Genomic DNA, 56,582 nt, shown 5'->3' on the forward strand with positions numbered 1-56,582 from the left:
CACCTATCGGACTTTCAATGGTAATAAGTTGAGTCCGCTACGTTTCGCCTCTTTGATGATGGGAATCTGGTATCTGTCTACTGCCACAGCCAATAAATTTGCAGGCATGTTGAGTGGACTTTATCCGGAAGCCGGAAAAGTGAAATCAATCTTTGGTTATCAGATTGCTACCATGTACGATTTCTTTATGGTATTCGTTGTCATGTCCGGTGTTGCTTCATTGATTCTGTTCCTTCTCTCGAAGAAATTACAGAAGATGATGCACGGGGTAGAATAAAAAATCGTATTTTTGCAAAGAGAAGTTACGAAAAGAGTGTAATTTATTGGAAATGAGCGTAGGTTAATCGCTCTTGATAGTAATAGGTTACGATTTAGTTAGTTATCTACTGCATTATCCTTCTGCGCGTTGCGTAACCTTCAAAGAACTCTTCGTATGCAAAAGTAGCTATTTAATTCGAGATTTTGATATAAACTCCCGTTTTTTTATCCCCTCATTCATAAGAATTTTCCGTAAAAGCGGTTTTATCCGTCGGAACACCATTGCCCAAAACGAGTTTTGAACAAACGTGTGCAGACTGCCGCATAGCCGGAGAAAAGGGCATTGCCTCACGCCTAAACGATGTTTAGACAGATGAAGCAATGCCCCTTTCTTTTGCGCCTATGCCAAGAGGTGCTTTTACGGGTTTTCAAATGATTTTTCTTTTTTCGCTGTCCCTTTTGCCGGAAGCGGAAAGTGAATGCAGAGTGTGTCAGCCTGCCCCATGAATGAAGCAGACGGACACACACAGCCGGGCAAACCGGGAAGAATGATTGTTGTCGCCCGGCTGGACAAGTCCTGTCGGATCGGAAACATTCATACTTCCTTTGTTGTGGTTTGCCCTTTTCACGCTCCGGTGATGTCTTTTCCCTTTTGGTTATTCCTTTTTTACGGATTTTCTCCTGAAGTTTTTTCTACCCAATCTGCCTCTGTTTTCGTTTACCTCCATTTTGCGCCTTTCAGTGAGCCGCATCAGTCAGTCATTTTCGTTCTGGGCGCAAAGGTAATTCCGGGATTGGACGGGAAAGCAAGGTCAAGCCTCCTGTTTTCGGTAAAAATCTCCAGCCCTGCGGGTAGTATTTTGACCGAAAAACCTTGCATTCCCTAATCCCTACCTTTTCAAGCACCCGAAACGAAAACGACCGATGCGACAGAAAGACGCATAAAAAAAATGTCGGATAAACGAGAGGCAGATAAGATAGTTTGAAACTCAACTCCCTCAGCTCTTGAATCCGCATAAAAAAACAAAAAATCAAAAAACAACGGATATGAGAACAGCGATAGCAACAAAATTCGTGGCATGGGAAGTACCAAGTTTGGAGAACCTGCAAGACTGCAAGGTGTACGGACTTCGTAGCAAACTCAACAACGGAGAAAAATTGAGCCGAGAGGAAAAGGACTGGCTTACACGCAACGTGAATAGCAATTCCTATTTCAATAGCGCAGTACCCCTGCAAGGTTGGAAGTTTGACTTCTCCGACATTCTCCGAACCTACATCGTGAAGCAGTACGGACATTGGGCGGAATACAAGGCTACCGACAAGACCGCACTCCGCAGTTTCCTTTACGGCAGGATTGACAGCATCGTGGAACTTAACAAGTAAATACGGCTATGACAGCAACGGCAAATTTCAGACAAGTGGCGCAATACATCGGGTTGGCGATATGCGGCTTGATGATGCGCACCGCCTTCGGGGTGTTCGGCATCCTTTGGGGCATCATCAGAGAGATTGTAAACGGAGTGTTTCGAGTGGCGATAGGTGTAATCGTGGCTATCCTTTCCACCATTGCCTTCTTCGGCTTCATTCTTTGGTTATTCACCCTTTAACCCTTACCGATATGGCAAAAAGAAACAGCAAGACGGCAGCGCAGCAGTGCAGATATTACGAGGTGGACAACATCTTCGTGTATATGGTGGAAACGTACATCAACGGCAACATATCCGTGTTCCGTGAACTCTACCACGAACTGAACAAGGACGCACGGAGGGACTTCATGGACTTCCTTCTCAGCGAGGTAGAGCCGACCTATTGGAGAGAGATACTGAAACAGACAATCTAAAAACGACAGCGATATGAAAGGAACAGACCATTTCAAGAGAACGATACAGATGTATCTGGAACAGCGGGCGGAAGAGGATGCGCTCTTTGCGAAGAACTACCGCAACCCTGCCAAGAACATAGACGATTGCGTGACCTATATTCTGAACTACGTGAAGAAAAGCGGTTGCAACGGCTTCACGGACGGAGAGATATTCGGGCAAGCCGTCCACTACTATGACGAGAACGAGATAGAGGTAGGCAAGCCGATGAACTGCCAAGTGGTGGTGAACCACGTTGTGGAACTCACGGCGGAGGAAAAGGCGGAAGCACGTCAGAACGCTGTCCGCAAATACCAAGAGGAAGAACTCCGCAAGTTGCAGAACCGCCACAAGCCGAGAACCGCCAATAAAGCGAGCGCACAAGAAGTACAACAACCCAACCTATTCAATTTCTGATTATGAAACCGAGAACACGCATACAGCAGGAAGTCGCACGTTTGAGCAAGCGACTACCGATATTGACCGAAGAACAAAGGGCATACGCTTTCCGTCATTGCTTCAAGCATTACGCGGTCAAGAGGGCAAACGGCACGAACATCTGCACCGAGTGCGGACATTCGTGGAAAAGCGACCACGACCTTGCCGACACCGTTTGCGGATGCACCTGCCCCCGTTGCGGTATGGAGTTGGAAGCGTTGCGCACCCGAAAGAGCGTTTTCAGCGATATGGAGTATTTCTCCATCGTCACCACCTGCAAGCAGTACCAAGTGATACGCTTCTTTTCCGTCAATTCCCGATACAAGGCAGGACAGCCTGCCGAGTATTCCATCTTTGAGGTAGTGCAGAGGTGGATTGCCCCCGACGGCAGGACAACGACCGTTGCCCGACTGCGTGGAATGTCGATGTTATATTATGACCAGTGGTCGGAATACAGCGATATGGAGGTACGCAAGAACCAAGAAATTCGGGCATACGACATCACTCCGAGATGCACCTACCCCCGACAGCGTTTCATACCCGAAGTGAAGCGAAACGGCTTCAAGGGCGAATACCACAATATCCTGCCTTACGACCTTTTCAAAGGCATTCTTTCCGACAGCCGTGCGGAAACGCTGTTGAAGGCTGGGCAATATCAGATGTTGCGCTACTACCTGCACCACTCTTTCAATATCGGGGAGTATTGGGCGTCAATCAAGATATGTATCCGCAACGGCTACACCATCACAGACGGCTCTGTGTGGCGTGACACGATAGACCTCCTGCGACACTTCGGCAAGGACACGAACAGCCCGAAGTACGTCTGCCCCCAAGACCTCAAAGCCGAACACGACAGGTTGGTGGCAAGACGCAACCGCCAAAGGGAACGTGAACGGACTGAACGGCAACGGCAGAAAGCGGTTGAGGACGAGAAACAATATCTGAAAGCCAAAGGCATATTCTTCGGACTTGTCTTTTCCGACAGCCTTATCTGCGTTAAAGTCATAGAGAGCGTGGAGGAAATGATAGAGGAAGGACGGATGATGCACCATTGCGTGGGCGGCTACCACAATCGGGAAAATTCCCTTATCCTTTCAGCGACCATTGACGGCAGACGCATAGAAACGGTGGAAGTGTCCTTGAAAACCTTTGAGGTGGTGCAGTGTCGTGGCTTATGCAACGAGAACACAGAATACCACGAGCGCATCATAGACCTTGTGAACAAGAACGCCAATCTTATCCGTGAGCGGCTGAAAGCGGCATAGCATCAACCCTAAAACAACATTGATATGGAAGTAAGAATTGAAAGCATGATTTGTGTGTGGGACGATAAAATCCCTGCATTGTTCCTTGAATTTGTAAACCTCCTCACTCTCACAACGAGTGAGGGGGAATTGAGAAAGAGCGTAAAGGCGTTTGCCGAGAAGCACGAACTTGACAAGTTCTTCCTTTACGGCTTCGGCTCACACCATTTCTATCTGCATCAACGCTACACGAGCAATCCCGAAATGGTGATGAAGAACAGAGTTCTGTCAGTACATTTTTAACCATCTAAAAAGCAACATTATGGCAACACGAATGACCATCAACGGAGTAAGCACCTGCACGGAAGCAGGTACGGAGAAATACGAGCGTTTCCAATCGGGTATAGGCAGACGCAAGCGGACACTTGTGCAGTATGACTACCGCCACACGGACGGAGAATTGTTCGCTTGTGTCAAACCCACATTGGACGAGTGCCGAACCGCAAGGAACAAGTGGCTGAACGCAAAGCAGGGAAAGGAGGACAACCGATGAACACGACCTATCAGACGCTGATAGTCAAGTTCAGCGAATCTATCACGGCATTGGACGGCATCTTTGACGATGCCGGAGCGTGGGGAACGAACACCCTCAAAGGGTGGATAGATGATTACGAAAGCACACGCTTCACCGCCACCGACAGCCATACGGCAGTTATCACGAGCGAGTACAACATGGAATGTGTGAAAGAGTGGCTGCAACGGCAGACACCCATTGCCGAGATGCGAGAATTTTGAACAAGTTGGCGGTGTCCGCACCGCCAACACTTAAAAACTCTAAAAACAAAGGATATGATAGCAAAGACGATATTACAGCAGATAGGCGGAAAACGCTTTACCGCCATGACGGGAAGCCGTGACTTCATAGATATGGGCAACGGCTTACGGATGAGCCTTGCAAGGAACAAGACAAGCGCAAACCGCCTTGACATCATCTATGATGCAGGGGCAGACCTCTACAATATGCGCTTCTACAGCAAGACATTCAGCAAAAAGACATTCGAGTGCAGGACGAAAGACATTGCCGTACACGAGGGAGTTTATTTTGATATGCTGGAAGAAATATTCACGATGGTGACAGGACTTTACACACGCTTTTGAGTGGCGGGGCGGCGAAAGCCGCCCTACTTTCTTTCAGTGAGCATGATGGCGGACAAAGAAAGTAGCAAAGAAACCTTTGTCCAATCTGCGATACCATTCACAAAAAACAAGTTTTAATCATGGAAACAATCAGACAGAACGGAAAAATCATCTTGCACGGCAACGACGGCATAAGCATAAAGATGATTTTCAGAAACCTTACGGGAAAGAATTTTCAAGGTAAGGAGTATGCGGACTATATTCGCCACATCGCAATCAACAGCATGGGATTTACGTCCGGCAGCATCGAGCATTGCAGGGACGGTGGCGTGATAGACACGGGAACAATCCCGAATGTATGAAATGTAAAAGCAGAAAATCCGATGAAGCCCCAACTTCATCGGATTTTCGTTTATGTATGGCAGGCTCTAATCTAAACCTTTTGCCTCCCGTTCTTCATCTCTTTCTTGCGCATACTTCATTCCATAAAACGACTCCGCATCCATTTCTTCCATTAGATTGCTTTCAATCCATTCAGGTAAAAATTTTGCCGCATCTGGGGTTAGCCTTAAAGCATTATTCGTTGGTTCATACACAATCATGGTATCTTCACTACCATTTGCTGGTTCAACTCTGAATAAAGAACTTGATTCTGTATTACCAACAGATGCTTGGTAAAATTCGTATATCTCATGATAATTCATATCAATCGAATCAACGAAGCCTTGAAAATCTTTTGTTACGTTTGAATATGACATAAGTTGAGTTATAAATGTTTTTTCTTAACATAAGCAAAGGACGTGCCAAGTTGAATATGGCACGTCTTTTGTCAGTTTTGTCAGTCCTTTTATGGAATATACAGTAGCGCAAACTCCGCCTTTCTCCGTTTGAGCAGCATGGCGTGGCGTTTCCCTTTGTAGTTGCAGAAGGCTATATACTCACGGTAGATGTTCCTGTCGCCAGTTTCCAGCTTCTTGATTAAGGTGCTTTTGGGGATTGTCTTGCTGCCTAAGAGCTTCGCCGGTCCCACATTGTAAGCTAACGTGCCAAGCAAAGTCGAATCAACTCCGAATTTACGGAACATGGCGACAAATTTGCGCAGGTCTTTCCTCAAAAGTTCATCCGCATCCCGTTTTGTCATGGTTCGTGCCGAATACTTCTCGTTTGGCAAAAGTTTGTGACCCCAACCCACGTATGGGTGGTGTTTTTCTGAGTGCCAGCCTTCAAAGTAGCGGCAGCATAAAAAAGCACGTTCCATAAGTGGCAGTCGGTAGATTGCCGCCTGCCCGTCCGCTCCCTCTTGGCGGCTGATCTGTGCGGACACAGAACAGACCGCCAGAAGCGAACAGAGCATTGTCATGAATATACGCATCATCTTCATACACGTTTGAAACCTCCGATGGGAATGGCGGTAAAGCCGTCATCTTTCACGTTCCGGTTGTTGAAGTCAAATTCCAATTCGTAGGAATTTTTGAAATTATCCTCCACCACCACGATGAAATTATGTGCCTCGTCACCCTCCGCCGTATAGTACAGGCGGAACTTCCCGTTCTCCAGCAGGTAGCGGTCGTTGGGCAGGAAGGTGATGCCGTTATCCATTTTCAACTTTCCTTCCCCCTCAAACTGAAAGTAGCGGATAGTGTAAAGCGTGTTAGCGAAGTCGCCCTCCTTTTTCAGTTCACAGCGGATTTCCACCGTCTGCCCCTTCGTCACCTTGTTCGGCACGGGCATGACCTCCACCGTGAAGGGATAGGACTGCTGGATGTCCATGTCGTCGTCGCACGATACGAGGGTGAATGACACGGCGGCTATCAGGCATAACGCCACCGCCTTGAAGATGTTTGTTCTCTTGTTTCTGTTGTTCAGTATGTTCATTTTTCTTCGATTTTTAGATGGTTGTTTTTCTGTTTTTTGTTGTCTGTTGCAGGTACTCGTTCAAGTCCTTGCAACCGTCATAGAGGGAGGAACGGTCGGCGACACGCGCCCCATACCGTTTGGCAAGAGCGTCAAGCGTCCGCCGTCCGGCTTCGTCACGGTCGAGGAAGCATCCGATGCGCCCGTAGCCGTTCAGCAATCCCGCCGCCTTCTCCACGTTGGCGACGGAGTTCAGCACAAGGCAGTCAGCGTTACCGGTTACACCAAGCGTCACGGCGGAGAGAAAGTCCATGAAGCCCTCGAACACGAGGCACTCGTCAGCCAAGATGTCATTCGCCTTTACCAGCGATACGGACTTCGGCGGTATGCACCCCTTGAAAAAGCGGCTTCGGACTTCATAGCCACCTGTCATGTTCGGGAAACCGACGGCAAAATACCGTTTTCCACGAACGCCGTAGTTCAGACGGCAACAGTGGCGGGATGCTACTCCGATTGGTATGCCCCGTTCCGCCAGATACTCCGTCAGCGGTGAGCGGAGCAGCAGAGCGACCTCCACATCCTCAAAGACGGGTTCGGTCGGCTTAGGGAGATAGGCGGGCTTTTCCCATCCGGTCACCGTCATGTTGGCGGTTTCCGCTATGAACTTCGCCTGCGCCATGAAGTCACCGCTTTGCAGAAACTCCCCGGCAAGCGTGAAGATGTCGCCGCCCTTGCCCAAACCGAAGTCGTACCAGAGCTGTTTCGCCACGTTCACACGGAAAGAGGGTGTGCGCTCGCCCCTGTACGGGGCGATATACCACAGCTCGTTTCCGCTCCTTCTGACAGGCTCATGCCCCAACCGTGCAAGAAAATCCGCAAGCGGCATCCTTCTGACTGCATCTATTTCCGTCCGTTCCATACCCGTGTCAGTTGATGATGAACTTCACGCCGACCCCGAACTGCGTGTGAAACTTCCGTGTGTCGCCACCCCACAGGCAACGCTCACGCAGATTGGCAAGCAGGGCGATACGGTCTGCCACGTAGCACTCCACATCGAGCGTCAGCGCACCGCCGTAGATGAAGGCGTCCCGGTCGTGCAACGTGGAGCCGTCAAACAGCACCTTCTTTCCCCAATTCACCGATTCATATCCGGCAAGAGCCGAAGCCCCGGCATAGACGAACACGATTTTTCGGGCGTCCGACAGTATCTTGAAGTAATAGCCACCCTCCGCCGTGAACTGCGCCACGGGTATCTTGGTGTCCTTGTAGGGGTTGTTCTTCAGGAGATATTCGCCACCGAACACCCACTTGTTCCCTTTCTTCGTGTAAGTGGAGAGAGCAGCCCCGAAGCTGTACCCGCCGTCCTTGCCGCCGGGATGAAAGCCGTCCGCCATATTCGCCCTCACCTCAATGCCCAGCATCTTCGGCAGGCATCGCTGGGCGTGCGCCTGCCCCGTGAAAAGGGCAAGCGACGCGATGATTATTGCGATGTACTTTCTCATGGTTAGCGCACTTGAAGTTCGTTGATGGTATTGGCGCGTACCAAATCCTCGTTCTCAATCACGAAGGATTGGTGACGGCCGCCGTTCTTCTCGTTAAGTTCCACAATAAGGCACTTGTCATCGGGGATGGTGAACTTCGCCATCGTGAAGACCGTGCGCTCGCTCTTCCTGCCCGGCACGAGGGTGGCGTAGTTCTGCGCGCGGAGCGGCAGAATGATCTGCTCCTGCACGGCGGTACGCTTTGCCACCTTCTTGTCCACGATTTTCCAAGTGATGTAGTCCACATCGAAAGGCACGTTGCTCTGGTTCTTTATCTCCGTGTGGAAGTATAGCAAGCCGTTGTGCGTGTAGATGCCTTTCAGAAGATATTGGATGCCGAAACGTTTGCAGCCGATATGCTTCACCTCCCGTTTGTTCTGTTTGTGGATGGACTTCATGATAAGGCGCACCAGCATCGGGCTTTCGCTGCCCAGCTCTTTCAGATAGATTTCCTGCGCATTGTTCGGGCGGTTCACCGTGCTGCCGTCATGGATGAAGTCGCACATCTCCACGTTGAGCAACAGCGGTTCGGCGGCGTATTTCACATTGAAGGTGTAGAAACTGCCGTCCTCCGTGATGACGGACATATTCGTTTCGTTGGAAAAATTCCTCACGGTAGCCTTCACACGGATGACGTTCTCCGCTCCGTCTGCTTTCCCGGCAATCAGGTCGGGCGAGCCTAAATCGACGTAGCGCACCTCCGCCGGAAAGATGACGTGGACGGTCTTGTCGTAGGTCACTTCCAGTCCGTGCGGCGGTATCATGCGGTCGAAGGTCAGCTTGCGCGACAGCCCGTGATACAGGTCACCGTCCGCCTCCTTCTGCGGATAGACCTCCTTTGTCAAGGTCGGCTGTTCATTACTTCCGTTGGTCGTTTCAACGGTTACATTCTCCTGCGCGTTGGCAGTTGCGATGCCCATAGCGAGGGCAAACATGATGATTACTTTTCTCATTACTTTTGGATTTTTAGTGGTAATTTTTTATTGTTCTCAATCTTTTTCTTGGTAAAGCATGACCCTGTACCCGGCTTTCAGATGCACCTTGACGGTGCGCATCTTCTTGGCGATGTACTGGCTCGTGCCTTGTATCAGCCCCTTGCCCAAGTCGGAGGCGAGCTGCGCCCCGGCATTGGTGGAGATGTTGATGCTGCTCCCCAACGAGCCGCCCATGTTGGCGGCGACCTCCCTGACGGCGTTCATCTCCATCGAGTTCGGGATGAAGATGCCGGACTGTCCGTCCGTGTCATAGACCGCAAGTTCCACGGGGATAATCGTGCCGTCGTATTCCAGCGAGGTGATCCCGATGTCGAGCCGCTCACCCTGTATCTTGCCCGTGCCGACCACCACCGCATTGCGGGGGATTGTCCTGCCCGCCACCGCCATAGGCTCCAGCAGGCGCAGCCTTACCGTCTGCCCGTCCGTCACGCTCTGCGCCCCATGCACACATGCCGGTATGGTGTTCCTGTCCGATACCTCCGCCGTGCCGACAGCCGTATTAAAACTTCTGTTGCGCTCCTGCGAGAAAGTGGCGACAAACTCCGCGTTGCTCATGGGCTGTGCAAGCGAGGAAACAACTTGGCGGGTCACCTGCCTTACGGGTGTCGCCGTGTTCTTCTTTCCTTTCTGCACGGTGGCAGGCTCTGCCGCCTGTTCCGGCTTCCCACCGTTCTGACCGCCCATGTACTTTGCCGCCAGCTCGTAGGATTTCTCCATAAGAGCCACTTGGTCGTCCACGGCGGAAGCCTTGCCCTTCTCGCTTTCCAGTTCCGACTCCAGCGATGCGATGCGCTCCAACAATTCCTCCATCTCGGCATTGTCATTCTTCGGCTGTTCGTAGAAGTTGCCGAGCGTAGCGTTCAGGTCACGGTAGGCGGCAGCGGAGGATTGGATGGTCTGCGGCGTGGCGGGCTGTGCCTTTTCCTCCTTGCCGCCCGGATTGGCGAGGTCGAAGGCCGTTCCGTCCTCCGTTCCCACAATCTCTCGGTCGAACATGTCGCCCAACTGCCCGATGGCACGGTTGCGGCTCTCCTGACGCTCCTCCATCTCCCCATGCTCGTAGGCTTTCAGCTTGTCGCCGATAATCTGCCGGTTCGCCTTGTCCGCGTCGGGCATCTCGGTGTTGTAGCCGTCCGTTCCCGGCTGTTGCTCCTTGCCGGAGGACGGGGCGAATATCAGCCACATCGCCCCTATGAACACCAGCACCATAGCGGGCAGGACTATCATCTTCTGCCGTTTCAGCCGCTGCGCCTCGGTCAGCGGTTCGCGCTCCTTCTTCGGCTTTCCCGTGTCGGGAGCGGCTTTGTTCTCTTTCGTCGGTTCATTCTTTGGTTCATTCTTCTTCTGTTCCATATAAATAAGGTGTTAAGTGATTGTCTGTTTCCGCCGGGGTCGGCAGCTCCACCCGTCCGGCGTGTCCCGTTTCCATGCGTGAGCCATCATTCCTGCCGATGTCATAGACGGCTCTGCCGAAGGTGTATAGGGCAAGCACCGCGAAGGCGGCGAGCATCCCCAGCACGATGCGGCGGCATGTTTCCGGCGGCAAGCCGTCCAGATACCCTTTGAGCCTTTCCACCAGCCGTTTCCGTTTGTCGTGGAGCTTCCAGTACACGCCCCACATTGTTTTTCTGATACTTTTTACTTTCCGTTTCATAATCCGTTACCGTTTGATTGTCTGTAAATCCTTGTTCTCGATGATGGTGAAACCCTCGATGGTGAAACCGTTTGGGTTATCGTCCGACCGTGATGCGTTCAGCAGGCGGCAGGTGGTCACGAGGCTGCGCTCGGTGACGTTGCTCTGCCGGATGATTTTCTGCGTGGCGTAGGTCACGGCGCGGTAGGGATAGGCGTTGAAGTCGCACACCACGCTGTCCACCTTCAGCACTTGGTTGATGTTCCCGGCGATGATGCGGTTGTAGTACCCCTTCTCGGCGAAGTCCGAATAATAGTGGTACACGCTCTTGTCCGCCAGCAGCAAGGCACGTTTCACGTTGTGTTCAATCGCGCTTTTTTCAGGTGAGAGCGTGAAGAACAGCTCGTGGAAGCGGCGCACATGCTCCCGTGCCTCCGCCGGGCGGTTCTGCGACAGGTCCTGTGACAAGGCGAGCATCAGGCTCTTGCCGTTGTCCAGCACATAGATCTTCTCCCGTTGCTTCTCGGCGAAGCGGTAGGAGTTCCACACGCTCCACACCGTCACCACGGCGCACAGCGAGAGGAAGACGATACCGAACAGGCGTATCTGCCTGAACGACGATTCGATGTTTCTGAGTGACTTGAATTCCATTTTTACTTTTTCCGTTTATAATTGCACATTGATTATTTCAGCAGCTTGCCGATGCGTCCGACGGCGTTCCCTGCGGTAGCTCCCGCAACTCCGCCCGCCATGCCTCCGGCACGTCCAGCCATCTGGTTCATGTTACGGTTGTAGCCGCCCATGCCCCCGGCTTGGATGATCCAGCCCGCCACGGTGGGGATGGTGAAGTAACCGATGATGCCGATGCAGAGGAACACGATGTACACCCCGTCGCTCGAATCCAGCGAGAAGTTCGGGTCTGCCTGCATCCGCTCGATGTCGCTTTGCAGCATCAGCACCTGTATCTTAGCCAGTATGGTGCTGAACATGTCCGACACCGGCAGCCACAGATAGACCTGTATGTAGCGGCATATCCACTGCGTGAGCGTGCTTTGGAAACCGTCCCACACCGATATGGCGAAGGCTATCGGACCGAGTATCGCCAGCACCACGAGGAAGAAGGTGCGGACGGTGTCTATCACGAGGGCGGCGGCTTGGAACAGCAGTTCCAGTATCTCGCGGAAGAAGTCGCGGATGCTCTTTTTCATGTTGTACATTCCCCGGTCGATATACATCCCCGCCATCGTCACCATGTCGGAGGGCGACCAGCCGAGTTCCTCCAGCTGTTTGTCAAACTCCTCGTTGGACACGAGGTAGGCGGTTTCGGGGTTGCGCATCATCGCCTCGTATTCCAACTTGTCCTTCTGCTGGCGGTAGGTGTTCATGTCGAGCGTTTCCGCCTCCAGCATCTTCGCCGTGCCTTGCACGACGGGCGAAAGGATGCTGTTTATCGTACCCAGCACAACCGTGGGGAAGAACATGATGCAAAGACCGATGGCGAAGGGGCGGAGCATCGGGAACACGTCTATCGGTTCGGCTCTCGCCAGCGACTGCCATACCCTGTAGGCGACGTAGAACAGCGCGCCCAGCCCGGCGATGCCTTTCGCCACGCCCGCCATGTCCTCGCACAGCGGCATCATCTGCTCGTAGAGCGAGCGCAGAATCTGGTGAAGGTTGTCGAACTCCATAGTCTTACCAGTATCTTTCGTTCATGTTCCCGTACAGCCCCATGATGCGGTCGAGGTCGTTCTTCTTTTTAGCGCGGAGATAGGACACCGATATGTTCTTGTTGGTGTAGTAGCTCACGAGGTTGCGGTAACGCTTCATTTTGGAATGGCAGCGTTCCACCACGTCCATGCGCTCCTTGTCGGTCATGGAGAGCGTGGTGATGTTCACCACGTTTTTCAGTTCGGTCAGTACATCATTGCTCTCTTCCAGCAGCTTCGTGTAGCCGAAGGCGATGGCTCCCAGTTCCTCCACGGTGAAGTTGTCGTCACGCATCATCCGCTGGAAGTTGGTCACATAGATGTCGGTGATGTCGCCCACCATCAGGATGGTCTGTTGCACCTTGCGGGCATCCCGGACAAGGTTGTTCACTGATTTCAGCGCGTCGTAATACTTCTTTCCCTGCTCGTAGATTTTCACGGTTTCCTGAAAATTCTTCACCATGTTCTGGGCGGTGGTCGAGGTATGCACCACGTTCTTGGAGGTGTTCACGATGCTCTGGGCGATGTTGGACGGGTCTATCACCGCCCACTGTGCGCTTGCCCGGCCCGCGAGAAGCAGGCACAGGCAGACAATCATTGTTATTCTTGTTCTCATGTTTACTTTGGATTTTAGCGGTTGTTATTCTTCTGTCTGGTTCTCCGGCTGCGGCTTCACCCGCACATAGTCACCGTTTGGCGAGAAGGTCAGCACGTCCGTTGCCTCGTTGTAGGACACGTCGATGCGGAAGCCGGTGTTCATGAACAGGTTGCCGTTCTCCTCCTGCAAGAGATAGGTTTCCGGCTTGAGTTTGCGGCGCAGACCGCTCCGGCGGAACACCGTCACCTTGTAGGCTTCGCCCTCCTTGTAGATAAGCACGTCGGGCTTCCCCTCCACGCTCTCCCAGTTCCCGCACAGCATGTCACGGAGGTTGTCGGCCACGTCGCAGGATTGCAGCATCATGACCGCCAATCCGATCAGGCACTTGCTGACTTGCAGCATTTTCACTTTTGGTAAATTCATACGCATTTTTCTTTTTTCGTTGATAAATTCATTTTTAATTGTTGGTTGTTTCCTTGTTTCTCCGCTTTTCGGCAAGTTGCCGGATGGCGGCTTCGATGTCGCCGCCCAGCTTCTCCGCCAGACGGTAAACCTCCACTTTCTCCGTTTCCTCGGTGGTGTACGCCAGATACTCTTCGGCACTGACCTCCGTAGCATAGACCGCCGACTGCGTGCCGCCCAAGCCTATCCACACCTCCTTGTAGAGCCGTGAAGGGTTGTTCGCCATGTTGATGGAGAGTATCTGCCCCTTCTCCTTTTCCGTCAGTCCGAGCAACGCCTGTATCTGGTCAAACTTGTTCATATACTTGCGCTGGTCGAGAAGTATCTTGCAGTCGGAGTTGTTGATGATGCTCTCCTTGACCACGGGAGAGGAAATGATGTCGTCCACCTCCTGCGTTACCACGATTGCCTCGCCGTAATATTTTCTGACCGTCTTGTACATATAGCGCAGGTATTCAGCCATGTTCGCCGAAGAAAGAGCCTTCCAAGCCTCTTCCACGATAAGCTGTTTCCGCACCCCTTTCAGCCGTCGCATCTTGTTGATGAAGGCTTCCATGATGATGATCGTCACGACCGGAAAAAGCTCGCGGTTTTCCTTTATGCTGTCAATTTCGAAGACAATGAACCGCTTGTTGAGCAGGTCGATGTTCTCCGTGGAGTTGAGCAGGAAGTCGTAACGCCCGCCCCGGTAATACTGCCGCATGGTGGTGAGCATGTTGTCGATGTTGAAGTCGGACTTCTCCACCTTGATGTCACGTTCAGCCAGCTCCTTGCGGTAGTCGTCGCGCATATACTCGTAGAAGGTGTTGAAAGACGGCACGATGCTCCGGTCTGCCTTGATGCGCTCGATGTAGGCACTCACGGCACTGCCCAGTTCGCCGCTCTCCGTCTTCGTCACCTTGTCGTCCTCCGACTTCCAGAGCGTCAGCAGCAGGGTCTTGATGCTGTCCTTCTTCTCCACGTCGAAGACATAATCATCGGTGTAGAACGGGTTGAACGATATGGGCTTTTCCTCCGTGTAGGTGAAGTACACGCCGTCCGCTCCGCCTGTCTTGCGCCGGATCATGCCGCACAAGCCCTGATAAGAGTTTCCCGTGTCCACCAGCACGACGTGCGTACCTTGTTCGTAGTATTGCCTCACGAGGTGGTTCATGAAGAACGACTTGCCGCTGCCCGAAGGACCCAGCACGAACTTGTTGCGGTTCGTGGTGATGCCCCGCTTCATGGGCAGGTCGCTGATGTCGAGGTGCAGCGGTTTTCCCGTGAGCCTGTCCACCATCTTGATGCCGAAGGGCGAGAGCGAAGAGCGGTAATTGGTTTCCTCCGTGAACAGGCACACCGCCTGCTCGATGAAGGTATGGAAACTCTCTTCCGCCGGAAAGTCCGCCGCGTTGCCGGGTATCGCCGCCCAGTAGAGCGTCGGGCAGTCGATGGTGTTGTGGCGCGGCACGCACTCCATGCTTGCCAGCTGGCTGCCCACATCGTTCCTTATATGCTTCAGCTCCTCCGCGTCGTCGCTCCACGCCATGACGTTGAAATGCGCCCGTACCGAGGTCAGCCCGTAGGAATGGGCTTCGTTCAGGTATTGGTCTATCCACTCGCGGTTGATACTGTTGCTCCGGCTATACCGTGAGAGCGACTGCATGTTGCGGGCGGATTTCTCGAACTTCTGCAAGGCTTCCTCGCTGTTGTCTATCAGCACATACTGGTTGTAGATATGGTTGCAGGAGAGCAGCAACCCCACGGGGGAGGCGAAGGAGAGGCGGCAGTCGCTCCGGTCGGTGGAGAGCTTCTCGTAACGGGTGTCGGTTGCCACCTTGCCCGGCAGGTCTTCCGCGTCGGAGAGGGTGTGCAGGCACAGTCGGTTGTCGCCGATGCGCATCTCCCTTGCCGAAAGCTCAATATCTTGTAAGGTGGTATTCCCCTCCGGCATGAGCGAGAAGTAGCGTTCAATCAATCCCGTTTTTCCCTCAGTACCCACAATCTCATCGGTGGATAGGCGGCGCAGCCTGACAAGCCCGCTGTCGTTCATGATGCGCTCGAACTGTTCGCAGGCTTCCAAGAACTTGGTCGTGGTTTCCTTGTCCAGCTCCTTCGGGATGATATGTCCCCGGCACAGCGTGCTGAAGTTGCTCTGCATCCGGTTACGCTCCTTTGTCGTCTTGGTCAGGTAGAGATAGCAGGTGTGTTTCAGGTACGGACGCTCGTTGAAGTGTCGCTCGAAGCTGCGTGAGAGGAAACTCATGTCGTCCTTCTGAAGTTCCGGCTTGTAGCGTTCCTTGATGAACCAGTCCTGTTTGTGGACGACGGAGTAGTCCGGCAGCACCTTGATTGCCTTGCACCAGCAGCCGTGTATCGCCTCGTACTCCGCGCCCGTCACGGTGTAAAGTTCCGGCAGCTCCACCTCGAAAGCCACCGTGATGTCGGCGTCCTTTGAGATGATGCAGCCATGCTCCACCGCTAAAAGCGGGAACTTGTTTTCCAGTGTTGTCATTTTCGATGTATTCCTCATTGTCTTTCTTCCTTTCGTTGTCGTTTGAACAGACGGGGTATCCGCCGCCGGTTAATCAGGTATCGGGGGTGGCTCCGTGCCGCTCCCATTTTCATCAGCCCGTGTTCGCCGTACCGGGCGTTCAGCGCGAAGGTCTGCCATACAAGGAGGGAGGACGATGCCGCGCCGAAGCCGATACATATCCACTGGTCGATGCCGACCATGTAGAGGATGACGAACAGGACGAAGAGAGCCAGCAGACCTCCGCAGAAGATGAAGAGGTACTGAGCCTTCAAGCCCTTGAACTCTACCGGACGACCGATACCCTTGTTTACCGGGTATTCAGCCATACATTATTATATTAGAGGAAGAATGAGCGCAGGATGGTGGCGGCTACAATCAGGAAGATGCACGCGCCGAACCAGCTTGCGGCTGTTTTTGAGGTGTCGGGGTCGCCCGATGAAAATTTCCCGTACACTTTCACGCCCCCGATAAGCCCGACGACCGCGCCGATGGCGTATATCAGTTTCGTGCCGGGGTCGAAATAGGAACTCACCATAGAGGTGGCTTCGTTGATGCCCGCGATGCCGTTTCCCTGCGCGAAGGCGGAGGCGGTTGCGGCGATGATGAGTGCCGCAGAGAGGATTGTTTTTCTGTTTCTTACGATGTTCTTGTTCATAAACTGTCCTTGTTTTTTGCCGTCGAAAGGGTGGATGGTCCTTTGTCGGGCGGTTGATACTTTTTTACTTTACTTTGGTTTAGTGGTCGCCCTTTTGTTTCCACGGACTTGGGTGTGTCCGTTGCGTACCGGATGCGCCTTGCGCTTCCTCGCCGCGTGGGTTGATTGTCATTCCTTCATGTTCTTTCCTTTTTCAGTTGTCATACATAGTTGCGGATGTCGAACTCCTCGATGTTGTCAGGCACGACGAACACTTTGCTTTTTGCTTGTGCCACGGTAGTGTTTACCGTGTCCACAAAGACTGCCATTGCTTTGGCAAGCCTCTCGCTCATTGCTTCGTCGGTCAAGCGTTCCGTTATTCTGGAGTAAAGCTCCGTCCCGTCAAGCTCCGTCATGACTTTTCCAGCGTGTCGCATCTCCGCTTCGGACGGTGAGTCCTTCTTTATTGTTCGTACTGCCATGTCGATGTCCTCGAATGCACTTCCCGAAGCCTGTCCCTTGCCCGGTTCATCATCCTCCGGCTCATCCTCTCCGTATTCCAGTTCCTCCGGCGATATGCTCGTGAAGGTTTCATCGAGTTTATCCTCCGGGACTTGTGTCGGGCGCGATGCGGTTTCCGTGTTTCCGTCGTCAAAAGTAGCCTCTTCTTCCGACAGCTCAATGCCTTTTTCCGAAATGGCTGCTTCTTGCGTCGATATGGCAGCGGTTGTCCGAGTTGGAGCCATCCTGAAACGGCTCTTACCGATGATGTCCGCATCTTCATCCGAGGCTTCACTATGCAAGGTATCTTGCTTTTCACTCTTCGTTCCCAACGACCGCCATAATCCGGCAGCCCCTTTGAGGAACCGGACGAATTTTGTTTCCGTTATTCTGTCAGACAATAACATGAGCAGGAACCAGACGTTGCAGGCAACCGATACAATCAAGAATACTTTTGTCATAATCTCACTTTTTTGGCGTTTTCAATCTGTTCCATGTACTTCTCACCGTATTGTCTGAAATGGTCACGGAGAACATTGTCCACGAACTTGCCGATGCTCAATCCGTTTCCCAATCGGTTGGCGACAATAGCGACTTTCTCATGGACTTCACGGGAGATGTATATGCACTGTCGTGTTTTGATTTCCGACGATTGCAGGAAAGCCGCAATAGGCTTGCTGCCCTTTCCCTTTCCGGGAACATCACAGGTCTTTCCCAGACCTTTGTCGGTTGCACACTTCGCTGCACGGGCAACGTTTCTCTCACTCTTTCTTGTTTGCAGGCTGTCCGCCTGACTGTCATTCATCTTTCTTCTCATGTTGTTATTGATTAAAATGTTTATAAATTGTATGACTCCATGTGTCGCTTGAAGGATTCCGCTATCTCGTCTTGAAACTGTGTGAAATGGTAGGTCAGCACGTTGTCAAGAAAACCGGCGATAGTCACCTCGTTACCTCCGATGATATGTAGCATTTTCAGTATGCGGTCGTGGTACTCCTTTCGGATGTACACCTGTTTTCCGAGCCTTGCCGTGACATTGGACTCCCGCACGAACATGGAATCGTAATCCGTCTTCTCCGGCTTGCCGTTCCTGCGCCTGCGTTCCGTTTCTTCTTTGGGACGTGATGCAGGTTGGGGTCCGGCCGACTGCGGTTCTTCCTTCGGTGGTAGATCCGATACATTGCCGTCCGTGCTTCTTGCTTCCGGCGGTATGCTTGCATCGTCCATACGGAACGAGTTGATTATGGCATCACTGTCGATGTCCTCGATTCTTGCTTTCTTTGCCATGACACTCAATTTTTGATGATACCGAGAATTTCATCCACAAGGCGGTCAAGGTTGCTGCCGCGTACCAGTGTCTTGTCCGCAGGGAACGCCGTGGAACGGAACACCGCCTTGCGCTCCGCCGCTGTTTCCTTGCGGAAACGCTTGCTGTCCGGCAGGAATGTTTCGAGGATAGGCAGGGCGAACTCGGCGCATACCTTGTCGTATGCCTTGTATAGTTCCGTCTTCTCGCGTCCGTCCACCATGTTCCACACAAGGTAGATTCCTTTGATGCCGGATTTTCCCGTGCTTATCATCTGTTCGTTAATGACTGTGGCGAACTTGATGGAACTTTCCATCACCACCCTGTCTGCGATGATGGGTGTGAAGATGTAGTCCATCTTGGCGATAGTCTGTACCACATCGGCATTGTTGATAGTACCCGGCAGGTCGAAGAACACGAAATCAAGGTCGGGCTGTGCCTCCGTCAGATTTTCGGCGGTTCTTATCGCATCCTCCGCGCGGCTGCATCTGATTGTGTACGGGTTTTTCTTCAGCCGCTTGAGCTGCTCATACGCCATCACTTTGTAATGCCCGTCCTCCATGACGGCTTTCAGGTCACGCTTGCGCATGTCATGAATACTGTACTGCGGAAAGTCGCAGTCCACCACGGCCACGTTGTAGCCTTTCACATAGTGCAGGTAGCTTGCCACAAGCACTGTCAGGGTTGTCTTTCCGGCCCCTCCTTTCTGCGTGGAGATTGCCACATAAGTTGTCTCTTTCATTTGTTTGATAATTTATTAAGTTACACATCTGTCCGGTCACGGCAGCGTATTGCCATTCATACGCACGCACGCTTTACCGTCCGTTCATTTACCTGTTCACCAATCCGTCCAAGCCTGCGGACATCCGATTGCATATCCACCCGTCCAAGCCTTGGTTCATACGCATGAATACGGGAATGGAAATCCGGTTGTCCGTTCACACCCGCTTCCGACCGTTTGGACAGATGCCCGGATTGCTGTCCGAACATCCGATTGAAGGGGTGTGCTTTCAGTCCTTCATCCGAATCATGCTGCAAATAAACAATGATATTTTGAAACTTGTATCACTTCCCAAGCAAGTGGCAGCACGTTGCGCCGGTTGGCAGTCATTGACCGGGTCAAGCATCTGTCCGATACCGCTTTAAGGGCGTAACTTTGCCCCCGGACAGCAGGGTTCGCCGATGGTGGCGCAGCCGGAGTCCTGAAAGGTATCTTCCCAATCCGTCCCCTGACGGATTTTTATGTTCACCTGAACATAGCAAGATGTCTTTTCAGCCGCTCAAAATATTTTGAGCAGCCACGAAAAGCACTTGCCCTTGCAGGGGACGGGCTTTCCCTCCGAAGTCGGAAAGCCTTTCAGAACTGCGGTGCCGTGAACAGAAGCGGCGGCTTATGCCGTCAATCCGCTAAATCCAAAGTGATATGAAAGAGAAAAGGAAAAGCAAAGCAGGGAGAAATCCCAAACTCGATCCGGCGGTGTACCGCTACACCGTCCGTTTCAACGAAGAGGAACACAACCGTTTCCTCGCCATGTTTGGAAAATCGGGTGTCTATGCAAGGTCGGTTTTCCTCAAAGCGCACTTCTTCGGGCAACCGTTCAAGGTGCTGAAGGTGGACAAGACGCTGGTGGACTACTACACCAAGCTATCGGATTTTCATGCGCAGTTCCGCGCCGTGGGGACGAATTACAACCAAGTCGTGAAGGAATTGAGGCTGCATTTTTCCGAGAAAAAAGCGATGGCGTTGCTCTACAAGCTGGAGCAACGCACCGTCGAACTCGTGAAACTGAGCCGTCAGATTGTGGAATTGTCGAGAGAAATGGAAGCAAAATGGTCGCAAAAATCAGTGTAGGAGACTCGTTGTACGGCGCGATTGCCTACAACGGGGAGAAGATTAACGAGGCGCAGGGGCGGCTTCTCACCACCAACCGCATCTACAATGACGGTTCGGGAACGGTGGACATAAGCAAGGCGATGGAGGGTTTCCACACCTTCCTGCCACCGCAGATGAAGGTCGAGAAGCCGGTGGTGCATATCTCGCTCAACCCGCACCCAGAGGATGTGCTGACCGATATTGAGTTGCAGAATATCGCCCGCGAGTATCTGGAAAAACTCGGTTTCGGAAACCAGCCTTATCTTGTTTTCAAGCACGAGGACATAGACCGCCACCACCTGCACATCGTAACGGTCAACGTGGACGAAAACGGGAAAAGGCTCAACCGGGATTTTCTCTACCGCCGCAGCGACCGTATTCGCAGGGAACTGGAACAGAAGTACGGATTGCATCCGGCAGAACGTAAAAATCAGAGATTGGATAACCCGTTGCGCAAGGTGGACGCATCAGCAGGCGATGTGAAGAAGCAGGTGGCTGGCACCGTGAAAGCTCTGAACGGGCAGTACCGTTTCCAGACGATGGGCGAATACCGTGCGCTCCTTTCCATCTATAACCTGACGGTGGAGGAAGCGAGGGGTAACGTGCGCGGACGGGAATATCACGGGCTGGTCTATTCCGTCACGGACGGCAGGGGCAACAAGGTGGGCAACCCGTTCAAGTCCTCGCTCTTCGGGAAGTCCGCAGGCTATGAAGCCATGCAGAAGAAGTTTGTACGTTCCAGATCGGAGATTAAGGACAGGAAACTGGCAGACATGACGAAACGTACCGTTCTTTCCGTGCTGCAAGGCACTTATGACAAGGATAGGTTTGTTTCCCAACTTAAAGAGAAGGGCATCGACACCGTACTGCGCTACACGGAGGAAGGGCGCATCTACGGGGCTACCTTCATCGACCACCGCACGGGGAGTGTGCTGAACGGTTCGCGCATGGGCAAGGAGCTTTCGGCGAATGCCTTGCAGGAACACTTCACCCTGCCATACGCCGGACAACCGCCGATACCGTTATCCATCCCTATGGATGCTGCGGACAAGGCACACGGACAGACCGCATACGACCGTGAAGACGTATCGGGCGGAATGGGCTTGCTCACTCCCGAAGGTCCGGCGGTAGATGCCGAGGAAGAGGCTTTCATCCGGGCGATGAAGCGCAAAAAGAAGAAAAAGCGCAAGGGCTTGGGTTTGTAATCGGAGTATCAACAATTAAAAAATCAATGTATGTCACAACAAGAAGACGATTTGAGGGCATTGGCGAAAATCATGGATTTTCTGCGTGCCGTGAGTATCATTTTAGTGGTCATGAACGTGTACTGGTTCTGCTACGAAGCCATCCGGCTATGGGGCGTGAACATCGGTGTGGTGGACAAAATCCTTCTGAACTTCGACCGCACGGCGGGGCTGTTCCATTCCATTCTGTACACGAAACTGTTTGCCGTCCTGCTGCTTGCCCTGTCCTGTCTGGGTACGAAAGGGGTCAAGGGCGAGAAAATCACTTGGGGAAGAATATGGACGGCACTCGCCGCCGGATTCGTGCTGTTTTTCCTCAACTGGTGGATACTGGCTCTGCCGCTGCCGGTTGAAGCGGTGACGGGCTTGTATATCCTTACCATCGGCACGGGCTATGTCTGTCTTTTGATGGGCGGGCTGTGGATGAGCCGCCTGTTGAAACACAATCTGATGGAGGATGTTTTCAACAACGAGAATGAGAGTTTCATGCAGGAAACGAGGCTCATCGAAAGCGAGTATTCGGTCAATCTGCCCACACGCTTCTATTACAAAAAGCGTTGGAACAATGGCTGGATCAATGTGGTGAATCCCTTCCGTGCGTCCATCGTGTTGGGTACGCCGGGCAGCGGCAAGTCATACGCCGTGGTAAACAATTTTATCAAGCAACAGATTGAAAAGGGCTTCTCGATGTATGTATATGACTTCAAATTCAGTGACTTGTCCACCATAGCCTACAACCATTTGCTGAACCACCCGGAGGGCTACAAGGTGAAGCCGAAATTCTATGTGATCAATTTCGACGACCCGCGACGCTCACACCGTTGCAATCCCATACACCCGGATTTCATGGAGGATATTACGGACGCTTACGAGAGTGCCTACACGATAATGCTTAACCTCAATAAAACTTGGGTGCAAAAGCAGGGCGACTTCTTCGTGGAGTCACCTATCATTTTGTTTGCCAGCATTATCTGGTATCTCAAAATCTATCAGAACGGGAAGTATTGCACGTTTCCCCATGCCATCGAGTTTTTGAACCGCCGCTACGAGGATATTTTCCCGATACTGACCTCTTACCCGGAGCTGGAAAACTACCTTTCCCCGTTCATGGATGCTTGGCTCGGAGGGGCTGCGGAGCAGCTCATGGGGCAGATAGCGTCGGCGAAAATCCCGCTTTCGAGGATGATTTCCCCGCAGCTCTATTGGGTGATGTCGGACAGCGAGTTTACGCTGGACATCAACAATCCCGAAGAGCCGAAAATCCTATGCGTGGGCAACAATCCCGACCGTCAGAACATCTACGGGGCGGCTCTCGGATTGTATAACTCCCGTATCGTGAAACTCATCAACAAGAAGGGAATGCTGAAGTCATCGGTCATCATCGACGAGCTGCCCACGATATACTTCAAGGGGTTGGACAACCTTATAGCCACCGCCCGAAGCAACAAGGTTGCCGTGTGTCTGGGATTTCAGGATTTCAGCCAGCTGGTGCGCGACTACGGTGATAAGGAGGCGAAAGTGGTGATGAATACGGTCGGTAACATTTTCTCCGGGCAGGTGGTAGGTGAAACGGCAAAGACACTATCGGAACGGTTCGGTAAGGTGTTGCAGAAACGGCAGTCTATCTCCATCAACCGGCAGGATGTTTCCACCTCCATCAACACGCAGATGGATGCGCTCATTCCGCCGAGCAAGATTTCCGGTCTGACGCAGGGAATGTTTGTCGGTTCGGTGTCCGACAACTTCAACGAACGTATCGAACAGAAAATTTTTCACTGCGAGATTGTGGTGGATGCCGAGAAGGTGAAGCGGGAGGAACGTGCCTACAAGAAAATTCCGGTCATTACCGATTTCACGGACGAGGACGGCAACGACCGCATGAAAGAAACGGTGCAGGCGAACTACCGGCGTATCAAGGAAGAGGTGAAGCAGATTGTGCAGGAGGAACTGGAGCGCATCGCGGGCGATGATAACCTGAAATATCTGTTGCAGCAGAAGTAAATAAAAAAATGAAGAAAGGCTTACCATAAACCTTTCTTCACTTTTTTAGAACTTAAGCATTATCCATACTTACTAAGATTCCGTTTTCCAAAATTTTTTGCAATGGAATTTTCTTTAAGATTTCTTGATAAGTGCTATAGAAGTCATTATCAAGTCCTATATAAACAATATTGTCATGTAATTCTTCTATAACACTAATATGTGAATGCAATTTGCACTTTTTATCAGAACAATCTGATACGATACTTTTAATTCGTTCCAACTTATTTAATAAATCATCATATTGAGATAACCCTTTTGTAGTTGGTTGTATTTGATAATTAGTTTTCTTTGCCGGTTGTATATTATGTTCAGGATCTAATAATACTATGTGAAATATAGAAGAATCCCGATCAAAATAACCTACAATACGCCCCGTACTTTTTGTTATCGAAAATTGCATTATTGGAAAATCTGTCTCATTGTCCAATATTTCTTTTGGTAGCCAATCTAAATCTTTTCGTTGAATAGGAATGTTTTTAGCACTCCAATCTATTGGATGACATCTTAATGCAATACTACCTCTATTTTCTTCTAATACTTCTTGCGGTGTCATAGTACCCAAAGCACCTAATCTTTCAAGAAGCCCAATATGCCATCCCTTAGAACACTCTCCAATCTGAAAATTAGGTATCTGCTTAAAGTAAGAGAAGGAAAAAGTTATCTTCCTTCTCTTTAACTCATTTTCTTGTTCTTTGGTAACTAATGATTTGTTTCCGTATTTAGGAGAATCTGAATTAAGATTTAATAGTTTCCCATTTTTTCCCATAATACTCAATCATTAGTTCTGGAGTAATAACCTTGTCACAACGCTCATTTACATTTAAATCTCCACGTGTTTCAATCCAAGGCATCTCATTGTGGGACAATCGTTCTAATTCAGCACCGCTATATTTAAGATAATTCTCCAATATAAAGTCAATGAATTCAGCGTCTTCTGATGATAAACTCACATTGTGATTCATGCAATCATCAATATTGATTTCTGAATAGAGATATTTTGTAGAATTAAATCGATTGTAGATTTCTCGATTTACCGGACCATGAATCCATGCTTCAAACTCGCCGTCAAACATAGGTTTTTTATTGATACCATAAGACCATGCTTGAACATAATACAATAACTTCTGCAACTTTAAATTTATTAAAGACGCAAATCTATCTTCCGATTTTACTCGTAAGATAATGTAGTCTGTTATATCGTGTATTGAGTTCATCTGAATTATGACTATATCAATTTCAATGCAAAGTTAATATCTTTTTCTAATATAACAAAATAATGAATTGAATTGATGTGATTTATTCTAATGAATTTGTTTTTTATCTCCTCATACGATCCAACTCATCATCGCGCAGCATCCTCTCGTTCAATTTCTCCTGCATTCTGTCAAGGAAGTAGGTGCGGCTTTCGTTCTTCCGGCGTTTGATATCGGTGTAGAAACGGTAGCAGTCCTTCGACTCAACCCCGAATATCTTGTAAAGGAGCGGGGCAAGCTGTTTGAGCGGCATGTTGCCGTTGTTGATGCAGCCCATCTCGTCGATGCCGTAGATAAGTTCCACGAGGTCGATGGCATTGCCCGTCCATTGCAGGAGGCTGGTGGCGGTTTCTGTTGTGTTGTTGGCGGATATCAGTGGCGGCACTTGGGGCGTGGCAAGGAATTTCTGCATCTTCCTCACGAAAGACAGGGCCTTGCTGACATAGGCGGCAATCTCTCTCTTTTCTTCTGACAGGTTGCGCACGGGATGGTGCTGCAACTCGATTTCGATGTAGGCAAGCGCGATGACGGTAAGGTTCGCGTCCATGCTACCGTTACACAGTTCGATCACTTGGGTGGCAAAAGCCGTGTATGCCGTTTCCATATTGCAGTCACCGGCTTCGTTTATCAGGCGGAAAAAGTCGGTTTCCGCCAGCAAGAAATAATTCATGGTTCTGTCAATTTTGAAAATTACACTTTGTTTTCTGCGTGCGCACATGAATATAATTGGCAAAAAACGCGGCAGAAAATAAAAAATCCAACACTCAATTTTACAAAGTACTGGATTTCAGAGGTATAAAATTCAATATTTTTTCACAAGGACAAATTATCTCCGACTTAAATTGTTTGTAATCAGAACATTTATTCTATTCCTGAAAATAGAAATGTATGCTTGCCGCACATTTTGGCTATCTTGCTTTTTTATCAAGGATATAGATAATGCGACATACACCGTTGGAATAGCTTTTCAAGGAGGAAAGCGTCCAGTGTTGCTCTGGCAGAGCCGACTTAAAAAAATGTCGTCCGCTTCCGGATATGAAAGGAACGGTGTATAGTATGATTTCATCCACAGCGTGCATACGCAGTAGTCCGTTTATATAATCTGCCGTATCCAGTGTGGCTTCCGCGAGGTAACGGATGTTTGTGCCGTCTTTTCTCCATTCGTGCAGCATTGAAATGGAATAGTCCGGTGTCACACGGTAAAGGGCTTTCTTCCTGATTTCATCAAGACCGCAACGGTCAAGGCACAAATCCTGATGTGCTTTATCATATAACTCTGAAGAAAGACATCCGTCCATCGTCAGTACGGCGAGAATCTGAACTTTACCCATAATCGTTTCCTTTCGTTAGGCAAGGGTAAAAAAGTAGCGTGCAATTCACACTACCTTCAAGCGATGGCTCTGGTAAAGCCTTTACGGAGAGTACGTGAATGCACGCTATGCGTAAGCATAGCATAAGCATCACGCAATCGTCTCCGTAGTTCCAATTTACCAGATTTTCGCTTGAAACGCCTTGCGGTCTTATCCTATATGTTGGCGGCGAAAAGCTCCTGCCAATCGCCGTTTTTCTCAAATGTTATGCAAAGATAGCCAAATTCAGTGAATTACGGGCTATGATTGCTTGAATTTATATTTAAGTCCATACTCTTCAAGTTTGCTGTATAGTGTTGTCCTGCCTATGCCGAGCAGTTCTGCGGCGACACTCCGGTTGCCGTTTGCCTGTTTCAACGCACGCAATATCCGCTCCTTATCCTCCGCGTCATTGCGCAAGGCGAAGCTGACAGTAGAGGTCGGTTTCGTCACGGCAAGTTCCAGATGCTCTTTCATGACAACACCTTCCTGCGCCTGCAATACAGCACCCATAACTTTCTGCCGAAGTTCCCGCACGTTGCCCGGCCATGCGTGTGTCAGCAACGCTTTACGTGCTTCGGAACTGAACCCGCTCACGCTACACTCCAGCTCTCTGTTTGCCATATCACGGAAGAACTCTGCCAGCGGCATGATGTCTTCCTGACAGTCACGCAACGGAGGAACGGTTATCCCGAAGTCGTGCAGGCGGTACAGAAGATCCTGCCGAAAACGCTTTTCATTCACCGCTACTTCCAAATCTTCATTGGTAGCAGCGATGATGCGGACATTGAAATTCCGGTCTGCCTTGTCTCCGACCGGGCGATACCGCCTCTCCTGTATGGCGCGGAGCAACATCTGTTGGGTTTCCAACGCGAGGTTTCCTACCTCGTCCAGAAAAAGCGTGCCGCCTTCCGCCTCATGGAAATATCCTTTCTTGGCATTGTCCGCACCTGTAAACGCTCCCTTGACGTGTCCGAAGAAAGCCGACGGTGCAAGCTCTTTGGAGAGTGAACCGCAGTCCACCGCCACAAATGGCTTGCCTGCACGTTTGCTCTTGTCATGCAACAGATGGGCAATATGCTCCTTACCCGTGCCGTTCTCACCAAATATCATCACGCTCATGTCGGTGGCGGCTACCAGCCTTATCCGGTGCATGATTTTCTGAAAAGCGGAACCTTCACGGGCGAATACAGGCATACGGCGTTGTCCTGCCTGACGTTCTTTCAGTATGGAACGGATCAGGGGGACAAGTTTATCCTCCACAAGCTGTTTGGGAATATAGTCTATCGAGCCGAGTTTCATGCTTTCCACGGCGGTATTAACTTCGGCGTAGTCGGTCATAATGATGAAGGGCTGCATCTTTCCCTCCTTTCGCATCCAGCACAAAAGGTCTATGCCACTGCCGTCAGGCAGACGCAGGTCGGCAACCACGATATCATTATCTGTTGCCTGTTGCAGATGTTTCTTCGCGGTTGAGAGGTGGTAAGCCTTCATATTGCGGTAGCCCTCCCGTGACAGCATATTGCAGACATATTCGCAATACACGATGTTGTCTTCCACCACAATTATTTTTGTCTTATCCATCTTCGTATTTTCTCCTTTCCTCTTCTGCCAACCGTATTATTTCCACTCCCTTATCCAGCACAGCAGTCACGGCATGGCTTAACGCTTCACCATCCGGGAGAGCATCGCCACGAAGCAATCCGTAAAGTACATTCAGCGGTTGGTCGGCACGGAGCACCTCCCACGAACTGCGCAGGTGGTGGATCAGGGAATCCAGCTTTTGCAGGTCTTTTTCTTTTGCTGCATCCCGTACCGCCTGCATTTCCTTTTCTGTTTCAGTTATCAACTTTTCCAGCATGACGGCTTCATTGCCATAGGACAATAAGGCGGAAAAGTCCGGTTTCCCGTCCGGTGTCGCTTTTATGGCACACCTGTCGGAAACCTCCATCAGTTCCGATATGGAGAACGGCTTGAACAGGCATCCGGCAAAGCCTTTTGCCAATAGTTCCCCTTTGTTACAACTGCCCGAAGCGGTTGCCACAACCACCGGGATTGTTGGTGAATTGCCCACGTTGGACGAACGCAACAGTTCCAGCAATTCGAAACCGTTTATACCAGGCATATTCAAGTCTGTCAGCAACAGGCTGTATTCTTTCTGGCGTATCATTTCCATCAGTGCCGCAGCATCGGTGCAAGTGTCGCAGTGTATTCCTTCTTGGGAATACATCTCTTTCAGCATTAGAAGTAATACCTCATCATTGTCAATGGCGACAACATCATGGAATTTATTGTTATGATAAACAGGTGTATTGCTTGTATATCCAAGCTGTTCTTCAGCTTCCTGCATAGAAATTTCAACTGTGAAACGACTGCCTTTCCCTTTCTTGCTGTCCAAACGGATTGTTCCGCCAAGCATCGACACAATATTACGCATTATGGCAAGCCCAAGCCCGAAACCCTCCTTTGCAGCGGCATTTGATAGACGTTCAAACGCACCGAACGCTTGTTTCTGTTCCTCTTCTGTCATGCCTGTACCTGTATCTTCAATGACCAGTGTCAGAACTCCATTATCATATTCAGTAATCAAAGAAACACCGCCTTCTTCTGTGAACTTGACAGCGTTTGACAGCAGGTTATTCCCGATTTGTATTATTCGCTCTTTGTCGGTCAATACAATGGCATCGTGTCCAGTCTTCACGGACAAGGACAACCCTTTGTTCACGGCAACAGGCATGAACTCCGTTTCAAGTGTGTGCGTGATTGCAGAAATCCGGCAGGGTGACAGACGGGGCTGTTCCTTGCCGTTGTCCAGGCGGAAGAAGTCAAGCAAAGTGTTGAGCATATCCCGCATACGGTCGGAGGATTGCAGTATATTTTGGATATATTGCCCATTATTACCGCTATTGCATTCTTTCCGCAAAAGTTCGGTATAGCCGGTTATTGCCGTCAGTGGTGTACGCAACTCATGGGTAATAGTATATACCGCTTTCTTTCGGGAGGTTATGAGTATCTCATTTTGTTGCACGGACTGTTCCAATTGCTCGATCAAATCCGTTGTCTTGCGTTTGTATCGTTTAATGTTCTTTGCATCACGGTGTATGATGATATAGGAAATGACCAACAGCAAAAGAACAAATCCCATCAAGCCGCCTATCTGCATAAATGATTTTTTACGCATGGCTGTTATCTCGCTTTCTCTATTTTGTAAATCAGATTGCACCTTCTTTTCGATTTGGCAAATCAATCCTTGCAGTTGTCTGTTAAGTTCTGCATTACGGGCAGCAAGACTATCGGCTTGTTCTGACAATCGACGGCTCTGCGCATTCTGTTCGTTGACCATGTTTCTATTGGATGAACGGAGCGTAGTCGTTGTTGTCGTTGGCTTCGTTCCCTCTTTTTTGCCGAAGATGCTCAAGAAACCTTTTCGTTTTGGCTTTTTGGACTGTTCCTGCACACTTTTCTGCACAATAACCGGAATTTGATTGGCTATCTTCTTGTTAATAGATTGTTGTTCATCCATTAACCGGACTATCTGGAACATCTGTCGTTCCTTATCCTCTAAAAGACTGCGCACACTATCGATGCGCTCTGCTGGATAGGTGGCCTTGAAACGGCAAAGCATACTGTCCATTGCCATACGCCGTGCATGGTAATGCTCGATATCTTTATCGTTCCATTCCAGTATTGTTTCACCCAATAGAGAAAATTTTATCATTTGAATATTGATATTGTTTATTTCTTTTCGGAGCTCGTCTATTTTTTTATTGCCAAGTTCTAATGCTTCTATCTCCTGCCATTCATAGAGGCTATTATATGCCATACATCCGATAAGAATGGAGATAAGTATATATCCCAACTGTATTGCCTTATAGAAATTTCCTGACCGCTCCATTATTTTGATGACATTGATTTTTGGAACATGAATAAAAGTTTATCTTTTTCGTTCATGCGGATATTATCAGAATAACCGCCTTTTGTTATTTGATACCCGCATGGCTTAACCATAAAAATGCCTAAGCCCTTAGTGTATGAACTTACTTCTGATGCATAGTCTTTACTTGTATTTAATGGAACTTTCCCTTTAATATGACACCACTCATTATTGCAACTGATGTCTTCAATCTCAGACATCATTTTTTGCAAATCTGTAATAGCTTTGGAACTTGCCGCTTGGGGTATCTGCAACTCAAAATAGAGCATCGGTTCGAGAATGTCCACACCTGACTGTTGCAAGGCCAGCCTGAAGACATAAGGGGTCAGCTGTCTGAAATCAGCAGGTGTACTTACCGGGCTATAATACTCGGCTTGAGTAAAAGTTACTTTCAGATCAGTCACTTCCCATCCATGTAACCCGGATTGGCAAGACATACGAATCCCTTCAAAAACGGCATTTTGAAAAGAATGGTTCAGATAACCATAGGAGATGTCACTTTCGATTTGCAACCCTGTCCCTAACGGTAAGGGTTCAAGAGTCAGCCCTATTGTGGCCCAATAAGGGTTGGGCGGCACTTCGATCTGAATAATCTTATTGACCTTTTTTACAGGTCGTTCTTTGTATATAGTCTTGATCTCATCAAAATGGACCTTTACGGAAAATCGTTCTTCCAGCAATGTCTGTATGATTTCCTTTTGGGTTAAACCATATAACGAGATTTCCAATTCATCACTATATGAGTTTATGGAAAAGGACAAAGACGGGTCTTCAATCCACAATGTATTCAGAGCGGATATCACCTTGCTTCTCTCTTCGGGCCTGTCTGGCCGGACGGAGGATTTGAGAGCGGGATGCTGATGCGATAATCCTTGAATCAAACAAGGTTCAGCACCTAAATAATTTCCGATTCGAAAATCATCCATATCCTCTACAATCGCGATATCATTGGCGCCCACTTCATCAACATTTATCTCTCTGCCCTGATTGATAGTTTTTAGATTTTTAATCTTGATGAATTTTTCCGAATCGTTGATTCTTACAACGTCTCGAAGTCTCAGACTTCCGTCAATTATTTTTAGAAAACTTCTTTTATGTCCTTTGGGGTCATGCTCTATCTTATAAAGATAAGATGAAAGTCTGTTTGAGACCGATGCCGGAGGAAGTATAAAAGAAGTGATGGCGTCCAACAACTCATTGATACCGATATTGAACATTGCTGATCCATGTAGCACCGGATAGACTTTGGCTTTTGCCACAAGAGCGATTATCGTATTCCAATAATCAGCCGGTGAAATTTCGCTATCCGCCAAATATCGTTCTAATATATTGTCGTCATGGTTGCATACAAATTCTTTGTATTCTTCCTTTATATATGTTTGGGAGCAAACCGGATAAACCGATCCATCGACAACATTTTGCATAAACAGGACATCTTGAGACAGATTTGCTTTTATATCCAGATACAAACGCTCCAAATTCACACCGGCTCGGTCAATCTTATTGATAAATATAATTGTCGGGATTTGCAGCTTCTGTAAAGTATTGAACAGCAACTTTGTCTGCGCTTGTATGCCTTCCTTTGCGGATAAGATGAGGACTGCTCCATCAAGCATTTTGAATGTCCGCTCCACTTCCGCAATAAAATCCATGTGTCCCGGAGTGTCAATGATATTGCATTTCACACCATTCCAGATAATAGATGTCGTAGAAGCCCGAACAGTAATTCCTCTACGTTTCTCTATATCCATAGAGTCCGTTATGGTGTCACCATTATCCACACAGCCGCACTTTTCCGTTGCTCCACTGGCAAACAGCAGATTCTCGGTTACGGAAGTTTTTCCTGCATCAATGTGAGCAAGAATTCCTAAATTTATAATATTCATTTGGATTAAGCAATAATATACTACAATAGATGCATTGTCGAAACGCACCTTTTAATACCTCCTCGTAGCATATGAGAACTACAGGATTCCTAACTCGTATTAATATGTATATTATTACTGCCGCATAACGATTACAAAATTACACAAAAAAATATATCTAACAAAAGTAGGAGGATTTTTTAACTTTTTACCATAGACATTTTATTAGGGAAACGTAGGTTCAACTGGTAAGTACAAATAAGTAGAAATGTTTGAACAACACTGTTTTAGGAAGTTGAAAAATCAAGTTTCTCTCTCGGTATAGCGTTTATTTTGGCCAATATCTTCTTTAGTTTGGCATTTGAGTATTTCCCATTCGTGTTCTATTTAGCTCCTTATTATGAGTATGTAGCAAGTTGCTTATCAAATTCAGCCTCTTTGAGGGTCAAATATGGTTTTGCAAATGGTGACTGACAAGACATAAACAAGGTCAGCAGGATTTTTTACATAAATGGACATGAATGTATATAACCTAAAATAAGAATAAATTTTAATAAGGGCTGCCCAAAAAGAAAAAAATGCAGTTGCCATCCTACAGATACTTGCAGAAAGGATAAAATTTACTTTTAGACCTTTTGGGATAGCCCTTATTAATACTTCAGATAAAATTCCTAAGGTTATATTTTCAATCCTTTGAACCGGGTTTCCTCCTTGGCATACAGTCCCGGACGCCCGATTATGACATGGTTGGCAACGATACTATCCGCCGGACTGCGTATCTGCGGCGGTGCATTTTCGGGATATTGCGCCTGCCTGTTCCTCACATCTTCCGCTTCCGGCTTGACCTGTTGCCCTTCTTTCTCCTTTTCGGCGACTTCGGGCGTGGGCGGCGCAAGTTCCAGCTGTATTTTTCGGTCAAGGGCGGCAAGTTCGGATTTCAGCTGCTTCAGCTCGTCCTCCTTCTTCCACACCTTGCCCGCTATCTCCTGCAACTGCGGTATCTCCCTCTCCAGCACCTCGTTCTTCGCCTTGTACTGGTCGATAATGGAGGGTATCCTCTCCATCGCGTTCAGGAAGTTTCGGGCGGCAGCCATCGGATCAGCCATTGCCAGATGTCCGTTGTTATAGGTGTACTTGTAGTTCCCCTCTACCACGAAGCGGTTGTCGGTAAACTCCAATCCCTCTTTGAGTATCCTCTCGCTCACCACCTTTATCGGAAAACCGTACAGTTCTCCGACCTGTGTGTAAAGCCCGCCCGTAGTGGCGTTTTTCGCTATCTCCTGCAAACGCTTTCCGATAACCTTCTCATCGGCGGAATCCACACCGTCCACCTTTATTATATTAAGGCGGTTGCCCTCCCTGTCGGTCTGCGCCACCGAAAGGAAGCGGTTCCAGTCCTCCGTCATGGCATCTATGAAAGCCGTGTTGTTACGCAACTCGCCCGTCTTCGACTCTAACTTGAACTCCGAATCACGCTTGCCCTTGTTAAACGACTTGCGTTCCCCTTCGAGCGAGGCGATGCGCTTTTCAAGTTTCGCCTTGTCCAGCAGGTCGGTGTTGCCGGATAGCAACGCCATATATTCCGAAAAGTTCATGCCCGATTTCTCGTCCACTGCCCCCTCGTCGATGGTACGCGCCCCCATAGCACCGCTTTTGAGCTGGCTGATGAAAGTCTGCTTGCAGTGCAGGAGGTTGAACTTGTAGCTGTCCAGTGACTTCTCCACCGCGTAGATGATTACGTCCACGTTGTTCCCGGCGAAATGCTTGGCAATTTCGTTTCCGGCTCTAACTCCGCGTCCGTCACGCTGTTGCAGGTCGGACGGTCGATCGGGTAGGTCAAGAGCATTACTGCCCTCTTCCCCCCTCAGAACCGTACATGAGGGTTTCCCCTCATACGGCTCAAGCTTTTCTAAGTCTCTGTTCGTGTGCAGAGACCGGCTCATACTACTTCTTGTTTCCATTGGTTTTACGGGATAATTTGAAACATTCATCATGAACCAACAGATTACATTTCCGTCCGTCTTGGACGGTTGGCATTACGTTCCATGCCTTATGCGTGTCAATCGGTTCACCACATATCGGACATTTCCGACCTTGCTTTTCCCATAGGTAAAGCAGGGACTTACGTCCTTTCAGTGTCACAAGTATTTTTGACTTCATTCTTTTATTGAAGTACAAGCGGCAATCTGCATCAAACGGATTCATGTCCCCCTTTATCTGCGTATATTGCAGGAAAGGAAACGAAGATGCCAGTTTCAACAAGGTAAGTTGGTCTTCTTTGCCGTTTGATTTCTTGAACTTAGCCGCAAAAGTCCAGCTGTTCCCTCGGATATTGTGCCAATAACGGTCTTTTATCCACCGTTTCCCTTTCTTGGAATGACGGCGTTTAGCCCATTGCCACAAGGCGAGAAATATCTGATGGTCAATTCTATGAAAAGAATCACGTGTCGCCCCATGCTGATAATATGCTCCCCATCCTCGGATTTTAGCATTCAACATCCTGATTAATGATTCCTGCTTGCAACCCTTATGGCCTTTTGTCACCTTACGGATATTCTCCATAAAGCGTTTTTCGGCTTTCTTGGTCGGCTTGGTCAATATTTCATTGCCGTATTTGCGGATATTGAAACCGAGAAAATCGAAACCGTCACGGATATTGGTTATCACCGTCTTTTCTTCTGATAAGGTCAGACCTCTTTCAGACATAAAGTAGGCTACCAATGGCTTGATTTCCTTTTCAAGTGTTTCACGGTTCTCGCAGGTAATTATAAAGTCATCAGCGTAGCGGACAAGATTCACCATTGGCGAATATAACTTGCCTTTGATTCTAACTCGTTTATATTTCTCTGCAAGGACTTTCTGCAATCCGTCCAATGTCATATTGGCAAGCGTGGGAGAGATAATACCACCTTGTGGTGTTCCCTCCTCTGTCGGGAACATCTGTTTGTTGAAGATATAGCCGCATTTCAACCATTTTCGGAGCATTGCCTTATCCATAGGGATGTTGGCAAGCAGCCATTCATGGCTGATATGGTCGAAGCACCCCTTTATGTCACCCTCCAGAATCCATTCGGGAGAATAGCCTTTTCGGAGAATGTTATGGCATTGCATTACCGCATCCATACAGCGACGTTCCTTGCGGAAACCGTATGAACGTGTGTCGGCTGTTGTTTCCGACACTGGTTCCAATGCCATGAGGTAGAGTGCTTGCATGGCTCTGTCTTTCATTGTCGGTATTCCCAACGGTCGCAGTTTGCCATTACTCTTTTTGATGTGGACTCTTCTCAATGGCTTCGGCTGGTAGCCTCTGCGTTTGAGTTCGCTTATCGCTTGTGTTTTTGCTTCGGGTTTCTCCCATGTTTCCATGTCCACCCCGGGGGTGTTGCCACCTCCATTAGAAGTAACTCTCTTTACGGCTAAGGCTTTTGCGTAAAAAGAGTGGGTCAGCGTCCACTGCAAGGCTTTCACCTTGCCCGGTCTGCCTTCCTTCTGAGCCTTTACAATACGCGCTTGTAGCTTTCTGACAGCCAACTCCGCCTTATTCCAGTCTATTCTGTCCCAAAGTGTTTGCTGATTGTCAGCAGGCGCACACGATGTCTTGTTTTCGTTCATTTGCTTTCCTCCTTTTGAAAGTTCTAAAAGTTGATTGTAAAGAATCACCATTTGACAACATTCGGTTTTGATTGCCTCCCTAATGTCGTCACAGAAGTCTGCCCACTTTCGTGTCGGATGATGTCGCCCACATCAGCTCGTGATGTCGGTTCAATCCGTATCCGCTCCATTACAGAACGGCATTCGCTTTTTCTGTTATCTTATACCTGCACACCATTCGGCTTTCATTGCTGTCAGCTTACCTGCCATTTTTTACATGACAGGAGATATACAGGCTTACCATGTTCCACATAGATAACTAACGGATAGGTTAGGTTCTGTCTCATCCTCCGGCGGTGCTTATATCCGTGTAATCCTACCATGGAGAGGATTAACCGACCGCTTCCCTTTTGGGTAGAGTGTGCCAGTATCTTACACTCTTTCGTGACATTACGAAGTTTACTAACAGTTCGCTTGCGCTAACCATACTATCCAGCCTCGCCACTCTACGGTATGATACTAACCGTACTTCACTTCCCCTCACGGTTCTGTCTTGTCTTGCGAAAGTGTACTTTGTCCCGACCGCTTAATACAACATTAGGGTGCACCGGTCGGTAGGCTACCGCTGACGGAACAGCGGGTTAAAACTGATACCCGTAAGTATCATTCCAACAATTATCTATGCGACTTCATGTCGCACCCACGGCGTATCGAGATGATGAATTGCCACACACCTTTTCTGTGCGTTCACACCCGTTCCGAGCATGGAGGTGGAGCCGAACAGAACACGCACCGTTCCGGCATTCATGGCGTCTATCACCGCCTTCCGAGCCTTGTCGGTCTTGCACTCCTGAATGAAGCGCACCTCGCTTGGCGGTATGCCGTAATCCTCCGTCAGCTTGCGCTTGATTTCCGAATAGACGTTCCACCCGTCGCCCGGCTGATATGTCCCCAAGTCCGAGAAAACGAACTGCGTGCCTTTCTGCGCGTCGTATTTTTGGTAATACTCCGCGATCATCTTGGCACAGTGGCTCGCCTTGTTATCGGGGTGGTCTTCATAATGCGGGTCTATCATGCGCATGTCGAGTGCCATCTTGCGGGCGTAGTCGGTGGCGATAAGCATCTTCGCCTTTTCCTCCGTTTCCGAAAGCGGCAGCCTGCCCAGAAGTGTGGCATCGCCAGTCTTGGCGAACTGCATCAGCTTCTGTATGAAGTCCTCCTGCTCCGGCGTGGGCGGTATGTGGTGCAGTATCTCATTCTTGTTGGGACGATCTACGCCCACGTCCTCTGCCGTGCGGTAGTCCGTGATTTCATTATAGAAGGCGGCAAGTTCCGGCACCTTGATGAAGTAGCGGAAACGCTCCTTTTGAACCACGTTGTTCGTCACGTTAAATTCAAAATCCGTCGTCTTCTTGGCGAATATCGCCGCCCAAGCGTCGAAACATCGGATGTCCTGCCGTTCCAGCTCCTTCGGACGCAAATACTTGAACAGCAGATACAACTCCGTCAGCGAGTTGCTGATGGTAGTACCCGAAAGGAAGGTCGCTCCCAAGTCTCTGCCCGTGCGCTCCTGTATGGTGCGTATGGCAAAGAGCATGTTCAGTGCCTTCTGGCTTCCCTCGCTGTTGCCCAGTCCCGCCACACGGTCATGGCGCGTGTTGAACGTCAGATTTTTGAACTGGTGGCTCTCATCTATGAAGATGTGGTCGATGCCCATCTGCTTGAAATCCACCACGTCGTCCGTGCGTGACTTTATGGCATGTTCCACCTTCTCCAGCTTCGCTTCAAGGTTGTGTTTGCGCTTCTCCAGACCTTTCAGCATAGCCCGCGACACGTTCTTTCCCTGCTGCCGCAGCACTTCGAGGTTTTCCTCCACCGTGTCAAGCTCCGCTTGCAGGATGCGCTGCTGCAACTCCGGCGACTGCGGTATCTTGCCGAACTGGTCGTGCGACATGATGACACAATCGTAGTCGTTGTTCTTTATATTATTGAAGAAGCGCACACGGTTGGCGGTCGAAAAGTCCTTCTCCGAAGCGTACAGAATACGTGCGTTGGGATATGCCGCCTGATAGGTGGCGGCAATCTCCGCAACGTTGGCTTTCAGCCCGATAATCATCGGCTTATGTGCCAATTTCAGACGCTTCATCTCATGCGCGGCGATGCACATTATCAGCGTCTTGCCGGTTCCCACCTCGTGGTCGCAAATTCCGCCGCCGTTCTGTTTCAGCATCCAGACGCAATCCATCTGCGAGGGATAGACGCTCTTGATACCCCGGCTTGCCAAGCCTTTCAGATTGAGGTCGGGGAAGGTCTGGTGCGAGCCGTCATACTTCGGGCGCACGAAACAGTTGAACTTGCGGTTATACATTGTCGTCAGCCGTTCCTTGAACTGCGGCGACTGTTCTTCGAGCCATTCGGAGAAACCGTTGCGGATTTCATCAATCTTGGCGTTGGCGAGCTGTATGCCCTCGCTGTCGCGCACCTTGATGTCGTTGCCATGCTCGTCCTTGCCGATGGACTTCATCATGTCGGGGCAGGTGTTGTGCAGGGCGTGTTTCAAGAGGTGCATACCGTCATAGTTCCGGTAATACCCCTTTACCAGAAACTCGTCCGTGATTTTCATGGTGCGGTAGCCGCACGCAACCGAAAACTCGTCCATGCTTGCGGAATAGGCGATTTTCACCTCCGTGTCGAACAGCCGGCTCATGTAGGCGGCATAGACACCCGTCGGAATCCAGCGTTCCCCGAAATTGAAGTCCAGATCCTCGAAGGCGATACGCGGCGGTTCGGCATCTTTCAGAGCCTCCAACGCCTGTTTCACTTCCGGCATACGCTCACTTTCGGGGTTTTCGCCCATCCAAGCCTCTATGCGTTCCGCCTTCTCTATCACGTTCCCGGCTATGAAGCGGTCTTTGATTTCGTAACCGGTCACGAGCGGATTGTAATAGATGCGTCCTTGCAGGGCTGTGAGCAACTCCTCCGCCGTGCTGTCGGTTATCTCCCGCATATAGTCGAGATTGACCGTGCCATATTTGTTGAGCGACGCGGACAGGGCTTCTTCGGGAGAGCCTACGTTGGCATGGCTCTCCACGGAGAAGGAAACGGGATGCTCGAAGATGTCCGCCTTGACGAACTTTCCGTTCTCCACCCGTTCCAGCGAAAGGATGTCACGCCCGCCCGCGTCCATCATCACTAACTTCACGTTCTGCTTGGCGTTGAGGTTGCCGTAGCGCATGACAAACTCATCGTAACAGGTATTCAGATGCTCTCGCCACGGAACATTTGCCTCGCGCCGGAGCGATTCATAACGGTACAGACGCTCGTAGGCGTCACGCAGCGACACATACAACAACGCCTTTTCCTTCTGGTATCCTTTCAGGTCGAGCGGCTGGAATGTAGCCCCGTATGGCGTGATGTCCTTCAGATAGCCGATGTTATGACGCCCCCGGTCAGCCACCAGCGAGCCTTCGCGCAGGTGCATCTCCGGCGTGCGATGGTAGGCACGCGGCGTAAGGTCCGCGACTTCCTCCTTCGGCTTTTCCGGTTCGATGTCGGGAAAAAGGGAAGTAGCCACCGTTTCCGGTGGAGCATCGGTAACAGCAGGTGCGGCGACTGCTTCCGGCTGTGTTTCCTCCTGCCGGGGTTGTTCACGTGGTACTTCCGGCGTGATCGTCGCAACCGTTCTGTTTTCATGTTTTTCATTATGCTGCCTTGCCAGCTCCCGAAGTTCCTTCCTGCGCTCCGGCGTGAGTTCCATCATCATCTCGTAGAAGCCGTTGATGGGAGGATTGGTTTCCCAGTCCAGCTTTGCATAGATGTCGTCCGGGTCGGCAGGCTTGGCGGTGTTCTCCGCTTTCACCTCCTTATTCTCCATAGCGGGTTTTGCAGTTGGAGCTGTCGGTGTAACCGTGACTTTCGGTTTGGGCGGAGTGGACTTTGCCGTAACTGCCTTTTTCACCGTCTTTTTCTTTTTGGAGGTTTTCGGTTGGCTGACCTCTTCCGTCATCCCCCAGAGGTTGAGCAAGGAGAGCTGCACCCCGTCAGAATATTTCGGACGTGGCTCTATCTCCGGTTTTTCCTCAACGGGTTGCGGTTTTTCCGTCGGAGTTTCCACCGTCTGCGCCGAAGATACCGTTTCCAATTTTATAGCAGGACGCTCCGCCTCCTTTTGAACGGTAACCTTTTCTTCCGTTCCCGACTGCCAGATTGTTCCCGAATACAGACGCATGGCGAGCCTGTAATGGAAATCCTCGTTGAGCATCCGGCGCAAGTCCCCGGCGATACCTGCGGTCTTGCCCTCGTGCAGATAAACCATAGCGGGCTTCCCGTAGGGGTCAGTGTCAAGTTTCGACGTCGTATGCACGATGCGTTCCGGGTGGTGGATGAAATAGGCGTTGTCGGTCAGGTCGGTTTTCGTGTCCGTCTGTATCACGGTCATCAGCCGCTCGTCCTGCGACATTTCCTTCTTGCTGAGGTTCTTTTGCAGGACAATCAGGTCGCTGCCCACCTCCGTCCCCGCGTTGTCCGTGAACAGGTTGTTGGGCAGGCGTATCGCGGATACCAGATTGGCCTGACTGAACAGCTCGTTACGCACGGAGGTCTTGGTGCTATTCAATACCCCTTGCGAGGTGATGAACGCCACGATACCGCCGTCACGCACGGCATCCAGTCCTTTGAGAAAGAAATAGTTGTGGATGGTTTTCTGGGCGGAGCGTCTGCCGAAAGAGTCGCTCCGCTGAAACTCCGCGTCGAACACGGCAATGTCACCGAACGGAATGTTGGACACCGCCAAGTCGAAATAATTGTTGAACGGTCTTTCGATTTTCTCAAAACCGCAGGTGCGCATTTTCTGGTCGGGATAGAGATGCCTCAAGATTGTACCCGTGAGCAGATCCTTCTCGAAAGCCATCACATCCGCATTGGGGCTGTGCCGTAGCATGGAATCCACGAACACGCCGACACCTGCCGACGGTTCGAGCATACGGGCGGGGCGGACGCTGTAATCTGCCAGCACGTCCGCGATGGTGTCGGTTATCTCTTTGGGGGTGTAGAAAGCGGTCAGCACGGACGCTTTCAGCGAATCCACAAACCGCTTGTACTCTGTTTCGTCCTTGCTGTTCTCACGGATAAGCCTGTGCAGCTCCACCGTCGGGGCGAACAGTTCGAGGTCGGATTTCGCCCACCGGACGGCATCCGTCAGTTCCTTTGCAGGGTTGAGGATACATTTCAGACCGCCGAAACCGCAGTACCTTTGAAGTATGGCACGCTCTTCGGTTGTCGCTGTCCTGTTTTCCCTGTCAAGGATGAATGCCGTCCGTATCGCCTCGATGTTGTCCCGCAGTTTCTGTTTGCGGTTAAACGCCATATTCGTCTAAGTAAAGGACGGTTGCTCCCGTCAGCTCCGTGTAGAGCAGGTCGTAATCGGAAGACAGGGCGAAATTGTCATCCGAGAGGTCATAGACGGAGAACACGTTGCCGACAAGCGGCAGCAGTTTCAGGACAAAGGCTTCACGCTTCTCTTCCGGCACTTCATCGGCAAACTCGTTTTCCACGACTTCGCGGAGGATGGCGTAACGGGAATAATGCAGCCCGCGCAGCAGCGTGTCCATCGCCAGTTCCTGCGCACCATCGGCGGGATAGCCTTCAAGCCGTGCCCTCTCATACGTTTCGGCGGCACGGTCGGCCCGTTCCCGTATGAAAGCGGTGTCGTCAGCCTGTTCAAACTTGTTCGTGCGGAGATAGTCCAGCAGGTACAGACCGTAATAGGAAAAGTCGGTCTGACCCTCGTTTTTCTTCTTGTTGTTCATTACTTTGGATTTAGCGGATTGATAATTAACGGGATAATCGGTTGGAAAAAGGAAGAAAAAGGCACTCGGTATCCCTCCGAGTGCCACCACTAAATCCAAAGTATGAGTGTAATCCGGTATCGAAGAACAATTCATTACTCTGAACAAGTGGCAAAGTTAATACTATTTCTTCCGTCCTGAAAATTTCTTGCCCTTTTTAGCCTCCGGGAACACAAAAGTCGTGTTATATTCCCCGTCAAAGGCGACAACAGCATCGAAACTCTTGCCCTGTTTGCTCTTGAACCCTTTGAGCAGCTTGGTATGCCCTTCGGTGAGCAGGTCTTTGATTTCATCGTCGGACAGGGTGCGTCCCGCTTTCAGCCGGAACACGGGCAGTCCGCACTCCGTGTTGTCGCAGCGTACCACCTTGCCGTAGAACCGCATCCTGCCCGTGCCACACTTGGGACACGCGCAGCCGGAGTCACGGCTGCCGAAGAGCTTGTCGCACGAGAGCAGTTCGGAGGTTATCTCACGTGTGTACGCCTCTATCTCCTTGCGGAAGGTGTCGGCGGACAGTTCCCCGCGCTCGATACGCGCCAGCTCCTTTTCCCATTCGCCCGTCATGGCAACATCGGCGATGCGCATCGTCTTGACGACGGAATTGAGGGCAAGTCCTTTTTCGGTGGGAACAAGCGACTTCTTGCAGCGTTCCATGTAACCGCGCTTGAAAAGCGTTTCGATGATGGAGGCGCGTGTGGCGGGAGTACCGATGCCACAGTCCTTCATCGCCTGCCGCAGTGCGTCGTCCTCAATTTCCTTGCCCGCCGTTTCCATTGCCGAGAGCAGGGTGGCTTCGGTATGCAGCGGCTTGGGTTTGGTCTTTCCTTCGGTAATGGACGAGCCTTTCGGTGTCAGCGTGTCGCCTTCCTGCCAGCCGGGGATGGTAATTTCCTCTTTTTCCTCGCCATAGACGGCACGCCATCCGGTTTGCTTCACGACGCTGCCTTTTACGGTAAACTCCACTCCGGCACATTCCGCCGTGACAGTGGTCACATCCTTGACGCATTTCTCAGAGAATGCCTCGACCATGCGCCCGGCAATCATCTGATAGATGGTATTGTCCTCTTTGGAGAGGAAGAGCGGTTTCTCACCCGTGACGAGCAGGGCATGGTGGTCTGTCACCTTGCCGTCGTCCACGCTGCGGCGTGTCGGGGCGGCTTTTGCCCGCACCTTGTCTTTCCATTCGGGCTGTGTGCCGATGAAAGCGAGCAGTTTGGGAATTTCGGCAAACACGTCTTCGGGGATGTAGCGGCTTCCCGTTCTCGGATAGGTTATCAACTTCTTTTCGTAGAGTTTCTGCGCGATTTCAAGCGTCTGTTCCGCCGTGAAGCCGTGCTTGGCGTTGGCTTCTTTCTGGAGCGTGGTCAGGTCGTAGAGCAAGGGAGTTTCCTCCGTCTTCTCCTTGCGCTCGGCTTTCGTGACAGTGGCGCAACCTGCCGCCTTTACCTTATTATATAGTTCCATCGCCGGTTCTTTCTCTTTCCATTTCTCGGAGGATGAGAATTTCACGACTTCGCCGTCGCAACCGTCCGTTGCGATATGGAGCAGCCAGAATGCTTCGGACGTAAAGCGGCGGTTCTCCCAGTAGCGTTCACATACCATAGCCAACGTTGGTGTCTGCACCCGCCCCACGGAATACGTGCCGTGTCCGGCGGCGATGGATAACGCCTGTGTGCCGTTGATGCCCACGAGCCAGTCGGATTCGCTCCGCGCTTTGGCGGCGAGGTAGAGGTTGTCGTATTTGCTGCCGTCTTCGAGTTTCCGCAGTCCCTCACGGATAGCTTTGTCGGTGAGAGAGCTGATCCACAGGCGCACGAAAGGAGTGGTGCAACCCGTATAGTGGTAGAGGTAGCGGAAGATAAGCTCTCCCTCGCGTCCGGCATCGGTCGCCACGATGATATGTTCGCTTGTGTCGAACAGTCTTTTGATGACTTTTATCTGCGACACCACGCCGCTGTCGGGCTTGTAACCTTTCTCCGTCCTGACCTGACGGGGGACGAGCGTGAATGTGTCGGGAATAATCGGGAGGTTGTCACGGACAAATCCGCGCACGCCGTAGCCGTCGGGCATGGCAAGCTGAACGAGGTGTCCGAATGCCCATGTCACGGCATAGCCGCCTCCCTCGAAATATCCTTCCTCTCTCTTTGTCGCGCCCACGATGCGGGCGATTTCACGTGCCACGGAGGGCTTTTCTGCAATGATTGTCTTCATGTTTTCTTGCTTTTTTGTTGATACTTTGGATTTTATTTTGGATTCAGTGGCGGACACGGGATTACATTTTCATGCCTTTGTTGTTCTTCTTTTTCGGCTTCTCCTGCTGCTGTTGCTGGCGGTCGTCCTTCGGGGCGGTCTGACCTTTCTGCAAAGGCTCTTTCAGGTTCTTTGTCGCCTCGTTGGTTTTGCCCTCGTTGTTCACCGCCACCTGTGTGCGGCTCTCGTTGGACGGGGCGACCTGCTGGGCGTTGTCGGGGTTCGTTTCGTAGCGGTACGGGCGGCCCTTCTCCGGGTTGAACTTGATATACATCGTGGCATGGAAGCCCTGCTTGTCGGTCACGTTCTCCAGTTTCACGGCTTTACCCGCCACGTAGTCGGCTTTCTGCTTGTCGGTGAAGTTCACGCCGCTCCATTTGCTGATGGGGCGGATGCTGCCGTCCTCGTTCATCCACGTGTTGCGGCGTTGCTCCTTCTTGGTCTGTGCGGCATTTTCCCCGCCTTGCGCCTGACTTTTCGAGGTGTCACCTTTGGCTTCCTGCGTCTGTGCGGTACGGGGCGACCTTCCGGTTCCCGGCACGAACTCCACGCCGCGCTGCTCCACGTTCACTTGAAGGGTGGTGACGAACTTCCTGCCGTCGTTGCGCTCGATGAGCTTGTCGCGCACGGGCAGTCCGGCGCGGAGCATGTCCTGCTCCTGTTTGGTGATTTCCGTCTTGCCGATGCGCTCCGGGATGCGCACCTTGTTTGCCGGAATGTCCGTGATTTCATTCGTCTTGCGGTCGATGCTGATGTAGGAGGGGATGATTTCGCCCGTTTCCCTGTCCTCAATGTCCACGACCCTGCCGAGGTTGCCCGTTTCGCGCAGGTTCTTCCGGTCATCGTCGGAGAATTTGTGTTCCTTGTACTCATCTAACTTCTGCTCCTTGCGGATGAAGTGCGGCACGAGGCTGACATTTCCCTCACCGTCCTTCTTGAAGGAGAGGCGGGCGTCCAGCTCGAATGATTCGCCGCCGAAGGTGGGCTTGACCTTCACCAAGTCGGACTTGCCGTAGTGGAGCATCTTCGTAAGGTCGCCGGACTTTTCAAGGTCGTCTCGCTTCACGCCCCATCTGTCCTCCAGTTCCTGCCAGTTGATTTTGCTCTCGTCGATGGGCTGGTAGCCCCGTTTGCCCTGCGTCTGTTGCGGGCTTTCCTGCTGTTCTTTCTGTTGTTCCATGTTTTCCTGTTTTTGAGGTTCTTGTTTCTCTGTCTGTTGTGCCGCCATCTCTTCCTGCACCTTCTTCTCATAACCGGAGGTGTCCACCTTGTGAGGGGCGAGTAGCTCCTTGTTCGCTTCGGGGTCTTTCAGCAGTTGCTTCATCACCTCCAAAAGATTTTCGGCTTGGTCTGCCGCGATGCGGTAGAAACCGAAGCGACTGGGTTCCTTGCACTGCCGGAAGAAGTTCTTGAAGAAGTTGTCCAGCACGTCACCGTGTCGGTCGAATTGCAGGAAACTCTGCGCGTTCTCCGCTTTCGCGGGGGTGCGCTTGGGTGTGCCGTCCGCGTTCAGCCCGGTTACCACGCTGATCTCGCCCGTCTTCTCGTCACGGACTACCAGCACGTCCTTTTCGTCTTTTTTCTTTGCCATCTGAAAAATGTTTTAATGGGTTATTTATGAAAGAAATTATGGATACGAGCCTTGTAGAAGGCTATATCTTCCTTTTTGAACTCCTTGACATGGTTGGAAAGGAACTCCAGCACGTCCTCCTCGCTGTAATAGGTCTTCTTGCCCAGTGTCTTGTAGGGCAATGCGCCGACGCTGCGGTAGCGTTGCAGGGTGCGCTTGCTTATCTGGAGCAACATGCACAAGTCCTGATTGTCGAAAAGGCGGATGCTTTCCGTGAGGGCGGGCTGTCGTTCCTCCGCCTTCATCGCCAGCAGCAGTTCGTCCTGACGGTCGAGCCGTTCCATCAGCTTCTGCATCCAGCTCTCGAAGTTGTTTCGTGTGAGCAGTTCCATAGCTATGTCCTCCTTCCTTTGGGTGTGCCTCCCGTTCGTAGCGTGTGGTTGCGTTTCAGCTCCTGCGGTGTCGCGGCGTCCTCGTTGACGGTACATTCATCAAGCAGGCGGTCGATTTCAGACTGTCGGTAGCGGCATTTGCCACGAAGCACGACATAGCCGATGCGTTGCTCGCTGCGCATACGCTGGAGGGTGCGGGTACTCACGTTAAGCAGGTGCGCCGCCTCGCGTGTGGTAAGCAACCTGTCGGGCGATGCCGCTCTCTTGTCGCCGGAGACGGCACGGACGTGTGCCGCAATCTCCGCTATCTGTTCCGTCAATGACCGAAATACGGAACTTTCCATTGTTATCACTTTCATATTCAGTCCTTTCTTTTTGTTTATTTTCATGAACATAGGCTGCGCCTCGGCATACCGTTCAAGCAAGCTTGACGCTCTGCACTCGGCTTGCTCTATGTTTCTGCGGCAAAATTCGGCAATAAACGAAGGGGGCTTTAACAACTCACTACGTGACTCACGTAAGATTTTTCCGGAAGATGGCTCCGTAACCCGGTCAAACGGCGCAACAGGCAGCCTTTCAGCGGAAAACGGCACGTGTTCGGAACCGTACCGTTACCTTTGCGGGCAAACCGATAATTGCATGAATATGGAAATAGTATCTATCGAGAAAAAGACCTTCGAGATGATGATGGCGGCGTTCGGCGCACTTTCGGAGAAGGTCGCCGCCCTGAGGCGCAAAAGCGACACAGGGCGCATGGAAAGATGGCTCACGGGCGAGGAGGTCTGCGGGCAGTTGAGAATAAGCCCGCGCACGTTGCAGACGCTGCGCGACAGGCGGCTTATCGGCTACTCGCAGATAAACCGCAGGTTCTATTACAAGCCGGAGGAGGTGAAGCGGCTGATACCGCTTGTCGGCACGCTCTATCCGCACGGCAGATGATTTGATTTATTCACCCACTGAATCCGAAGTTATGATGAACGAGAACAACGATGTTTTTACAATGGAAGACGAGCCGATAGCCTCTGTTATGCAGAATATGCGCAAAGGCTCGAAATGGCTGTCCGCATTTCTGGAAAGTTACCGTCCTCCGTTGGACGGGGAGCGTTACCTGACGGACGGCGAGGTGTCGGAACTGCTCCGTGTGAGCCGACGCACCTTGCAAGAATACCGCAACAACCGCGTGTTGCCCTTTATCCTTTTGGGAGGGAAGGTGCTTTACCCGGAAACGGTGCTGCGCGAGGTGCTGGAAGCGAACTACCGCAAGCCGTTATGATGTTGATTTTGTAGTTAGAAATAAAAAGATTACTTTTGCAATCTGTTTACGCTTAGTCGTAATCACTTGCTCAATCTCATGTGCGCTTGGGTTTCCAATGCCATCGTACTTCCAGCTCGTTCTGGGAGCAGTTTCATTCTTTAATACGTTGGGAAAGGGGGGCTTTAAGTATGACAAAAACTATAATGAAGGCGGTAGGGGCTGTAGCGGCAGGCCGAAACAGGAAAGTTCATATGAGGATAGCAAGTGTAACCATATATTGCGATGAAGGCTCCAAGGGTTCGAATCCTGCCACCCCGACAAAAGCCACTGATAATCAGTGGCTTTTTCTTTTTTCGGACACATTTCGGACAAATTATATCTGAATATTGATTATTCAATAACCTAAGCAAAGTTAAGTTAAGCTAGAAGAATAACCCTTCTTAAAGAATGATTGGAACATAATGCTTGTTTCTATAGAGCGTGAAAAGTTCATCTTATTCTTATAAAAAATCAAGAGGGCTAGGAGTCTTTTGCTTGTCTATGTCAGTGATATGAGTGTAGATCATAGTCGTTTTTATATTTTCATGACCCAATAACTCTTTTACAATTCGGATATCGATACCTGATTGGATTAAATGTGTGGCATAAGAATGTCGCCCAGTATGTACAGAGCCTTCCGACTGAACATTTGCTTTGATCAATGCTTTTTTCAGAATCAACTGTACACTTCGTTCGCTATACTTGCCACCCTTCTCACCTTCGAAGAGGTACTCCTTTGGCTTGAATGCTTGATAATAATGTCTCAAAGTCGCCAGCAATTTGTCTGGTAATGATACAATCCGATCTTTATTACCTTTGCTTTGATGGATTCTGATAATTCCATCGGAAGATTTTATGTCTTTGATTTTGAGATTCAACAGTTCGCTAAGACGTAGTCCACAACTATAGATTGTCATCAGAATAGCCTTGTGTTTTAGATTTTGAGTGTTATCGAGAATATTTCTTACTTCTTCTTTTGAAAAGAATTTAGGTAATTTAGAAAATGAGCGTTTCGGGTATAAGTAATCCAGTTGGATTTTTTTGTCCAATATCAGTTCGTACATCTTCTTGATTGCGCCCACTAATCCTTTTTGATAGGAAACACTAATTTTCCCATTTTGAACTTTTTCGTTTATAAACGCCTCAATATCTGACAGTGGAATTTCTTCAAGGGAGGGATATTTACTAACATGTTTAAGAAATATACTAGCGTAATCCTTGTACGATCTAATGGTATTGCCAGCATATCTCTGCATCAGCAATCTCTTTTCGAAGGTTTCAAGTATGATTTCGCTATTCATATCAGGGAAATAGTATTTTATAATATTTTGTTTCGCTATTTGTGCGGTTTTATTTTTTAAATACAAATATATCAATATCTTATGTAGAAAGAAAAGTCAAATAACGAAACACGTATATAGGGTTGGTTAAGCGAAATTTTCCGTATATTCGTTTCGTTAAAACAGATGTTGTTATGCGGCAGCTTAAAAGACGACACCAAACCAGAAAAATCATCTTGACAACCACCCGACTTTGAACTACGAAGGATGAAATTTTTCAGGGACAACTTCCAGCATTTCCAAAAAACAGTTTAACCATTGACTTGGAGACAAACAAACAATTTGAGCATTAAGGTTTAAACCGAATTTTTCCGAAATTGTCCTGACCTGACTTTTCCTGAAAATCGACTTTAAAGCTGTTTTTACAGATAAATCAGGTTTCTCTAACAGACAGGAAATAAATGCTAAGTATTTGGCTTTAATCTTAAAATCAAAAAATAAGTGTTTTCTTTTAATGTTTAACAGGGCTGATTTTACAGTTGGCGGTGGCAAGAAACTTTCAGGACCTACCTCATAGACAAGTTTCAAATCAAAAAAAGTATGATAGAAAACGGTATATGGATTGTAAAGCTTCCTTGAAAATAACTTTTGTGTAGGTTCGAACTGAAGGACAATGGAACCTCCCAGAAAATTTTCAAGATTCTCAAACATCAGGATTTTGAAAATATCGGAAGTAATGCCATAAGGAATATTTGACACCACTTTGAAAGGAAATTTCGGAACTGCAAAATTCCTAAAATCACAACCGACAACTTGAACATTTCGGGCATCAGAAAATAATTTTCGTAAATGTTCAACCAAAGCTGTGTCGTTTTCAATAGCAACAACATTGTTGGCAATTTTTAATAAATGAACAGTAAGAAACCCCTTGCCTGCCCCAATATCTAAAACCGTATCCTGATTACTTATATTTGCTTGTCTTATTGCATCTTTTATTAGCACTTTATCAATAGTAAAGTGCTGACCCGTAAAACGAACGGGCAATTTCTTTTTTGTCATTAGTAACTTCTTACAGGTGAATACTTGAATTCAAATCACAGAGATATTCTTTTATAATTATACAACGGCAAATTTAGTAACTTTGCTCGATAAATTAACGAGAAAGAAGAAAAAATGAAAGCCGACAGCATAACATCACCTATACGCAAGCAGGGGTTTCGTGCTTCTATGACAGTGAAGTGGTAAATTTGAAGTTCAGTTCTTCGTAGGAAGTTCAGTGGTTAAAATCCCTGCCTGCGTATAGCTGAGAACCGTTGTGGGCTATTTTGCACACGACACGACAAACATCAAATGACTATCGAAATATGAGTTTATTAAACAATAAAAAAGTTGCAATTATCGGTGGCGGACCAGTTGGACTAACAATGGCAAACTTGTTACAACAAAACGGTATTGACATTACCGTTTACGAAAGAGATGAAAACCCAAAAGCACGAGTTTGGGGCGGAACGCTTGACCTTCACAAAAATTCAGGACAAGAAGCAATGAAAAAAGTAGGATTGTTGCAAACCTACTATGATTTGGCGCTACCTATGGGCGTAAACTTTGCTGATGAGAAGGGTAACATTATAGCAACAAGAAACCCGACACTCGAAAATAAGTTTGACAACCCCGAAATAAATAGAAACGCGTTGCGAAAAATGTTGCTTGGCAGCTTGAAAAATGACACAGTTGTTTGGGATAGAAAATCTATTGGGCTTGAACAAGAAAACGGAAAATGGCTGCTACATTTTGAAAATAAGCCAACTGCATTGGCCGACTTTATTATTGTTTCCAATGGTGGAATGTCTAAAATAAGAAATTTTGTTTCAGATAATGAAGTCGAAGAAACAGGTACTTTTATTATTCAGGGCGACATTCCTGAACCAGAAACGAACTGCCCTGAATTTTATAAGTTGTGCAACAACAATAGACTAATGACCGCACATCAAGGGAATTTATTAGTTGCGAATCCATTTAACAACGGAATGTTAACTTACGGTGTCATTTTCAAAAAGCCTGAAGAATGGAATAATGGAAAAGGATTAGATTTTAAGGACACAAAAAGCGTTTCCGAGTTCTTGACAAACAGGTTTTCAAATTGGAGCAATGAATACAAGGAGTTAATTCGTTCAACAACTTTTTTCGTTGGTTTAACAATAAAAATATTTCCGCTAGACAAAAAGCCTTGGAAGAGTAATCGTCCGTTACCCATAACTTTAATTGGCGACACAGCTCACCTAATGCCACCTTTTGCAGGGCAGGGCGTAAACATTGGACTAATGGACGCTTTGATTTTGTCAGAAAATCTTACAAACGGGAAATTTGGAACGATACAAAGTGCTATTGATGACTATGAACAACGAATGTTTGTTTACGCAACAGAAGCACAAGCGGACTCGACAAAGAATGAAATAGAAATGCGAAATCCGAGCTTTACTTTTCAACAGCTAATGAATGTATAACTCGACAGACAAAAAAAACAGCCCACAACAATCGGCTTGAAACGCAAGGCGGGGTAAACGTCTTCGATTGAACATTTTTTCTAATTTTACGGTATCGGCTTCGATTGAAAGGTAGTGGTAAAAACCCGCCCTGCGTCAAGCCGCCGGACGTTATGTGCCATTTTTGAATGACAATGCGAATAGATACAGACAAACAAATGAATTTACTTAGTGATAAGAACGTTGCAATAATTGGTGGTGGACCCGTTGGACTGACTATGGCAAAATTATTACAGCAAAACGGCATAGACGTTTCAGTTTACGAAAGAGACAACGACCGAGAGGCAAGAATTTTTGGTGGAACCCTTGACCTACACAAAGGTTCAGGTCAGGAAGCAATGAAAAAAGCGGGATTGTTACAAACTTATTATGACTTAGCCTTACCAATGGGTGTAAATATTGCTGATGAAAAAGGCAATATTTTATCCACAAAAAATGTAAAGCCCGAAAATCGATTTGACAATCCTGAAATAAACAGAAATGACTTAAGGGCTATCTTGTTGAATAGTTTAGAAAACGACACGGTTATTTGGGATAGAAAACTTGTTATGCTTGAACCTGGTAAGAAGAAGTGGACACTAACTTTTGAGAATAAACCGAGTGAAACAGCAGATTTGGTTATTCTTGCCAATGGCGGGATGTCCAAGGTAAGAAAATTTGTTACCGACACGGAAGTTGAAGAAACAGGTACTTTCAATATACAAGCCGATATTCATCAACCAGAGATAAACTGTCCTGGATTTTTTCAGCTATGCAATGGAAACCGGCTAATGGCATCTCACCAAGGTAATTTATTATTTGCTAACCCCAATAATAATGGTGCATTGCATTTTGGAATAAGTTTTAAAACACCTGATGAATGGAAAAACCAAACGCAGGTAGATTTTCAAAACAGAAATAGTGTCGTTGATTTTCTTCTGAAAGAATTTTCCGATTGGGACGAACGCTACAAAGAATTGATTCATACGACGTTGTCATTTGTAGGATTGGCTACACGGATATTTCCTTTAGAAAAGCCTTGGAAAAGCAAGCGCCCATTACCCATAACAATGATTGGGGATGCCGCACATTTGATGCCGCCTTTTGCAGGGCAGGGAGTAAATAGTGGGTTGGTGGATGCCTTGATATTGTCTGATAATCTAGCCGATGGAAAATTTAATAGCATTGAAGAGGCTGTTAAAAATTATGAACAGCAAATGTTTATCTATGGCAAAGAAGCACAAGAAGAATCAACTCAAAACGAAATTGAAATGTTTAAACCCGACTTTACGTTTCAGCAATTGTTAAATGTATAAAATGGAATAAAACGGCACATAACAAACAAATTGGCAATAGAGCCGGTGAAGTACTTCTATTGAACTTTTGTGCAATGTTGAAGATTAGTAATTCTATTCAACATTTGTGCTAAAAGTCGGCTCCATCGCCAATTTGCCAAACGTTGTACGACATAGTAAAACCGAACCAAACAAAATGAAAGTCAGAGAAGAAAAGTTAAGAACAATTATAGAATGGTCGGAGAAAAACGAAGATGTAAGAGTTCTTCTTCTGACAAGTTCACTTGTAAATCCTTTAGCACTTGTTGACGAATTTAGTGATTTAGACATTGAATTTGTTTTTGAGGATAATACAAATTACATTTCAGACAAAAGCTGGACGCTTAAATTCGGAAATCCAATTGCTATGATTGAAGAAGACGAAAGTTGTTTTAACCATAAACACGCAATGAAAATGCTACTTTATGAAGACGGTGTGAAAGTAGATTTTAAACTTTACAGCAAATCAAAATTTATAAAGGAAACGCAAGAGAAAGAATTACCAGAAGATTGGGATATTGGTTATAAAATTTTAATTGATAAAGATGGTATTACAAAGCAAATGCTGAAACCAACTTATCAAATTTCCATTATCAAAAAACCGTCTGAAAAAGAGTTTCAAAATCTAATAAACGATTTTTGGTGGGACACAACTTACGTGGCAAAGTGTCTTGTGAGAGATGAAATATTCTATGCGAAATTTATGTCGGAAACCGTTATTCGCACAGAATATCTAATTCCTTTAATTGAATGGCACATTGCAAGTGAACACAATTGGAACATAACGACCAATAAATATGGACGACTTTTCAAAAAGTATCTTAACCAGGAAATGTGGGCTAAAACAGAACAAACATTTTCAGGGAGCGATATAAAGGAAAATTGGACTGCTCTATTTTCAATGACTGATTTAGTTTCAGAAATAGGAACTGAATTGTCAAAAAAATTAGAGTACAAATACCCGGATAAATTAGAAAATGACATACGAAAATATTTAGCTGGACTAAAACCCAAAACATAACTACGTCGTACAACATCGTATTGGCAATAGGCGGGCTGAACGGCTTCGTATCAACGGAAGTGCAAAATTCAACTTCTGTTCTTCGATTAAAGTTCAGTGCTAAAAATCCCGCCCATCGCCAATACGCGGCACGTTGTTAGCAATCCGCTGCGCTCCTTGCTAACAATGGCTCGGCGACTTACGTCGCTTGCCGTAAGCCGCCGCTTCGCGGACTGCTTACAACAAGCGACTTGGCTAAATAGCTCCGCTTTTGTATCTTCGATACAGCTTCGCTACTTCGCCAAGTCGCCGAGCCGTTATTCAGGACTGTTTAAGTTTTTGATCTCCTGACGTTTTTGGTCTATACTGTTTAATAGTTTATTTTCTTCCTCTCTTTTAATCACCAAATTATGGAATTTCTTAGGGTTAAGAGAATGAGTAGAATCGATATGCGATGTTACATGCGGTAGCTCCAATTCTATCATTCGGTAACGCATTTCATACGATTTTCTATCGTCTAATTGTTTGTTCTTCTCGTATAGAACACCGAGACCTAGCGAAATAATGGTAGATAATGCTATCATAACAATGATCAGAGGTGTTGATTTGAGATCAATGCCGTAATGATGTTTTACAATGACCTGATCAGGAATTTCAGCTATCTTTGAAACAATGTCTTTTTCTTTGATTGTTAATACAGCTAATTCCTGTCTAGTTATTGTGGAGATTTCATTAGCTACATCCTGAAGTGTCCCATAATCGTTAATGATCTTAGATAGTACATCGTTTTCTCTTTTAATAAATTGCTTGATCTGTTGTAGTAGTTCCTGATCCTTTGCTCGCATTTCATGAAATTCCTGCATTTTCTTTTCATTTTCAGAAAGTAGGGAGACAATTGTAGGCATTATTCGTACAATATCCTGCGTGATCAAGTCTGTGTTTTCCTGCAATGCGCTTACCTGTTGCTGTATATTTTCTAATTCTGTGTTCATGGTATTAACGTTTTAGTCCGTAATTCTCTTTCTTTTTTCTTTTCTTGATCAACGGATCATCTTGCTCTGGTGTAATTTCGGGGTTCGAAAATAAAGCTGATGTTATGTGACCAAGTGTTTCTCCGATATTTCTGTCTATAGAATGATCCTTCGAAACATAGCTTCCAGTAATTTGATTTAGTTCAATAGAATTATCTATGCTATTTAAAGCCTTGTCGATCTGTCCGAAGCTCAATGAGCGGTCTATGGCAGAACCCCGAAATGTCTGTTCATCTTTGATGAACGAAATACCTTGAACCTCATCCGACCCCAATCTATATTTAAACTGCATTTCCACACCTCTGTAACGGATATAATTTTGTAGTTCCTTCCAGTTTTTACTGTGTCGTATGCCTGCCTTGACGGTGTCGTAAATTTGGTATTTCGTTAGATCATTACCTTTCAGTCTACCTCTGTTGACATTTCGTTTTCCTTCGGACTGCTTAAAGCCATATAATGCATTTAATTCTTTACAAGCTTTAAAGCTCTTATACCGCTGATTGCTATTGGAGATAGTTTTGCCATGATCGTTTACCCGATTAAAAATAATATGGATATGATCATGTTGGCGGTCGTGGTGGCGCACCATTAAGCATTGGGTATCCCTAATATCTAATTTTGATAAATAACGCTTAGCTGCGGATAGCATGATGTCATTATTCAGCTTGTTTTTATCTTCTGTATTCCACGAAAGAATAATGTGTCCGACTGCCTTGCCCAATCTTGGATTCAGCATCCGCTGAAAATTAAAGTCCTGTGTGATGGTCTTTGCCGAATCCGTCCGTAATCCATTTACATGGATAATCTCACTATCTTTTTTCAGGGCGTATCCAACGCATCCGCCGAAAGATCGGCCCTCAATTATCTTCGCTATCATGGTGCAGTAGTTTATTGATACAATGGTTAATGTGATGGATCGTATTTTTGCATTCCTGTGTCACCTCAATCAGTCCAGACTGGTGTGCTTTTTTAGTTAGCTGATTTAGATTGTTCGAAGCCCCAGTAATCGCCCTAAAAGCTTTCAATTGTTCTTCGGTAAACCTAGGTGTAATTTTTCGTAGGATCGCAGATTTGCGTACCCATTCCGATTTGCTCATACCTGCAATTTTTGCATTATGCAAAACTCTGTTATGTTCGCTTTCATCGAAACGGACATTGATCCTGAACTGTTTTTTATTTTCGAGTGCGGGTCTTCCGCCTTTTTTCTTGTTATTTTTCATCTTGTTTCTTTTTAGCTGTGACCATCGGGAGCCAATCGGTTTTGGGGTCACCAAAACACAACCTTGCTTCCTACCTATTCGATAGTTTTCTTCCCGATTGAATATTTTGGGTCTGTTCTTTGGATGATGTGAAAATCAGATAGTCATTGACATCCTTGATCCTGTTGTCTTGCCTCTGCAATTCTTCCATTCCATTTTTTACGGTGTGCGTTTTTTCAAAATGGCTTCGCAAACTGTTGTACGATTTTAAACCACTGCTATCTGTGTCCAGATAGCTTGTTATTCCGTTATGTCGCCCTAAGAATGGATATGCTTTTTGCAGATTGGCGGTCGTATTCAGGATACAGAAGTTCGTATTTAGATACGGCTTACCTGCATTCTTTTTTAACGTCATAAAGGATAGCAGATCCGTGAAGCCCTCAAACAAAACAACATCTTTGTTGCCGTTATCGATCGTGGTGATCCCCTTTGTCAATAGGGAGCGTTTATCATAGCTGTTGCGCAGTTCGTATCCACCTGCATCATTCTTAAAACTTGCGGCAAAGTACGTCTGTCCTTTTGCCGTCCGGTAATAGATTTCCTGACAGTATACTCTGGCAATTTCAATATCTATTTTGCGTACGTCGGTCAGATAGTCTGTCAGAGCTTTGTTTCCGAGAGGCTCAACGGAAAGGATGGTGTAAGCGCGTTCATTTTCTTGTTGCATGACCTGTACTTTATCCAATACGGTCTGCTGGTGAAAAGAAAAGATATTTTTTCTTTCATCAGCCCAATCTAAAACAGTTGATAGGTTTTCCGTATCCAAAAACTTCATCAGGAAGTCAATGTTATTTCCTCCGAATCCTTCCGAATGCGAGTACCAGATATTCCTATGGATATCCAACTTTGTCGAAGCCGTTCTTTCGTCTCCTCCATTGAATGGGTTTTTAAACCATGCTTCACGGCTGTTCATCCTTGCGCATGGTATCTGTAGATAATTTAATATGGATATGAGCGGTATGCGCTTTAAT

General features: G+C 48.5%; 59 protein-coding genes and 3 pseudogenes (1 of these 62 only partly in view). 19 read left to right on the forward strand and 43 right to left on the reverse strand.

Annotated elements, in window-relative coordinates; genetic code table 11:
- Positions 1-277 (forward strand): annotated as a pseudogene (locus HMPREF9010_RS03805) (MFS transporter); the annotation flags it as partial.
- A 140-nt stretch (positions 278-417) separates the two neighbouring features.
- Here the strand turns inward: HMPREF9010_RS03805 and HMPREF9010_RS26800 are convergent.
- Positions 418-631 (reverse strand): annotated as a pseudogene (locus tag HMPREF9010_RS26800) (hypothetical protein).
- 45 nt (positions 632-676) lie between these two features.
- Entirely contained in the window at positions 677-853 is a 177-nt protein-coding gene (locus HMPREF9010_RS26405) for a hypothetical protein (RefSeq protein ID WP_182425074.1), read from the reverse strand.
- 452 nt (positions 854-1,305) lie between these two features.
- Here HMPREF9010_RS26405 and HMPREF9010_RS03795 point away from each other — a divergent pair, with 452 nt between their 5' ends.
- The 10 genes from HMPREF9010_RS03795 to HMPREF9010_RS0124750 all read left to right on the forward strand — a co-directional run bounded on the left by HMPREF9010_RS03795 (position 1,306) and on the right by HMPREF9010_RS0124750 (position 5,298).
- Positions 1,306-1,641, forward strand: a complete 336-nt coding sequence (locus HMPREF9010_RS03795; protein ID WP_005790754.1) for a hypothetical protein — start codon at positions 1,306-1,308, stop codon at positions 1,639-1,641.
- Between the two features lie 8 nt (positions 1,642-1,649).
- Entirely contained in the window at positions 1,650-1,865 is a 216-nt protein-coding gene (locus HMPREF9010_RS0124735; protein ID WP_005790756.1) for a hypothetical protein, read from the forward strand.
- An 11-nt stretch (positions 1,866-1,876) separates the two neighbouring features.
- The gene (locus HMPREF9010_RS0124740) at positions 1,877-2,098 is read left to right on the forward strand and encodes a hypothetical protein (protein ID WP_005790759.1); all 222 of its coding nucleotides are present in this window, start codon (positions 1,877-1,879) and stop codon (positions 2,096-2,098) included.
- A 13-nt stretch (positions 2,099-2,111) separates the two neighbouring features.
- A complete protein-coding gene (locus HMPREF9010_RS03790; RefSeq protein WP_005790760.1) occupies positions 2,112-2,534 on the forward strand; it encodes a PcfK-like family protein in 423 nt (140 codons plus the stop codon).
- Between the two features lie 2 nt (positions 2,535-2,536).
- Positions 2,537-3,820: a PcfJ domain-containing protein gene (locus tag HMPREF9010_RS03785; RefSeq protein ID WP_005790762.1), complete on the forward strand. Its 1,284-nt coding sequence runs from the start codon at positions 2,537-2,539 to the stop codon at positions 3,818-3,820.
- A 24-nt stretch (positions 3,821-3,844) separates the two neighbouring features.
- The gene (locus HMPREF9010_RS03780; RefSeq protein WP_005790764.1) at positions 3,845-4,102 is read left to right on the forward strand and encodes a hypothetical protein; all 258 of its coding nucleotides are present in this window, start codon (positions 3,845-3,847) and stop codon (positions 4,100-4,102) included.
- 19 nt (positions 4,103-4,121) lie between these two features.
- Positions 4,122-4,352 (forward strand): DUF3873 domain-containing protein, encoded by a 231-nt coding sequence (locus tag HMPREF9010_RS03775; RefSeq protein WP_005790765.1) that lies wholly within the window; start codon positions 4,122-4,124, stop codon positions 4,350-4,352.
- Positions 4,349-4,594, forward strand: coding sequence for a DUF6956 domain-containing protein (locus HMPREF9010_RS0124745; protein ID WP_005790767.1), 246 nt, complete (start codon positions 4,349-4,351; stop codon positions 4,592-4,594). The genes HMPREF9010_RS03775 and HMPREF9010_RS0124745 overlap by 4 nt, the downstream gene beginning before the upstream one ends.
- 54 nt (positions 4,595-4,648) lie before the next feature.
- A complete protein-coding gene (locus HMPREF9010_RS03770) occupies positions 4,649-4,957 on the forward strand; it encodes a hypothetical protein (protein WP_005790769.1) in 309 nt (102 codons plus the stop codon).
- 119 nt (positions 4,958-5,076) lie between these two features.
- Positions 5,077-5,298, forward strand: coding sequence for a hypothetical protein (locus HMPREF9010_RS0124750; RefSeq protein ID WP_021668321.1), 222 nt, complete (start codon positions 5,077-5,079; stop codon positions 5,296-5,298).
- 66 nt (positions 5,299-5,364) lie between these two features.
- Here the strand turns inward: HMPREF9010_RS0124750 and HMPREF9010_RS03765 are convergent, their stop codons facing one another.
- From HMPREF9010_RS03765 to HMPREF9010_RS0124765, 20 genes are all read right to left on the reverse strand, one after another.
- Complete coding sequence (locus tag HMPREF9010_RS03765; RefSeq protein ID WP_005790773.1) at positions 5,365-5,694, reverse strand: hypothetical protein; 330 nt, start codon at positions 5,692-5,694, stop codon at positions 5,365-5,367.
- An 89-nt stretch (positions 5,695-5,783) separates the two neighbouring features.
- The gene (locus HMPREF9010_RS03760; protein WP_008651040.1) at positions 5,784-6,311 is read right to left on the reverse strand and encodes a glycoside hydrolase family protein; all 528 of its coding nucleotides are present in this window, start codon (positions 6,309-6,311) and stop codon (positions 5,784-5,786) included.
- A gap of 2 nt (positions 6,312-6,313) precedes the next feature.
- Positions 6,314-6,811 (reverse strand): DUF3872 domain-containing protein, encoded by a 498-nt coding sequence (locus HMPREF9010_RS03755; RefSeq protein WP_005790779.1) that lies wholly within the window; start codon positions 6,809-6,811, stop codon positions 6,314-6,316.
- Between the two features lie 13 nt (positions 6,812-6,824).
- Positions 6,825-7,709: a toprim domain-containing protein gene (locus HMPREF9010_RS03750; RefSeq protein ID WP_005790781.1), complete on the reverse strand. Its 885-nt coding sequence runs from the start codon at positions 7,707-7,709 to the stop codon at positions 6,825-6,827.
- Positions 7,710-7,716: 7 nt separating this feature from the next.
- Positions 7,717-8,292 carry a conjugal transfer protein TraO gene (locus HMPREF9010_RS03745; protein ID WP_005790784.1) on the reverse strand — a complete coding sequence of 192 codons (576 nt, stop codon included), beginning with the start codon at positions 8,290-8,292 and terminating at the stop codon, positions 7,717-7,719.
- 2 nt (positions 8,293-8,294) lie between these two features.
- Positions 8,295-9,284, reverse strand: coding sequence for a conjugative transposon protein TraN (gene traN / locus HMPREF9010_RS03740; protein WP_005790786.1), 990 nt, complete (start codon positions 9,282-9,284; stop codon positions 8,295-8,297).
- A 36-nt stretch (positions 9,285-9,320) separates the two neighbouring features.
- Positions 9,321-10,679, reverse strand: a complete 1,359-nt coding sequence (gene traM, locus HMPREF9010_RS03735) for a conjugative transposon protein TraM (RefSeq protein WP_005790788.1) — start codon at positions 10,677-10,679, stop codon at positions 9,321-9,323.
- Positions 10,660-10,947 (reverse strand): TraL conjugative transposon family protein, encoded by a 288-nt coding sequence (locus HMPREF9010_RS03730; protein ID WP_005790789.1) that lies wholly within the window; start codon positions 10,945-10,947, stop codon positions 10,660-10,662. Before HMPREF9010_RS03730 ends, traM begins: the two co-directional genes overlap by 20 nt.
- A 39-nt stretch (positions 10,948-10,986) precedes the next feature.
- Positions 10,987-11,610: a conjugative transposon protein TraK gene (gene traK / locus HMPREF9010_RS03725; protein ID WP_004293887.1), complete on the reverse strand. Its 624-nt coding sequence runs from the start codon at positions 11,608-11,610 to the stop codon at positions 10,987-10,989.
- Between the two features lie 32 nt (positions 11,611-11,642).
- Positions 11,643-12,647 (reverse strand): conjugative transposon protein TraJ, encoded by a 1,005-nt coding sequence (gene traJ, locus HMPREF9010_RS03720; protein WP_005790792.1) that lies wholly within the window; start codon positions 12,645-12,647, stop codon positions 11,643-11,645.
- Positions 12,648-12,651: 4 nt separating this feature from the next.
- Positions 12,652-13,281 carry a DUF4141 domain-containing protein gene (locus HMPREF9010_RS03715; RefSeq protein WP_005790794.1) on the reverse strand — a complete coding sequence of 210 codons (630 nt, stop codon included), beginning with the start codon at positions 13,279-13,281 and terminating at the stop codon, positions 12,652-12,654.
- A 24-nt stretch (positions 13,282-13,305) separates the two neighbouring features.
- Positions 13,306-13,686 (reverse strand): DUF3876 domain-containing protein, encoded by a 381-nt coding sequence (locus HMPREF9010_RS0124755; RefSeq protein ID WP_005790796.1) that lies wholly within the window; start codon positions 13,684-13,686, stop codon positions 13,306-13,308.
- Positions 13,687-13,720: 34 nt separating this feature from the next.
- Positions 13,721-16,237 (reverse strand): TraG family conjugative transposon ATPase, encoded by a 2,517-nt coding sequence (locus HMPREF9010_RS03710; RefSeq protein ID WP_005790798.1) that lies wholly within the window; start codon positions 16,235-16,237, stop codon positions 13,721-13,723.
- On the reverse strand, positions 16,234-16,566 hold the full coding sequence (locus HMPREF9010_RS0124760; protein ID WP_005790799.1) for a DUF4133 domain-containing protein: 333 nt from the start codon (positions 16,564-16,566) through the stop codon (positions 16,234-16,236). Before HMPREF9010_RS0124760 ends, HMPREF9010_RS03710 begins: the two co-directional genes overlap by 4 nt.
- 11 nt (positions 16,567-16,577) lie before the next feature.
- Positions 16,578-16,895 carry a DUF4134 domain-containing protein gene (locus HMPREF9010_RS03705; RefSeq protein ID WP_005790801.1) on the reverse strand — a complete coding sequence of 106 codons (318 nt, stop codon included), beginning with the start codon at positions 16,893-16,895 and terminating at the stop codon, positions 16,578-16,580.
- A 200-nt stretch (positions 16,896-17,095) separates the two neighbouring features.
- Positions 17,096-17,836 carry a hypothetical protein gene (locus HMPREF9010_RS03700; protein ID WP_005790803.1) on the reverse strand — a complete coding sequence of 247 codons (741 nt, stop codon included), beginning with the start codon at positions 17,834-17,836 and terminating at the stop codon, positions 17,096-17,098.
- Positions 17,833-18,192 carry a DUF3408 domain-containing protein gene (locus tag HMPREF9010_RS03695; RefSeq protein WP_005790806.1) on the reverse strand — a complete coding sequence of 120 codons (360 nt, stop codon included), beginning with the start codon at positions 18,190-18,192 and terminating at the stop codon, positions 17,833-17,835. Before HMPREF9010_RS03695 ends, HMPREF9010_RS03700 begins: the two co-directional genes overlap by 4 nt.
- Positions 18,193-18,212: 20 nt before the next feature.
- Positions 18,213-18,662, reverse strand: coding sequence for a DUF3408 domain-containing protein (locus HMPREF9010_RS03690; RefSeq protein ID WP_005790808.1), 450 nt, complete (start codon positions 18,660-18,662; stop codon positions 18,213-18,215).
- Between the two features lie 5 nt (positions 18,663-18,667).
- A complete protein-coding gene (locus tag HMPREF9010_RS03685; RefSeq protein ID WP_005790809.1) occupies positions 18,668-19,423 on the reverse strand; it encodes a ParA family protein in 756 nt (251 codons plus the stop codon).
- Positions 19,424-19,479: 56 nt separating this feature from the next.
- Positions 19,480-19,719 carry a hypothetical protein gene (locus HMPREF9010_RS0124765; RefSeq protein ID WP_025819417.1) on the reverse strand — a complete coding sequence of 80 codons (240 nt, stop codon included), beginning with the start codon at positions 19,717-19,719 and terminating at the stop codon, positions 19,480-19,482.
- 385 nt (positions 19,720-20,104) lie between these two features.
- On the opposite strand from HMPREF9010_RS0124765, the gene mobA reads away from it, so the two are divergent.
- The 3 genes from mobA to mobC are packed head-to-tail and all read left to right on the forward strand — an operon-like array spanning position 20,105 to position 23,799.
- A complete protein-coding gene (gene mobA / locus HMPREF9010_RS03680; RefSeq protein WP_005790810.1) occupies positions 20,105-20,533 on the forward strand; it encodes a conjugal transfer protein MobA in 429 nt (142 codons plus the stop codon).
- Positions 20,512-21,759, forward strand: coding sequence for a conjugal transfer protein MobB (mobB, locus tag HMPREF9010_RS03675; RefSeq protein ID WP_005790811.1), 1,248 nt, complete (start codon positions 20,512-20,514; stop codon positions 21,757-21,759). Before mobA ends, mobB begins: the two co-directional genes overlap by 22 nt.
- Before the next feature lie 30 nt (positions 21,760-21,789).
- Entirely contained in the window at positions 21,790-23,799 is a 2,010-nt protein-coding gene (gene mobC, locus HMPREF9010_RS03670) for a conjugal transfer protein MobC (protein WP_004348455.1), read from the forward strand.
- A gap of 52 nt (positions 23,800-23,851) precedes the next feature.
- On the opposite strand, the gene HMPREF9010_RS03665 is transcribed toward mobC, so the two are convergent.
- The 15 genes and pseudogenes from HMPREF9010_RS03665 to HMPREF9010_RS03610 form a co-directional block, all read right to left on the reverse strand.
- The gene (locus HMPREF9010_RS03665; RefSeq protein WP_004293874.1) at positions 23,852-24,607 is read right to left on the reverse strand and encodes a hypothetical protein; all 756 of its coding nucleotides are present in this window, start codon (positions 24,605-24,607) and stop codon (positions 23,852-23,854) included.
- A complete protein-coding gene (locus HMPREF9010_RS03660) occupies positions 24,576-25,055 on the reverse strand; it encodes a Panacea domain-containing protein (RefSeq protein ID WP_004293873.1) in 480 nt (159 codons plus the stop codon). The genes HMPREF9010_RS03665 and HMPREF9010_RS03660 overlap by 32 nt, the downstream gene beginning before the upstream one ends.
- Positions 25,056-25,158: 103 nt before the next feature.
- On the reverse strand, positions 25,159-25,764 hold the full coding sequence (locus HMPREF9010_RS03655; RefSeq protein WP_004293872.1) for an RteC domain-containing protein: 606 nt from the start codon (positions 25,762-25,764) through the stop codon (positions 25,159-25,161).
- Positions 25,765-26,002: 238 nt separating this feature from the next.
- Positions 26,003-26,425: a dihydrofolate reductase family protein gene (locus tag HMPREF9010_RS03650; RefSeq protein ID WP_004293871.1), complete on the reverse strand. Its 423-nt coding sequence runs from the start codon at positions 26,423-26,425 to the stop codon at positions 26,003-26,005.
- Between the two features lie 279 nt (positions 26,426-26,704).
- Entirely contained in the window at positions 26,705-28,027 is a 1,323-nt protein-coding gene (locus HMPREF9010_RS03645; protein ID WP_004293870.1) for a sigma-54-dependent transcriptional regulator, read from the reverse strand.
- Entirely contained in the window at positions 28,020-30,338 is a 2,319-nt protein-coding gene (locus HMPREF9010_RS03640; protein ID WP_004348456.1) for an ATP-binding protein, read from the reverse strand. Before HMPREF9010_RS03640 ends, HMPREF9010_RS03645 begins: the two co-directional genes overlap by 8 nt.
- Positions 30,338-32,263, reverse strand: coding sequence for a tetracycline resistance ribosomal protection protein Tet(Q) (gene tet(Q), locus HMPREF9010_RS03635; RefSeq protein ID WP_004293868.1), 1,926 nt, complete (start codon positions 32,261-32,263; stop codon positions 30,338-30,340). Before tet(Q) ends, HMPREF9010_RS03640 begins: the two co-directional genes overlap by 1 nt.
- 656 nt (positions 32,264-32,919) lie before the next feature.
- Positions 32,920-34,185, reverse strand: a complete 1,266-nt coding sequence (locus HMPREF9010_RS0124770) for a hypothetical protein (RefSeq protein ID WP_032852894.1) — start codon at positions 34,183-34,185, stop codon at positions 32,920-32,922.
- 1 nt (position 34,186) lies between these two features.
- Positions 34,187-35,854, reverse strand: a complete 1,668-nt coding sequence (gene ltrA / locus HMPREF9010_RS03630) for a group II intron reverse transcriptase/maturase (protein WP_032852949.1) — start codon at positions 35,852-35,854, stop codon at positions 34,187-34,189.
- Between the two features lie 679 nt (positions 35,855-36,533).
- A pseudogene (locus tag HMPREF9010_RS0124775) lies at positions 36,534-41,198 on the reverse strand (N-6 DNA methylase); the annotation flags it as partial.
- Complete coding sequence (locus HMPREF9010_RS0124780; protein WP_004304266.1) at positions 41,188-41,640, reverse strand: DUF1896 domain-containing protein; 453 nt, start codon at positions 41,638-41,640, stop codon at positions 41,188-41,190. The pseudogene HMPREF9010_RS0124775 and the gene HMPREF9010_RS0124780, both read right to left, overlap by 11 nt.
- A gap of 162 nt (positions 41,641-41,802) precedes the next feature.
- A complete protein-coding gene (locus tag HMPREF9010_RS03625; protein ID WP_005790822.1) occupies positions 41,803-43,890 on the reverse strand; it encodes a type IA DNA topoisomerase in 2,088 nt (695 codons plus the stop codon).
- 61 nt (positions 43,891-43,951) lie between these two features.
- Positions 43,952-45,520, reverse strand: a complete 1,569-nt coding sequence (locus tag HMPREF9010_RS03620; RefSeq protein ID WP_005790824.1) for a DUF3945 domain-containing protein — start codon at positions 45,518-45,520, stop codon at positions 43,952-43,954.
- 20 nt (positions 45,521-45,540) lie between these two features.
- Positions 45,541-45,891, reverse strand: a complete 351-nt coding sequence (locus tag HMPREF9010_RS03615; protein WP_008651074.1) for a helix-turn-helix domain-containing protein — start codon at positions 45,889-45,891, stop codon at positions 45,541-45,543.
- Between the two features lie 2 nt (positions 45,892-45,893).
- Positions 45,894-46,250 carry a helix-turn-helix domain-containing protein gene (locus HMPREF9010_RS03610; RefSeq protein WP_005790828.1) on the reverse strand — a complete coding sequence of 119 codons (357 nt, stop codon included), beginning with the start codon at positions 46,248-46,250 and terminating at the stop codon, positions 45,894-45,896.
- A gap of 280 nt (positions 46,251-46,530) precedes the next feature.
- On the opposite strand from HMPREF9010_RS03610, the gene HMPREF9010_RS25735 reads away from it, so the two are divergent.
- Positions 46,531-46,830: a helix-turn-helix domain-containing protein gene (locus tag HMPREF9010_RS25735; RefSeq protein ID WP_006255804.1), complete on the forward strand. Its 300-nt coding sequence runs from the start codon at positions 46,531-46,533 to the stop codon at positions 46,828-46,830.
- A gap of 31 nt (positions 46,831-46,861) precedes the next feature.
- Complete coding sequence (locus HMPREF9010_RS03600) at positions 46,862-47,164, forward strand: helix-turn-helix domain-containing protein (protein WP_005934579.1); 303 nt, start codon at positions 46,862-46,864, stop codon at positions 47,162-47,164.
- Positions 47,165-47,646: 482 nt separating this feature from the next.
- On the opposite strand, the gene HMPREF9010_RS03595 is transcribed toward HMPREF9010_RS03600, so the two are convergent.
- Positions 47,647-48,486: a tyrosine-type recombinase/integrase gene (locus HMPREF9010_RS03595; RefSeq protein WP_005790834.1), complete on the reverse strand. Its 840-nt coding sequence runs from the start codon at positions 48,484-48,486 to the stop codon at positions 47,647-47,649.
- A 237-nt stretch (positions 48,487-48,723) separates the two neighbouring features.
- Positions 48,724-49,524: a 23S rRNA (adenine(2058)-N(6))-methyltransferase Erm(F) gene (erm(F), locus tag HMPREF9010_RS03590; RefSeq protein WP_004331461.1), complete on the reverse strand. Its 801-nt coding sequence runs from the start codon at positions 49,522-49,524 to the stop codon at positions 48,724-48,726.
- A 305-nt stretch (positions 49,525-49,829) separates the two neighbouring features.
- Between erm(F) and tet(X1) the strand changes: the two genes are divergently transcribed.
- The 3 genes from tet(X1) to HMPREF9010_RS03575 all read left to right on the forward strand — a co-directional run bounded on the left by tet(X1) (position 49,830) and on the right by HMPREF9010_RS03575 (position 53,342).
- Positions 49,830-50,969 carry a tetracycline-inactivating monooxygenase Tet(X1) gene (tet(X1), locus tag HMPREF9010_RS03585; RefSeq protein ID WP_005790841.1) on the forward strand — a complete coding sequence of 380 codons (1,140 nt, stop codon included), beginning with the start codon at positions 49,830-49,832 and terminating at the stop codon, positions 50,967-50,969.
- Positions 50,970-51,136: 167 nt separating this feature from the next.
- The gene (locus HMPREF9010_RS03580; protein WP_008651082.1) at positions 51,137-52,303 is read left to right on the forward strand and encodes a tetracycline-inactivating monooxygenase Tet(X2); all 1,167 of its coding nucleotides are present in this window, start codon (positions 51,137-51,139) and stop codon (positions 52,301-52,303) included.
- A gap of 175 nt (positions 52,304-52,478) precedes the next feature.
- A complete protein-coding gene (locus HMPREF9010_RS03575; RefSeq protein WP_003013318.1) occupies positions 52,479-53,342 on the forward strand; it encodes an aminoglycoside 6-adenylyltransferase AadS in 864 nt (287 codons plus the stop codon).
- 296 nt (positions 53,343-53,638) lie between these two features.
- Here the strand turns inward: HMPREF9010_RS03575 and HMPREF9010_RS03570 are convergent, their stop codons facing one another.
- From HMPREF9010_RS03570 to HMPREF9010_RS03555, 4 genes are all read right to left on the reverse strand, one after another.
- The gene (locus HMPREF9010_RS03570) at positions 53,639-54,313 is read right to left on the reverse strand and encodes a hypothetical protein (protein ID WP_003013290.1); all 675 of its coding nucleotides are present in this window, start codon (positions 54,311-54,313) and stop codon (positions 53,639-53,641) included.
- A gap of 4 nt (positions 54,314-54,317) precedes the next feature.
- The gene (locus tag HMPREF9010_RS03565; protein WP_003013289.1) at positions 54,318-55,229 is read right to left on the reverse strand and encodes a relaxase/mobilization nuclease domain-containing protein; all 912 of its coding nucleotides are present in this window, start codon (positions 55,227-55,229) and stop codon (positions 54,318-54,320) included.
- A complete protein-coding gene (locus tag HMPREF9010_RS03560) occupies positions 55,210-55,572 on the reverse strand; it encodes a plasmid mobilization protein (protein WP_003013287.1) in 363 nt (120 codons plus the stop codon). Before HMPREF9010_RS03560 ends, HMPREF9010_RS03565 begins: the two co-directional genes overlap by 20 nt.
- 70 nt (positions 55,573-55,642) lie before the next feature.
- A protein-coding gene (locus HMPREF9010_RS03555; protein ID WP_005790855.1) for a toprim domain-containing protein crosses the window boundary here: on the reverse strand, positions 55,643-56,582 show its 3' portion. 14 nt of this gene lie beyond the right edge of the window; only the last 940 of its 954 coding nucleotides appear in the window; its start codon lies off the right edge, out of view; it ends in the stop codon at positions 55,643-55,645.

It is taken from the genome of Bacteroides sp. 3_1_23 (assembly GCF_000162555.1).
In the GTDB taxonomy this organism is placed as follows: domain Bacteria; phylum Bacteroidota; class Bacteroidia; order Bacteroidales; family Bacteroidaceae; genus Bacteroides; species Bacteroides ovatus.

Coding starts and splice junctions, on each gene's coding strand:
- HMPREF9010_RS26405 (WP_182425074.1), bottom strand. CDS start 853: ATGTTTCCGATCCGACAGGACTTGTCCAGCCGGGCGACAACAATCATT.
- HMPREF9010_RS03795 (WP_005790754.1), top strand. CDS start 1,306: ATGAGAACAGCGATAGCAACAAAATTCGTGGCATGGGAAGTACCAAGT.
- HMPREF9010_RS0124735 (WP_005790756.1), top strand. CDS start 1,650: ATGACAGCAACGGCAAATTTCAGACAAGTGGCGCAATACATCGGGTTG.
- HMPREF9010_RS0124740 (WP_005790759.1), top strand. CDS start 1,877: ATGGCAAAAAGAAACAGCAAGACGGCAGCGCAGCAGTGCAGATATTAC.
- HMPREF9010_RS03790 (WP_005790760.1), top strand. CDS start 2,112: ATGAAAGGAACAGACCATTTCAAGAGAACGATACAGATGTATCTGGAA.
- HMPREF9010_RS03785 (WP_005790762.1), top strand. CDS start 2,537: ATGAAACCGAGAACACGCATACAGCAGGAAGTCGCACGTTTGAGCAAG.
- HMPREF9010_RS03780 (WP_005790764.1), top strand. CDS start 3,845: ATGGAAGTAAGAATTGAAAGCATGATTTGTGTGTGGGACGATAAAATC.
- HMPREF9010_RS03775 (WP_005790765.1), top strand. CDS start 4,122: ATGGCAACACGAATGACCATCAACGGAGTAAGCACCTGCACGGAAGCA.
- HMPREF9010_RS0124745 (WP_005790767.1), top strand. CDS start 4,349: ATGAACACGACCTATCAGACGCTGATAGTCAAGTTCAGCGAATCTATC.
- HMPREF9010_RS03770 (WP_005790769.1), top strand. CDS start 4,649: ATGATAGCAAAGACGATATTACAGCAGATAGGCGGAAAACGCTTTACC.
- HMPREF9010_RS0124750 (WP_021668321.1), top strand. CDS start 5,077: ATGGAAACAATCAGACAGAACGGAAAAATCATCTTGCACGGCAACGAC.
- HMPREF9010_RS03765 (WP_005790773.1), bottom strand. CDS start 5,694: ATGTCATATTCAAACGTAACAAAAGATTTTCAAGGCTTCGTTGATTCG.
- HMPREF9010_RS03760 (WP_008651040.1), bottom strand. CDS start 6,311: ATGATGCGTATATTCATGACAATGCTCTGTTCGCTTCTGGCGGTCTGT.
- HMPREF9010_RS03755 (WP_005790779.1), bottom strand. CDS start 6,811: ATGAACATACTGAACAACAGAAACAAGAGAACAAACATCTTCAAGGCG.
- HMPREF9010_RS03750 (WP_005790781.1), bottom strand. CDS start 7,709: ATGGAACGGACGGAAATAGATGCAGTCAGAAGGATGCCGCTTGCGGAT.
- HMPREF9010_RS03745 (WP_005790784.1), bottom strand. CDS start 8,292: ATGAGAAAGTACATCGCAATAATCATCGCGTCGCTTGCCCTTTTCACG.
- traN (WP_005790786.1), bottom strand. CDS start 9,284: ATGAGAAAAGTAATCATCATGTTTGCCCTCGCTATGGGCATCGCAACT.
- traM (WP_005790788.1), bottom strand. CDS start 10,679: ATGGAACAGAAGAAGAATGAACCAAAGAATGAACCGACGAAAGAGAAC.
- HMPREF9010_RS03730 (WP_005790789.1), bottom strand. CDS start 10,947: ATGTGGGGCGTGTACTGGAAGCTCCACGACAAACGGAAACGGCTGGTG.
- traK (WP_004293887.1), bottom strand. CDS start 11,610: ATGGAATTCAAGTCACTCAGAAACATCGAATCGTCGTTCAGGCAGATA.
- traJ (WP_005790792.1), bottom strand. CDS start 12,647: ATGGAGTTCGACAACCTTCACCAGATTCTGCGCTCGCTCTACGAGCAG.
- HMPREF9010_RS03715 (WP_005790794.1), bottom strand. CDS start 13,281: ATGAGAACAAGAATAACAATGATTGTCTGCCTGTGCCTGCTTCTCGCG.
- HMPREF9010_RS0124755 (WP_005790796.1), bottom strand. CDS start 13,686: ATGAATTTACCAAAAGTGAAAATGCTGCAAGTCAGCAAGTGCCTGATC.
- HMPREF9010_RS03710 (WP_005790798.1), bottom strand. CDS start 16,237: ATGAGGAATACATCGAAAATGACAACACTGGAAAACAAGTTCCCGCTT.
- HMPREF9010_RS0124760 (WP_005790799.1), bottom strand. CDS start 16,566: ATGGCTGAATACCCGGTAAACAAGGGTATCGGTCGTCCGGTAGAGTTC.
- HMPREF9010_RS03705 (WP_005790801.1), bottom strand. CDS start 16,895: ATGAACAAGAACATCGTAAGAAACAGAAAAACAATCCTCTCTGCGGCA.
- HMPREF9010_RS03700 (WP_005790803.1), bottom strand. CDS start 17,836: ATGACAAAAGTATTCTTGATTGTATCGGTTGCCTGCAACGTCTGGTTC.
- HMPREF9010_RS03695 (WP_005790806.1), bottom strand. CDS start 18,192: ATGAGAAGAAAGATGAATGACAGTCAGGCGGACAGCCTGCAAACAAGA.
- HMPREF9010_RS03690 (WP_005790808.1), bottom strand. CDS start 18,662: ATGGCAAAGAAAGCAAGAATCGAGGACATCGACAGTGATGCCATAATC.
- HMPREF9010_RS03685 (WP_005790809.1), bottom strand. CDS start 19,423: ATGAAAGAGACAACTTATGTGGCAATCTCCACGCAGAAAGGAGGGGCC.
- mobA (WP_005790810.1), top strand. CDS start 20,105: ATGAAAGAGAAAAGGAAAAGCAAAGCAGGGAGAAATCCCAAACTCGAT.
- mobB (WP_005790811.1), top strand. CDS start 20,512: ATGGTCGCAAAAATCAGTGTAGGAGACTCGTTGTACGGCGCGATTGCC.
- mobC (WP_004348455.1), top strand. CDS start 21,790: ATGTCACAACAAGAAGACGATTTGAGGGCATTGGCGAAAATCATGGAT.
- HMPREF9010_RS03665 (WP_004293874.1), bottom strand. CDS start 24,607: ATGGGAAAAAATGGGAAACTATTAAATCTTAATTCAGATTCTCCTAAA.
- HMPREF9010_RS03660 (WP_004293873.1), bottom strand. CDS start 25,055: ATGAACTCAATACACGATATAACAGACTACATTATCTTACGAGTAAAA.
- HMPREF9010_RS03655 (WP_004293872.1), bottom strand. CDS start 25,764: ATGAATTATTTCTTGCTGGCGGAAACCGACTTTTTCCGCCTGATAAAC.
- HMPREF9010_RS03650 (WP_004293871.1), bottom strand. CDS start 26,425: ATGGGTAAAGTTCAGATTCTCGCCGTACTGACGATGGACGGATGTCTT.
- HMPREF9010_RS03645 (WP_004293870.1), bottom strand. CDS start 28,027: ATGGATAAGACAAAAATAATTGTGGTGGAAGACAACATCGTGTATTGC.
- HMPREF9010_RS03640 (WP_004348456.1), bottom strand. CDS start 30,338: ATGGAGCGGTCAGGAAATTTCTATAAGGCAATACAGTTGGGATATATA.
- HMPREF9010_RS0124770 (WP_032852894.1), bottom strand. CDS start 34,185: ATGAGCCGGTCTCTGCACACGAACAGAGACTTAGAAAAGCTTGAGCCG.
- ltrA (WP_032852949.1), bottom strand. CDS start 35,854: ATGAACGAAAACAAGACATCGTGTGCGCCTGCTGACAATCAGCAAACA.
- HMPREF9010_RS0124780 (WP_004304266.1), bottom strand. CDS start 41,640: ATGAACAACAAGAAGAAAAACGAGGGTCAGACCGACTTTTCCTATTAC.
- HMPREF9010_RS03625 (WP_005790822.1), bottom strand. CDS start 43,890: ATGAAGACAATCATTGCAGAAAAGCCCTCCGTGGCACGTGAAATCGCC.
- HMPREF9010_RS03620 (WP_005790824.1), bottom strand. CDS start 45,520: ATGGCAAAGAAAAAAGACGAAAAGGACGTGCTGGTAGTCCGTGACGAG.
- HMPREF9010_RS03615 (WP_008651074.1), bottom strand. CDS start 45,891: ATGGAACTGCTCACACGAAACAACTTCGAGAGCTGGATGCAGAAGCTG.
- HMPREF9010_RS03610 (WP_005790828.1), bottom strand. CDS start 46,250: ATGAAAGTGATAACAATGGAAAGTTCCGTATTTCGGTCATTGACGGAA.
- HMPREF9010_RS25735 (WP_006255804.1), top strand. CDS start 46,531: ATGAATATGGAAATAGTATCTATCGAGAAAAAGACCTTCGAGATGATG.
- HMPREF9010_RS03600 (WP_005934579.1), top strand. CDS start 46,862: ATGATGAACGAGAACAACGATGTTTTTACAATGGAAGACGAGCCGATA.
- HMPREF9010_RS03595 (WP_005790834.1), bottom strand. CDS start 48,486: ATGAATAGCGAAATCATACTTGAAACCTTCGAAAAGAGATTGCTGATG.
- HMPREF9010_RS03580 (WP_008651082.1), top strand. CDS start 51,137: ATGACAATGCGAATAGATACAGACAAACAAATGAATTTACTTAGTGAT.
- HMPREF9010_RS03575 (WP_003013318.1), top strand. CDS start 52,479: ATGAAAGTCAGAGAAGAAAAGTTAAGAACAATTATAGAATGGTCGGAG.
- HMPREF9010_RS03570 (WP_003013290.1), bottom strand. CDS start 54,313: ATGAACACAGAATTAGAAAATATACAGCAACAGGTAAGCGCATTGCAG.
- HMPREF9010_RS03565 (WP_003013289.1), bottom strand. CDS start 55,229: ATGATAGCGAAGATAATTGAGGGCCGATCTTTCGGCGGATGCGTTGGA.
- HMPREF9010_RS03560 (WP_003013287.1), bottom strand. CDS start 55,572: ATGAAAAATAACAAGAAAAAAGGCGGAAGACCCGCACTCGAAAATAAA.